Origin of the sequence: Rugosimonospora africana, from assembly GCF_016862975.1 — a bacterium.
Classification (GTDB): Bacteria; Actinomycetota; Actinomycetes; order Mycobacteriales; family Micromonosporaceae; genus Rugosimonospora; species Rugosimonospora africana.
Map to the genome: position 1 here is coordinate 55,310 of NZ_BONZ01000055.1, position 57,671 is coordinate 112,980.

Sequence of the window (57,671 nt, forward strand, 5' to 3'; positions counted from 1 at the left end):
GGCCAGGTCCAGCGACCGGCCCGGCGCCCGGACGCCCGGACCGACCAGGCGCGGAACGGCGACCAGCGCGGCCGCGACCACGGGCAGGTTCACCAGGAACGCCGCGCGCCAGCCGAGCGTGGTGACCAGCAGCCCACCCAGCAACGGGCCGGCGGGCAGGGACAGCGCCGATACCGCGGCCCAGATGCCCAGCGCCCGGGCCCGCTCCGCCGCCCGCGGGTACGCGTCGGCGATCACCGCGATGCTGCCGGGCAGCAGCAGGGCCGCGCCGGCACCCTGCACCGCTCGCGCAGCGATCAGCATGGCCGGGTCGACGGCTATGCCGCACCCGGCCGAGGCCACCCCGAAGATGGCCAGGCCGGCCAGCACGATCCGGCGGTGCCCGAGCAGGTCGCCCAGGCTGCCGCCGGCCAGCAGCAGGCTTGCGATGGTCACGGTGTACGCGTCGACGACCCACTGCAGCCCCGACGCGCCGGTGCCCACGCTCCGCCCGATCGTGGGCAGCGCCACGTTGACGATCGTCACGTCGAGCAGGACCAGGAACATCCCGACACACATCACCGTCAGGACCAGCGAGCGCCGATCGCCGGAACCCGGCCCGGTGCCGGTGTGACGCGTGGTGTTCTCGATGTCGGTCGCGTTCATGGTCCGAGTCTTGCCCGGAAACACTTCCATGGCGGTGGAAGCGTCGTCGCGGCAGACTGGACCGATGAGTACCGCCAGGTCAACCGGCGCACCGCGCGGGGACGCCGACATCGCGCGCGTCGCCGCCCTGTTCGCCGACCGCTCCCGGGCCCGCGTGCTGATAGCGCTCAGTGACGGGCGCCGGCTCCCGGCCAGCGTGCTGGCCGCCGAGGCCGGCGTGTCCGCCGCCGCGATGAGCGCGCACCTGAACAAGCTGCGCGCCGAGAGCCTGATCGCGGTCGAGCAGTCCGGACGGCACCGGTACTACTCGATCGCCGGCCCCAAGGTCGCCGCGACCCTTGAAGCGCTGGCCGCCATCGCGCCCGCCCAGCCGGTGACCTCCCTGCGCCAGGGCACCCGGGCGCAGCGGCTCCGGGAAGCCCGTACCTGCTACGACCATCTGGCCGGCGCGCTGGGCGTCGAGGTGACCCAGGCGCTGATCGATCGCGGTGCGCTCGTCGCCACCGACGGGGTACCCGACACCGCCCGCCGTCCGGGTGACCGGCTGTCCGCCCCGGTACGGGAGCATCCGTACCGGCTGGGCCCGGCCGCCGCCGAGGTGCTGCGGGATCTCGGCGTCGACCTGCCGGCTCTGCTCGCGGGTACGTCCGGCGGCACGCGACCCGTGCTGCGGTTCTGCCTGGACTGGACCGAACAGCGCCACCACCTGGCCGGCGCGCTCGGCGCGGCCCTGAGCGGAGCGCTGTTCGACGCCGGTTGGATCGCCCGGCGCCGGGCACCGCGGGAGGTCGAGCTGACCGCGGCGGGCGCGGTCGCCATCGAGGAGGTACTCGGCATCCACCCGGCCGCGAACGACTGAATCGGTGGCGCCGGCCGGTCGATCCGGTACCGGCGCGGCGACTCGTTCCGTGAGGGCGAACCAAACGGTCATTCGGGTGGGGTACCGGTGGCGCTTTCTGTGGTCGCCGCCGTCGATTAGGGTGTACGGCAATCGGCCGGCGTCATTGTGCATTCCGATCGCGCGTAATCCGGTCCGTCATCGCGTGCGATCCGTCCGCCGGCCCCGACCACGACGCGCACGATCGTGTGCCGGTCAATGAGGTGGACGGTGCTTTGATGGGATCGATGCCGGGAAAGCGCTGGGGACGGATCACGGTAAGGGGCGGCAGATGCCAGACGGTCCGGTGACGACGGACGACATTCCGCTGGAGCACGTGCACAGTTTCGCCGCGTTGCGGGCGATGCTGATTCGCCTCCACGATCTGGTGGGCCGGCCGGGAGCGGGCGAGGTCAAGCGGTTCACGGCGGCGGCACCGGGGCTGGTCACGTTGAGTCGCAACAGGGTCGTCCGGATCCTGCGCGGTCCGATCCGGCCCAGCCGGGACGAGTTGCGTGCGCTGCTGCACGCGTACGGGGTTCCCGAGGATCAGCGACGGCGCTGGGACGAGGCGTGGGCCAGGGCGGCCGGCGAGCGCCGCCTGCGACCGCCGGCCCCGAGAGTCCCGGACACGTCGGAGTCGCTAGTGGCCGATTCGCGGGGGGCGGAGTCGCCAGCGGCGGAGTCGCGGGGGGCCGGGTCGCGGGGGGCCGGGTCGCGCTCGGCCGACGCGGGCGCGGCGGAGGTGGGCTCGGCCGGGTCGACCCCGGCGGAGCCGCATCCGGCGCCGCGTTCGGCGGAATCGCTCACGACGCCGCGCTCGGCCGAGCCGCGTTCGGCGCCACTCGCGGCGGAGTCACTCACGGCGGAGTCACTTGTGGAGGAGGGGGCCGCGGGCGGCGCGGGCGGCGGCCGGCGACCGGCCCCGGAGGAGGATCCGCGGGCGGCCAGCGCGCGCCGGATGCTCGAGGTACGCGAGCGGTGCGCCGAGCGGCTGCGGCGGTTGAAGAACGAGCTGGTCGCGTCCCGTGCCCAGACCGACCTCGACGACCCGGCCGCCAGCACCCAACTGGTCCGCAGCCTCGACTTCGCGCTGCGCCGGCTCCAGGACATCATCGACGAGGCGTGTACCGAAGTGCTCGCGACCGTACCCACCACGGCAACCGCGACGCCGATATCCGGCCGGCCGGCGGCGCGGTCACCGTCCACAAGGGACGCGACCGGGGCGGGTGAGCCCGCGGGAGGATCGCCCGCCGAGCCGGAGGATCAGGCGCTCGCCTGGCTGTCGGCGGTACAGGACGCCGTCCCGCTGCCGATCGTGGCGAACCTGCTGCGGGTGATGCGGGACGTGCCGATGTTCAACCACATCGCGCAGGAGCGACCGTTGCTGATGACGGAGTTGCTCGCCGTGCTGCCGCCCGTCGAGGCGTCCCGCTGGCTGCAGACCTGGGAGCCCGAGTCCGCCGCCGAGACGCTGGCGGTCGCGGAGCCGGCCCGGGCCGCGGCGCACGTGACGCTGATGCCGCCCGAGGCAGCCGCCACGCTGCTGGTCAGGGTGAGCCAGCGCCGGTCGGTCGCGATACTCGCGGAGATGCGCAGCGAGCCGGCCGCCCGCCTGCTGATCGCGATGGGCCCGTCGATCGGCGCGGCACTTCTCGATCGGATGGAACGCGGCGCGGCGACCATCCGGCTCCAGCTGATCGACGAACTAGACCCGGCGTTGTGCGCGAAGTTCCTCAGCCTGATGAGCGAGGAGGCCGCGTCAGAGAGCCTGTCCCGGATGGACCACGAGAAGGCGAAGCGGCGGCAGGCCCGCGACCTGCTGGAAGGCATCGGCGACCAGCGTCCGGAGCACAAGCCGTGATGTCTCAGGAAGGGTCGCTTGACCGCGACGCCTCGTCCCTCGGCGCCGCTGGCGACCGAGCTCTCACAGTGCGGTCGCTTGACCGCGACGCCTCGTCCCTCGGCGCCGCTGGCGACCGTGCGATCAGGCACGATTCCACCGTTCGGAGGAGTGCCCTAGCGTCGGTTGGACGACGCCGCCACCATGAATCGCAACGCAGCGCATGAATTGGGGAACTGTCCATGCGACAGGTACGGATCTCGCGCAGAACCGGAGCGATAGTCGTCTTTCTCGTCAGCGCCGGTCCGGCTGTCCTGGTGATGCCCGCGCACATCCGCCTGGTGGTCGCGCTCGTCGCGATCGCCGGCTGGGTGCTCGGGTACCTGCTGGTGAAGTTCCTCAGCACCGGACTGCTGACCGATCCCAGCTGGCGGCGACCGAGCCGGAAGCTCGCGGCCGGGCGCGGCCGGCGCCGTAGGGAATACGTGATCCCGACCGAGGTGCCTCCGCCACCCGGTGTGCTCATCGGCCGTGACGAGCAGGTGCGCACGATCTGCGAACACCTGATGCGACCGGCCGGCGACGGCCCGTCGGTCGTGGTGCTGACCGGGCCGACGGGGGTGGGCAAGTCGGCGCTCGCGATCGGGATCGCCCAGGTGCTCGCCGACCGGTACCGCGACGGGCAGCTGTTGGCCCGGCTGGACCGGGCGGCTCCGGGGCAGCAGGGAGTCGACGACGTACTGCGCACCTTCGTGACCGCGCTGCAGGAGCAGGGCGACGCGATGCCGGCGACCGGGCCGGAGCTCGTCCGCCGGTACCGGGAGCTGACGGCCAGCCGGCGGGTACTGGTGATCCTCGAATCGGCGCGCGATCCGGAGCAGGTACGCCCGCTGCTGCCGCGCGGCCGGGGCTGCGGCGCGATCCTCACGTCCTGGCACACGCTGGCGCTTGACCCGTCGTGGCTGCCGGTGCCGATCGACCGGCTCAGCGACGAGTCCGCGCTGCGGGTCCTCGACGCACTGGTCGGCAACGGCCGGGTGGAGGCCGAGGCGGCCGACGCGCTGCGCATCGCCGAGGCGACGGCGGGGCACCCGTTCGCGTTGCAGGTGGCCGGCGCCGCGCTGGCGTCGCGGCGCAACTGGACGTTGAAGGTCGCGGTGCAACGGATGTCGGAGGCCCGCCTGGTGCCGGCGGTCGGTCAGACGCTCCCCGCGTACTCGGCCGCGCTGGACCTCAGCTACGCGCTGCTGACCGAGCAGGAACGGCGAGGGTTGCTGATGCTCGGGCTGATCGAGGAGCCGACGTTCGCGCCGTGGATGCTCGGCGCGCTGTTGCGCGGCGCCGAGCGGGCGGTGCGCGACGGCGGTCTGCCGGCGGCCCCCAACGGCGCGGTGTCGCCGGGCGCCGACCCCGACGGCGACTCCGACCCGGGCGTCGACGCGACAGCCGAGCGGATTCTCGACCGGCTGGTGTACGCCCGGCTGGTGGAGCGGCGCCTGGACGACGCCACCGGAGTGGCCACCTTCCGGATCGCCGGACACATCGAGTCGTACCTCAAGACGCGGCTGTTCGCCGAGGTGCCCGTCGAGGCCCGCCAGGGCGCCGTCGACGAACTGTCCCACGCCCGCCGGTTGCACGGCGAGCGCAGCCCGGAGCGGTTGCTGCGCTACCAGGTGTACCAGCAGCTGCACGACGGTGACCTGTCCACGGCGCTGAACACCGCCCGCGCGGTCCTCAAGCTGTGCCGGGAGCGGGTGGAGACGGCCGGCGAGGCGGTGAAGGCCGGCAGCGCCATGAAGGCCAGCGACGTGGTGGACAGCCTCGCGGCCGTCAGCAGCCGCGACGAGTGGGAGCGTGCGAAGGCGGAGGAGGGCCTGGCACTGGCCGCCCTCGCCGAGGTCAACGGCGAGCTGGGCTGGCTGGAGGACTCGCGCCGGTACGCCACGGCGGCGCGGGAGACGGAGACCAAACCGTGCCGGCCCCGGGCGTTGCGCTGCCTGGCCCTGGTGAACGCGCGGACCGGGCGGCTGGACGAGGCGCAGCGCCTGCTGGACGAGGCGGTAGTGGCGGCGGACCAGCTCACCGACCGCTGGGAGGTCGTCCGGACCAAGCGCGACCTGGCTCTGGTCCAGGCTCAGCGGGGGCTGCACGACCGGGCCCGGGAGACCATCCTCGACGCGGTGACCACGTGCTCGTCGTCGGACGATCCGGCGCGGCACCGGCTGCCCGCCGTGCTGTGGGCGCAGGGCACCGTGCTCGCGGCCACCGGCGACTGGGACGAAGCCGACCGGGTACTCGACCGGGCCGAGACGCTGTTCGCCGGGCCCGGTCCGCACCAGCGCCTGTGGCTGCCCTGGATCCGCCACCAGCGCGCGCTGGTCGCCCTGGAGCAACGGCGGTACGGGCGCGCGCGGGAGCACGCGCTTCGGGCCAGCCAGGCGTTCCGGGACATGAACCACCGGTACGGCATCGCCCACTGCCGCATGACGATCGGCCGCGCGTACCTCGACGAAGGCAACGAACCGGCGGCCACCCCGATCCTCGAAGAGGCGGTGCAGACCTTCGGCGGCTGTGGCGACCGGTGGATCGAAGCCGAGTGCCGCACCTGGCTCGGCGAGGCGCATCTGTCGGCGGGCCGGCTCAAGCCGGCGGCCGAGGCGTTCGCCCGGGCCGCGCAGGACTTCCACGACCTGGGCGACACCCGTAGCCGTGGGCGGGCGCGGGCCAGGCTCAGCGTCGCCGACGCGCGGCGGCGGCGGGAGGCGGTCGAGGACAACCCGCTGCTGCGGGTCGCCCGGCCGCTGGTGGTCGGCATGCGCGTGCGGGCCGATTGATGCGGCGGAGGATCGGCCGCAGGTACATCGTCCGGATCCGGCTGTCCGTCCGGGGCCTGCGCCGCACCCTGCACCCGTACCGCCTGGTCATCGCGGGGATCGCCGGTGGCCTCGGCGCCATACTGGGTGCGGTCTACGACCAGATCGAGACCCGCCTGAAGATCGTCACCATCATCGCGATCGGCGTCCTCACCGCGATGGCGGTGGTGCTCACCGAACCGCCCAAGGGCGGGGACGAGCAGCTCCGTTCCGAGGAGCAGAAGCTCCTGGACGCTCCGCGGCCGCGACGACGCCGTCGCAAGCGCGTAGAAGGCAGGAGTGTCGATGGCCGGAGTGTGGACGGCCGGAGTGTGGACGGTGGCCCGGCCCGCCCCCGGTTTGCCTGGTGGCGGTGGTGGCCCCGGCGCATCGCGCCGACACTGCCGCCCAGCGACGGGCTGTTCTGCGGCCGGGTGCGGGAGCTGGCCGAGCTGACCGAGCGGCATGACGCGGCCCGGGCGGCGCGGCAGCGGCCCGCGCGCTCGCCCGCCCCGGCCGAGCAGGATGCCGGGCGCGGCACCACCGGACCGGTGCTCCTGCTCATCCACGGCAAGCCCGGGGTCGGCAAGAGCGCGCTCGCCCTGGAGCTGGGCCGGCGGCTGGCCAGCGAGTACCCGCACGGGCAGGTGTACGCGAACCTCGGTACCCTGCGCGACGCCCGTACCCCACGGGAGATCCTCGGCATCCTGCTGAAGGCGCTCGGCTGGCCGGAGGGGGAGATCCCGTCCCAGACGGTGGAGTGCGCGAAGATCTTCCGTTCGCTGACCACCAAGCGCCGGGTGCTCTTCGTGCTCGACGCGGCCCGCCAGCCGGACCAGGTGCTGGAGGTGCTCCCGGCCGACCCGCGCTCCGCGGTCATCGTGACCAGCCGACGAGACTTCGGTACCGACCTCGGTGTGCCCTCGTACCCGCTGGACGTCCCCGATCCGGACGAGGCCATCGCGATCCTGCGCTCGGCCAGCGACACCGACGACGGCACCCGGCCGGAGTGTGCCGCGCAGATCGTCCAGGCGTGTGGTGCGCTGCCGCTGGCGATCCGGGCGGCGGCCGAGCGGGTCAACCCGGGCGGTGCCGAGCTGTGCCACGTCGCCGGCCTGCTCACGCCGCCCGCGTCCCGGCTGAGCTGGCTGGAACGCCCGGACATCAGCGTGGTGGAGCGCATCGCCAGCGAGTACGACCGCCTGCTGGACCAGGAGAAGCGCGCCCTGCAGCTGCTGACCCTCATCGACTCGCCGACGTTCGTGCCGTGGGTGCTGGCACCCCTGCTGGGCGTTGCGTCCTCAGAGGCGGAAAACCTGGTCGCCCAGTTGGGCGCGGCGCAGATGCTGGACAACGTCCGGCGCGACGAGGCGACCGGCCTGGCCCGCTACTCGTTCCACCCGCTGGTCCGGCTGTTCGCAGAGGCGAAGCTGGACGACGAGGTCAGCTCCGACGAGCGCGCCGAGGCCCGGCGCCGGCTCGACGAGGCGTACCGCGAGGTGGTGATGGGGGTACTCGCGCGGGTCGATCCGACGTTCTGGCTGCCGCCACCGACGCCCAAGTACCTGAAGCCGCACAGCAACGTCCCGCGCCGGCTCGCCGCGGACCCGCATCCCTGGATCCGCGCCGAGTACCGCAACCTGCTCCGCTGCATCGAACTGTCCCATGTGGACGAATCGGCGCTGTGCTGGCGGATCGCCGCGCAGCTGGACGGCTGCGTACCCGACGAGCTGCGGCCCGACGCGAGCCTCCGCGCGTACGACCTGGCCATCAAGGCGGCCCGCAGCGACCACAACGACCTCGGCCTGATCCAGGTGCTGCTGGCCAAGGGCACGTTCCTCAACGGGGTCGAGTGCTACCAGGAGGGGCGGGAAGTGCTGGACGAGGTCGTCGACCGGGCCCGGCAGCTGCGTCGGGGCGACGACCGGCACAAGGCTCAGGAGGGTGCCCGGATGGAGGTGCTCGCGCGGCGCAAGATTGGCGAGGCGTACCTGCAGATGGGTGCGTACGAGAAGGCCGACAGAGCGTTCCGCGTCGCGTACACGGCCGCGGCCGCCAGCGGTGAGGAGACCGAGCGGCGGCTGGTCCGGCTGCTGCTCGCGGAGACCCGGCAGGTGGACAGCCCGGACCCGGACGAGCTGGACGCGGGTGGCAGCGACTCCAGCCGGTTCCGGGCCGTCCTCGGTTCGGCGGAGGCGACCCGGCGCCGCCACGAGTGGGGACAGGCCAGCGAGTACCTGGCCCGGGCGCTGGAACTCAGCGACGACGACGCGCAGCGCGAGGCGACCGTGCGGTACCGGATGGCCCGGCTCAACCTCGACTGGCACCTGCACGAGCACGGCTGGCCGTACGGGCCGTCCGCCGCCCCGGCCGGCGGCACGCCCAGCGAGTTCTCGCTCGCCGACCACGCGGTACGGCACGCCGCCGAGGCCGTGCTGATCTTCCGTCGTACCGGCAACAAGATCGGCGAGGTTCGCGCGCACTGCATGCTGACCCGGGCACTGCTGGCGGCCGGCCACCGGGTCGAGGCCCAGCGGGTAGGGCACGCCGCCGAGCAGGAGCTGGAGACGATCGACCCGCAGGTCGCCGGCCGGGCGCTCGGGCCGTTGACGGCGCGGGTCTGGCGCGCCATGGGGGACATGCTGCTGTGCCACGGCGACGTGGTGAACGGCCGGCGCCGGCTGATGCAGGCGGCCACACTGTTCGGCCAGGAGCACGACTGGGCGGCCCAGACGGAGGCGCTGCGCCGGTTGCGCGACGTGCCGTGGGCCGCGGACTCCTCGGCCGCGCACGAGCACCTGGTGCCGGCCGGGCCGCCGATCCGCGGGTACGCCGAGGAGCCACCGTCCGCGGGTGGGCGCGGTCCGGTCACCGTACCGCCGGCGGGTCGCCAGCCACCCCGGCAGTCGTCGCCGCCCGCGCGCCCGCGCTGAGTCCCGGGCCGGCGCCGGGTCTCGGGCCCGCGCTCAAGCCGCGGACCGGCCGCCGCCCCGCCTCCGGCCGCCGCCCCGCCTTCGGCCGGGCGCTCAGCCTTCGGCCAGCATTGGTCAGGCGAGCGCGGCCTGCACGCAGCCCCGGTTGATCCGGGTGCGCAGGGTGGGCTGGTCGGTGGTCGCCGGACCGCGAACCACGGCACCGTCGGCCAGCCGGAACGTGCTGCCGTGCCACGGACACACCACGCACGCGGACCCGTCGACCTGCACGACCTCGCCCTCGCCGAGCGGGCCGGTCTCGTGGCCGCAGCGCTCGACCATCGCGGTGACCGTGTCACCGGTGCGGCTGACCAGCACCGGAATCTCGCCGATGTGCGCCACCAGCTTCTGGTTGTCGCCGAGCGCCCGGAACTCGCACAGGTCGTGCCACCCCTCCGGGATCTGCTGCTCGATCGGCGCGGCCTGGTTCACCCCGGCGGCGAACCGGTACACGATGTGGGCGCCGAGGTACCCGCCGAGACTGACCGCGCCCAGGCCGCCGTACGCGAGTTGCTTGCCCAGCCGATGGTTGCCGGTGAGCCGGGCGACCAGCGAGGCGCCGTAGAGGCCGACCCCGACAGCGTTGGCGACGGCGTGGACCAGGCCGACCCGGCGCGGCGCGGTCGCCAGGTCCGACCAGTCGTTCCAGCCCGCCGCGATGGCCGGTACCGCGCTGGCCGTACCCACCCCGACCAGCACCGTGGCGCAGGTCTCCATGCGGGGCAGCGCGTCCAGTACGGCGGCGCTGAACCAGGCGCCGATCGGCACCTGAACGATCGCGGGGTGCAGCGGATGGCCCAGCCACACGCCGTGCAGCGCGTCCCGTACCCGGCCCCGCAACCCCTCCTGCAGCTTGCGCTGCAACGGATCGCCCAGCCGATCCAGCTTGTTCGCCTTCTCCAGCCGCTCCAGCAGCCCGCGCCCTATCATGGCCCGGCTCTACCCCGGCCGGGGACGGGCAAACGACGAAACGGCGCATTCATCCCGGCGGGGCCGGATCCCGGCGAGCGGGTCGGGATCCGGCACCGACCGGTCCGGCTCGGCGCGCCTGGGCCGGTGCGCCTGGAGGTCGGGCCCTTCCGGGTCGGGCCCTTCCGGGTCCGGCCCTCTTAGGTCCGGCGCTTGTCGGTGGCGCGACGAGCCGGACAGCCGTAGGCCGCCTCCGTCAGCAGGTGCCGAGCATGCTGGTCAACGCGCTCTTCTCCGCGCTGGTGACGGTCAGCGCCCAGACGTACTTCACCCGCGTCCACATCCTCGCGTAGGTGCAGTAGTAGCTGGTCAGCGGCGGCTTCCATGCGTCCGGAGACTTGTCGCCCTTGGACTCGTTGACGTTGTCGGTCACCGCGATCAGCTGGGGATCGGTGAGGTCGTTCGCGAAGGACTCGCGCTTGGTGGTGGTCCACGCCCAGGCGCCCGAAACCCAGGCGTTCTTGAGCGTGACGACGTGGTCGATGTCCAGGTCGGAGGCCGCCGTCCAGGTGGCCCCGTCGTACGGGCTGTGCCAGGTACCGGACGTCGCGGCACATGCCGAGCTGACCGTGACGCCGGTGCCGTCCCGCTTGAGTACGGTCTCCCGGGTGTCGCAGGTACCGGAGATGGTGTCCCAGGTCGGGAACAGATCACGGTCGTAGGTGGTTGTGTGAGTCCAGGCGGTGACGGTCAGGGCGGCCAGCTCGGATCGGGCCGTGGCCGCGCTGGGGATGCCAGGCGGCGTAGCCTGGGCTCCGGCCGGGCTGACCAGCGTCAGCGCGGCGGTCAGCAGGGCCGCGGCGACGGTGGTCACCAGGGCCGGTGCGAGCGATTTGGGCAGTCGACGGATCACGCGGGCTCCCAGGGTTGTTCGACTGGTCCGGCTCGGCGCGTCTAACGCCGCGCCGCGACCCGGACCGGTCGTCGACCAGCACGGTTCGGCGCGGCTGGCGCCGGGCGGAGACCCGGGCCGGGCGCCGGTCGGTTGATCCAGATCGTGCAATGTAAATGCTTCGCTGACCTGTCGACCGGATGAACACTGGTGCGGCCGGGGGCGACGTCTTGAGTCCGTCATGGATCATGACGGGCGAGGTGCGCGGGTACGCTGTCGGGCACACCACCCGCGCATTCCGTGTGGGGTCCCGCTTCATGTCGGACCCGCCGGATAGGCTCGTTGCCGTGCCTGGCCCGCACCCGGCGCCATCGCACGCGCACCATCCATACAAGATCGGGGAGAACCGCACGGTGACCGCCCAGCCGGAGACCAAGTCCCTGTACGGGGCCGACGACCTTACCCACCTTGAGGGCCTGGACGCGGTCCGCAAGCGGCCGGGCATGTACATCGGCTCGACCGACAGTCGTGGCGTGAATCACCTCGTCAACGAGATCCTGGACAACGCGACCGACGAGGGCGTCGCGGGCTTCGCGACGCACATCGAGGTCACGCTGCACGCGGACGGTTCCGTCCAGGTCGACGACGATGGCCGGGGCATCCCCACCGGCATCAACGCAAAATCGGGCATTTCGGGCGTCGAGCTGGTTCTGACCCGTTTGCACGCCGGTGGCAAGTTCGGCGGCTCCGGCTACAAGACCTCCGGTGGTCTGCACGGCGTCGGCGCCTCGGCGGTCAACGCCCTGTCCCGGCGCTTCGAGGTGACCGTGCGGCAGTCCGGCAAGGTTCACGAGATGTCGTTCCAGCACGGGGTTCCGGGGGTGTTCCAGGGCACCGGCCGCTCCGAGCGGTTCACGCCGCAGCCGGGCCTGCGCGTCGCCCGCCGGATGCGGCGCGGCGAGTCGTCGGGCACCTCGGTGCGCTACTGGTACGACCCCCGCTACTTCGAGTCCGGCGCCGCGCTCGACGTCGAGGCCGTGCGCACCAAGCTGCGCAACACCGCCTTCCTCGTGCCCGGCGTCGGCTACGTTCTGCGCGACGAGACCCAGGACCCGGCGACCGAGGAGAAGTTCCACTTCCCCGACGGCCTCACCGACATGGTGGAGTTCCTGTCGCCGTCCGGTGAGCGTGCCGTCTCCGGCACCCTGATGGTCACCGGCGAGGGCACATACAAGGAAAACGCCGCCGACGAAAACGGCGTGATGCGTGCCAACGTCGAGCGCCGCGCGGAGATCGAGGTCGCGTTCCGCTGGGGCACCGGCTACGAGCGCACCGTCGAGTCGTTCACCAACACGATCCGCAACGTCCACGGCGGCACGCACCGCAAGGGGTTCGAGCGGGCCCTGGTGCGGTCCCTGGTCGACGCCGTTCGCAACGCCCGCGGCCTGCTGCGCGCGAAGGAGGAGCCGCCGGTCCTCGACGACATCCTTGAGGGCATGACCGCGGTCATCCACGTGCGCCTGCCGGAGCCGCAGTTCACCTCGCAGACCAAGGACGAGCTGTCCACCGCCGGCATCACCAAGGTGATGCAGTCGATCGTGGAGCAGCAGGTCAAGGCGTGGATCGACAACCGTAAGACCAAGGCCGAGGCGAACACGGTCCTCCAGAAGATCGTGGACGCCGCCCGGGTACGGTTGACTCAGAAGCAGCAGAAGGACGCCGCCCGGCGCAAGACCGCCCTGGAGGGCGCGTCGATGCCGCCGAAGCTGGTGGACTGCCGCTCGACCGGGGTGCAGCGCAGCGAGTTGTTCATCGTCGAGGGTGACAGCGCGCTGGGCACCGCCCGGCTGGCCCGCTCCTCGGAGTACCAGGCGCTGCTGCCCATCCGCGGCAAGATCCTCAACGTCCAGAAGGCCAGCCTCCAGCAGGTCCTCGACAATGCGGAGTGCTCGGCGATCGTGCAGGTGCTGGGCGCCGGCTCGGGGCGCACCTTCGACTCCGCCTCGTTGCGCTACGGCCGGGTGCTGCTCATGGCCGACGCCGACGTCGACGGATCACACATCCGGACCCTGCTGATCACGCTGTTCGCGAAGTACATGCGCCCGCTCATCGAAGAGGGCCGGCTGTATGCCGCGGTACCGCCGCTTCACAAGATCATCACCAAGGGGCGCAACCCGGAGACCATCTACACCTACAGCCAGGCGGAGATGGAGAGCTTGGTCACCCGGCTGGAGAAGGCGGGCAGGCAGGTGGTGAGCCCGATCCCTCGGTTCAAGGGTCTCGGCGAGATGGACGCGGACGAGTTGTGGGAGACCACGATGAATCCGGCCACCCGCGCCGTCCGGCGGATCACCATGGGCGACGCCGACGCCGCCCAGGCGACGCTCGACCTGCTCATGGGGGAGAAGGTCGAGCCGCGCAAGAACTGGCTCATCGACTCGGCCAGCCGAGTCGACCAGGCGACGATCGATGCCTGATCCGGAACGCAAGCTCGCACGTCAAGGAGAGCACTGAGCAATGGCACGCAACAGGGGTGCGCAGTCGAAGGTCGACCTGTCCGCCTTCGACCGGGCGGGAGCGCGGGTCCTGGACAACCCGCTGGTCACCGAGGTCGAGGACTCCTACCTGGAGTACGCGTTCTCGGTCATCCACTCCCGGGCGCTGCCGGACGCGCGTGACGGTCTCAAGCCGGTGCACCGGCGGATCCTGTACTCGATGAGCGAGCAGGGGCACCGCCCCGACCGCGCGCACGTGAAGTCGGCCCGGGTCGTCGGTGACGTCATGGGTAAGTACCACCCGCACGGCGACGGCGCGATCTACGACGCGATGGTCCGCATGGCGCAGGACTTCTCGCTGAACGCCCCGCTGATCGACGGGCACGGAAACTTCGGCTCCCCGGACGACGGGCCGGCCGCGTCCCGGTACACCGAGGCGCGGATGTCCCGCGAGGCGATGCTGCTGGTCTCGGAGCTGGGCGAGGGCACGGTCGACTTCCGGCCGAACTACGACGGATCGCTGACCGAGCCGAGCGTGCTCCCGGCGGCCTTCCCGAACCTGCTGGTCAACGGCACCTCGGGGATCGCGGTCGGGATGGCCACCAACATGATTCCGCACAACCTCGGCGAGGTGGTCGCGGCCACGCGCTGGCTGATCCGGCACCCGACCGCGACGCTCGACAAGCTGATGGAGTTCGTCCCGGGGCCGGATCTGCCGACCGGCGGCATGCTGCTGGGTCTCGACGAGGTCCGCAAGGCATACGAGACCGGCCGCGGCGTGGTACGGATGCGTGCCCGGGTCGAGATCGGGCCTTTGGAGGGCAGCCGCAACCGGCAGGCCATCACGGTGACCGAGCTGCCGTACGGCGTCGGTGCCGAGAAGATCATCGAGGCGGTCAGCGAGGAGGTCCGCGGCCGGGCGATCGTCTCCGGCCCCCGTAAGGGCCAGCGGCAGGCCGCACGGTTGCAGGGCATCGCTGACATCAAGGACCTGACCGACCGGGAAAATGGCACCCGGGTGGTCATCGAGTGCAAGGTCGGCGTAAACCCGCAGGCGCTGCTCGCAGACCTGTACCGGCTCACTCCGCTGGAGCAGTCGTTCGGTGTGAACAATCTGGTACTGGTGGACGGCCAGCCGCAGACGCTGGGCCTCAAGGCGCTGCTCGAAGTGTTCCTGGCCCACCGGTACGAGGTGGTCACCCGGCGCAGCTCATACCGCCGCCAGAAGCGGCAGGAGCGGCTGCACCTGGTCGACGGCCTGCTCATCGCGCTGCTGAACATCGACAAGGTGGTGCGGCTGATCCGGGAGAGCGAGACCGCGCAGGCCGCCAAAGACGGCCTCATGCGGCGGTTCAAGCTCACCGACGTCCAGGCCACGTACATTCTCGACACCCCGCTGCGGCGGCTGACCAAGTACGACCGGCTGGAGCTGGAGGCCGAGCAAAATCGGCTGCGCGACGAGATCGCCGCGTTGTCCCGGATCCTCGACGACGAGAACGTACTCAAGAAGGTCGTCTCCGACGAACTTGCCGCGGTGGTCAAGGAGTTCGACGCGCCCCGGAGCACCACTCTGATCGACGGCGACCTCAAGGAGGTTCTCGCCGCGTCCGCGCCGGCCGGCCCGCTGGAGGTCGAGGACGATCCGTGCCAGGTGATCCTGTCCGCGACCGGCCTGGTCGCGCGGACCGCTGCCGAGTCCGAGGAGGCCCGCGAGGGTCGGCGGCGCAGCGGCCGGATCAAGCACGATGCGGTACGGGCGCTCGTCCACGCCACCGCCCGCGGTCAGGTACTGCTGGTGACGAACACCGGTCGGGCGTTCAAGACCGACGTGCTGCCGCTGCCGGTGCTGCCCGAGCAGTCCGGCACGGTGTCGGTGCGCGGTGGCATGTCCGCCTCGGAACTCGTACCGCTGCAGCCGGGGGAGAAGGTCATCGGTCTCGCGCCACTCGGCGAGCAGGCCGCCGGTTCCCCGGGGCTCGCGGTGGGCACCCGGCACGGCGTGGTGAAGGTCGTCGCGCCGGAGTGGCCGGTCCGCTCGGACGAGTTCGAGGTCATCGGTCTCAAGGCGGGCGACGAGGTGATCGGCGCGACCTGGTTGGTCGACGGCTCCGAGACCCTGGCATTCGTCGCGTCGGACGCGTCGTTGCTGCGGTTCGCCGCGACGCTGGTCCGGCCCCAGGGGCTCAAGGGTGGCGGCATGGCCGGCATCAACCTCGGCGCGAACACGCAGGCGATGTTCTTCGGCGCGATCCGTACGGACGATCCGCAGCACGGCGAGCCGATGGTGGTCACGTCGACCGGGCAGAGCGTGAAGGTCACCCCGTTCGCCGGGTACCCGGCGAAGGGCCGCGCCACCGGCGGCGTCCGCGCCCACCGCTTCCTCAAGGGCGAGGACGCCCTGACGGTGGCCTGGATCGGACCGCGACCGGCCGGGGCGACCAACACCGGTGACCCGGTCGAGCTGCCCGCCGAGGACGCACGCCGGGACGGTTCCGGCACACCGGTGAACGGGCGCCTCGCGCTCGTCGGCCACGTCATCGAACGCGGCTGACCCCGTCGAACCACGACAGCGACCGGCCCGGGCACCTGTGCCCGGGCCGGTCCGTCCGTGCGACGAGCGATTACTTGTAGGTGATGTCGGACGACGAGAAGTTGCAGTGACCGTCGCCCATGCCGTCGCCGAGGTACGGCGGCTCACTGCCCTTCGCTACGCCGTTGTACTCGGCGCAGATGTGCGTCTTCGAACCGTTGATGAGCGTGATGCGGCTGAGCGTCGCCGTGTCACCCCAGTTGATGTTGATGCCCACGACGTACTTCGGGCTGTCCAGGATGACGTTGTCGACCGTGACGTGGCGCTCGTACGACTTGGTGCAGTTGCCACAGCCCCGGTACAGCTTGCCGATCGACTTCGCGTAGAAGCCCGAGATGTGTACCGTCCCCGAGCCGTTGTGCTGGAACACCTTGTCGTCGGCGTTCATCGCGCCGCCGCCGATGACGTAGGAGTCGCCGTTGGTGGCCAGGAATGTCGCGGCATCCTCGCCGACGTCCTCCCACCACACGTTCTGGATGGTGCAGCGACCCTCGCAGTGCACGCCGTCGCCGGCCGGTGAGCCGATGATGACGTTCTTGAGAGTGGCGCCGTCGGCCAGGTCGAACATCGGGTCCTGGCTCTCGCTCTGGCTGCCGTCACCGATGCAGCAGTAGCGCTTCAGCCCGCCGTCGAGCGTGCCGCTCACGTTGATGGTGCCGGACACCGAGACGTCACCGGTCTTGGTTGGCCAGTTCGAGCTCGGCGGCGTGGTGGTGGGCGGCGGCGACGTCCGGGTGGGCGTCGGGGTCGGCGAGGCCGTCCTCGTCGGGGTGGGCGAGGTCGGCGGCGGCGTGGTGGTCGACGAGTCGACCGTGACGTCGTCGAAGTTGCCGGAGGAGTACGCCGTCTGCAGGCCGATGCGGCCGCTGGCGCTCACCGAGCTGCTGCCGCTGCCGACGCTGGATCCGTTGACCGAGCCGCTGATCGTCGAGCCGTTCGCGGTCAGCGACAGGGTGTACCAGGTGCCGGTCGAGACGGTCTGCGACTTGCTGGCCAGTACGGTCACCGCACCGCTGTTGACCGCCTGCAGCTGGACGACGTTGCCCGGCATCAGGGCCAGGCGGTAGAAGCTGGTGGAACTCTTGGCCCGGGCGAGCAGGCCGACGAAGCCCCCGGAGCCCAGAGACAGCGGCTTGACCCTGGCCTGCACGGTGTAGGTGGTCCAGCCGGTGTCACCCGCGAACAGGCGGGAGTTTTCGCTGGAGCCGTTGGACTGCTGGACGGCCTTGGTGCCGTCGGTGACGACGGTCCACGTGCCGCCGGACTTCGACCAGGCGTTGGTGGTGCCGTCCTCGAAGTTCGCGCTGAACACCGTCGCGGCGAACGCCAGTTGCGTCACGCCGACAAGGCCGATGGCGAGGGCGGCGGTGCCGCCCGCGGCCAGCAACTTCCACGATCTCCGTCGAGATCGGGTCTGCGATCCCATACTCGCAACCTCCGGTAATCACGAAGCAGGCGCGTGTTGCGCGCACGCGTGGGACGAAGAGGGGCCGGTAGGCGAGAATCCGTCGCAGCGCACCGGCTTACCTGTAAACCGGGAAAGCGCATTCCCAGGATCGGGACGGTCATAGGAAAGCGCATTCCTAGACGACAAAGTCGCATGGCGCATCAGCGACAGTCAATAGAATGGACGTGCAGGTTCGTTGCAGCGCCGGCCCGGCGTCGCCCCGCCCGCGCTGCCGGGGCGGTGACCTGGGCATCGACCGTCGTCATGGTCCGCAAGACTCTCAGCGTCTTTTCAGCCGGTACCTCGGAGCATCACAGGTTTGTGCTTCATCCTGACCCCCGCTGGTGCGGTGGCCCAGCCAGCCATGGGGGGCACGAATGAACCGGTTCTCGTTGCGCATCAGACTCGTGGTGGCCGTCGTCGCGCTGGTCGGGTGTGCCCTGGCCATCGTCGGCGTGGCCACCGTCACCGCCGTGCGTCGCTACCTCACCGATCGGGTGGATGCCCAACTCCAGATACTCGGCAACTCGTTCGAGCGGCAGATGGCCGTGGGAAACCATGGCCTCTCGTTCAGTCCGCTGGAGGTCGCCCCGAACAAGATGAACGTACCCACCCCGTACCTGCTGGAGTCGCTACTGCCGGACGGCAGCCTGTACGACAGCTACCCGCAGCCGCTGCCTGCCAGCATGCCGCTGCTGCGGAACGCGGACCTGCGCCGGACCGGACCGTTCACGGTGTCCTCGACCGCCCCCGGCGGCCCACACTGGCGGGTCCTCGTCGTGACCGGGCCGCAGGGGCAACAGGTCGTCGTCGCGAGCAACCTGACCGATCCGGACCGGGTCGCCGGGGAGTTGCTGCTGCTCACCGTCCTGGTCGAGGTCGGCGCGCTGGCCGCGGTCACCGTGCTGGGGATCTGGCTAGTACGGCTGAGCCTCCGGCCGCTACGGGAGATCGAGGCCGCTACCGTCTCCATCTCCACGGGGGACATGTCCCAGCGGGTACCGGACTGGGATCCGCGTACCGAGGTCGGCAGGCTCGGCCGGTCCTTCAACACGATGATCGAGCGCATCCAGCAGGCATTCGCCGCTCAGGCGGCGTCCGAGGCCGCGGCGCACGTGTCCGAGGCCCGCGCCCGGCGCTCTGAGGACAAGATGCGCCAGTTCGTCGCCGACGCCTCGCATGAGCTGCGTACCCCGCTGACCACCATCCGCGGCTTCGCCGAGCTGTACCGCCAGGCCAGCGGCGCGTCGCGGGACCCCGTACCGCCGCAGCGCACAGCGTCGCACCGCACGGCACCGCACCGCACCGCGTCGCAGAGCACCGCGTCGCACAGCACCGTGGAGCCGCAGCGCGCCGCCGAGCTCATGCGCCGCATCGAGGACGAGGCCGCCCGGATGGGCCTGCTGGTCGAGGATCTGCTTCTGCTCGCTCGCCTCGACGAGCAGCGTCCGCTGGCGACCGAACCGGTGGACCTGATCGTGCTGGTCAATGACGCGCTGGAGGCCACCCGTGCGATGGCCCCGGCCCGGTCGATCGCCATGGAACTGTCGACCGGTGGTCCGCTGATGGTGAATGGCGACGAATCGCGACTGCGTCAGGTGCTCACCAACTTGATCGGCAACGCGCTGAAATACACCCCGGACGACGCGAGCCTGACCGTCCGCCTGCTTCGCCGGCCTGAGTACGCGGCGATCGAGGTCGCCGACACCGGACCGGGCCTCGCCCCGGAGCAGGCCCAGCGGGTCTTCGAGCGGTTCTATCGCGTCGACCCGTCCCGTAACCGGCACGATGGGCCACCCGGTACGGGTCTCGGCCTGGCGATCGTCGCCGCGATCGTGGCCGCGCATGCCGGCATGGTCGAGGTGGACAGCACACCGGGCGAGGGTGCGACGTTCCGCGTGCTGCTGCCTCTGCCGGCCGGCAGCGCTCCGCTGGACTGAGGCGGGCCGCGCTGGATTGAGACGGGCCGCTGAACTGAGACGGACGTCAACCCGCGGCGAGGTGACGGCGGGCCGAGCCGTACGCCGCCGCCAACTCGTCGTCGATCCGTGCGCAGTCCGCCGCGCTGAGCGTCACCGTGGCAGCCTGGGGCGGGCGCGACTCGATCATCCGGGCCCGTAGCCCGGTCGGCGGATGGGTGGCCGACATCGACACCTCGTCGCGGATCGACAGTTGTCGCATCCCGGGAAGCCGGGCCGCCGTGCCGCTCCGGGTCTCGTTCGCCGACCCGAGCCAGCCGGTGACCGGCTCGCCGCGCCGGGCCTGCCGGCGTACCAACGGGTACAGCGTCTCCCGGAGGACCAGTGTGTCGGCCAGCCCGGCAGCCGCGTCGCTGCCCGCGGCCCGGGCGGCCAGCTCGTCGGACAGGTACTCGGCGCGCTGCGCGTCGCGCAGACACACCCGGACGAGTACGAAGTGTCCACAGAGGACGATCCGGCGCAGGGTACCGAGTGTGGCCCGGCCGACCGCCGCGGCGACCCGGCCGGCCGCACCGGCGCCCCGTACCGCCGGCAACCGCAGCAGGTCGGCGAGCGCACCCAGCGTGGTCAGCGGGATGTGCGTCAGTGGGCCGCGCCGGGCGTCGCCGTTCACGAAGTGACCGAGTTCGTGCGCCAGCAGGGCGACCCGTTGCTGTGGCGGCAGTATCGCCCACATCGCCACGCCGATCGTCAACGACCGGCGGCGGCGCAATCCGGCGGCACGGGCCGAGGCATTGAACCACGGGTCAACGCACACGACGTGCGGCTCCGGCGCGCCGATCGCGGAGGCGACCCGGTCGATGAGGCCGAACAGAGTGGGTGCCTGGCCGCGCTCGATCCTGCCGTACCGGTCGTCGGGCCGGCCCAGCTTGGGCCAGAGCGCCAGCGCGAGCAGGATGAGCAGCACGCCGGGGACGATCCGCCAGCCGGGAAACCGGTTCGCGATGAGGTACGCGCCGAGACCCAGCAGGCCGACCACCACGGCGAACAGGAGCAGGGCCGCGGCGAGGAGGCAGAGCCGGGCGCCGCTGGCGGCTCGGCGGTCGATCGACCGGCCCGCCAGCGCCGCGTACTGGGCGACGGTCAACCGGTACGCGGCGCGGAACAGCATCCGGTCCAGCCACGGCCAGCCGGCCTCGGCCTTGCGCCGGTGAGGCTCGTACCGGTCCAGGCCCCACTCGCACCCCGGGCACCACGACGCCGCACGACGGACCCGGGTCAGCTCACGGCCGCAGCGGGGGCATCCGCCGTCGCCCTCGGCGCCTGGGCTCACAGCGGAAAATTCTTCCGCACCGACCACCCATCGCCGGCCGGTTCCGGCTATTAGCGCCAGTTCGGCGCTGGCGGCAGAGGAGTGGGCCGCGGGTAGCATGATCCGCCATGCACTTTCTCGTTGTCGCATACGATCACCCCGGCCCGGAGGGGCAGCGGCGGCGCGCGGCGGCCCGCGAACGGCACCTCGCCCAGGCGGCGACGAACAGCGACGTACGCGCCGTGTTCGGCACCGCGATCCTCGACGATGGCGGGGAGATGATCGGGTCGATGCTCGTGATGGAGGCCGCCGATCGCTCGGTGCTGGACGGATGGCTGCGCGTGGAGCCGTACGTCGTGGACGACGTGTGGCGCGAGGTCAGCGTGCATCGGTGCCAGATCGGGCCGTCGTTCCTGAAGGACGCCTCCGCCTGAGGATCCCTCCGCCTGAGGGGATCCCTCTGCGTCAGCTCGCTCTGCCTGAGGTCGCTGTGCCTCGTCGAGGGAGAGCCGACAGGGTCGTTCCGCGACGCTTTGCTCTGCTTACTCATACGCAACATTGATCGCGATTTCCGTTGCGTATAGGTAAGCAGAGCAAAGGAAACGGCAGAGAGAATGCCGGCGCCGCGAGAAGTCGAGGCGCCATCCGGAATCCACGCTTTCGCCGGTACTGAACCGGAACGTGGGTTAGCTTCGCTTTAGTGAGCCGTGACCGGGAAGCGACGTCCTCAACGCTGATCGCGTTGGGGCTGTTCGCCGGCTCCGCCGCGCTGCTGACCTACGGGCTGTTGCACCTGCACTCTCCCGGATACCTGTACGACAGCGACGTGTACCGGCACATGGGCGGCGAGCGGGTCCTGCGGCACATGCCCCTGTACGGCGACGCCGATCCCTCCGGCCTGTCCGGGCTGTTCACCTACCCGCCGTTCGCGGCGCTGCTGTTCACCGCGATCGTCCGGGTGCCGGCCCCGGTCTACGCGCTGGCTTTCCCGGCCGCCTGCGCGGCCGCTCTGCTGGCGAGCGTCTGGCTGTCCCTGCGCCTGGTCGGCCGAACGACCGCGCTCCGCGGCGCCGGCTGGGCTCGGGGCGTCGCCGAAGCCCTGGTACTCGCCGCGATCCTGCTGTGGATCCAGCCGGTGCGGTGGACGATGTTTCTCGGGCAGATCAACCTGTTCCTGCTGGCCATGGTGCTGGCGGATTTCGCCGCGCCGCGTCGCCGGTGGTACCGGGGGATCGCGATCGGGCTGGCCGCCGGCGTCAAGCTCACCCCGGCGCTGTTCATCGTCCATCTGCTGGTGACCCGCCAGTTCCGCGCCGCGGTCACGGCGGTGGTGACATTTCTGGGTACCGTCGGTGTCGCGCTCGCCGTCCTGCCACGCGACTCGGTCGTCTTCTGGCGGCGGGCGGTGTTCGACACCCACCGGGTCGGTCCGCAGAGCTACCACGACAACCAGTCCCTGGCGGGCATGCTGACCCGCAACCTGAATCTCACCGAACTTCCGACGGCCACCGGGCTCGCGGTCTCGGCCGGGGTGGCCGCCGCCGGCCTCGGCGTCGCGTGGTTCGCGGACAAGCGGAGGCACGTTCTCGCCGGGGTGTGTGCCGTCGGGGTGACCGGTCTGCTCGTGTCCCCGATCAGCTGGTCGCATCACTGGGTGTGGTTCGTACCGGTCTTCGTGCTGGCCTGGGCCACGGCCCTGCGGCTGCGCCCCGGCAATCTCCCGGCGGTGCTGTCGCGCCGGCGGTGGGTGTTCTCACGCTGGCGGTCGGCCCTGGTTCTGGCCGGTGTCGGGACCGGCTGGTTCCTGCTCAGCCCGCCGGGCTTCCACCACCTGACCGATCGCGATCCGCACCTGCCCCGGTGGGTGCTCCACCAAGCCTGGTACCAGGCGCTGTCCCGGGACATCGACGTGTGGCTGGGCATCGCCGCGCTCGCCGCGATCGCGGTCGTCGCGGTACACGGATCCGCGCCCGTTCCGCAGCCGACACCCGACGCGGGAAGCACAGGAAGCGCGGAGAGTCTCGGGTCAGGTGAGCGGGTCAGGTGAGCTTCTGCCGCAGTTCGATGAGGTTGCCCGCAGGGTCGCGCAGTCGGGCGATCCGGACGCCGAGCGGCACGATGTCGGTGGGTTCGTCGACCACCTCGGCTCCCCACTCGCGCAGGGCGCTCAGCTTGTCGTGCACGTTCGTGGTGTCGAAGATCAACGTCGTGTGGTCGGCGGGCCGACCCTGCGCGGCGTCCTGCCGGTCCTCGCGGTGTGAGACGAGTTCGACGCCGGTGCCTTCGCTGTCCACGAACAGTGCGAATTCTTCGTCCTCACGGCCCGCGCGGGATGTCAGGCCCATCGCGTCCCGGTAGAACCGGAACGGGCGACCGGGCTCGTTGACCCGTAGTCGTATGCCGTACAGCTTGAGATCAACCACGCTACCGTCCGTCCTGCCCGAAACGTCCCAAGTTTAGCCGCCCGCCGCCGCGGTTGTGGGGCGCAGCCGGATACCACCGTGGTTTCGGACTCTCCAACCGTCGGCTGACGCGGACGGAACCTCCGGACCGTATTTTCAGCACGCCAGCATAGACAGCTCGTCCCGCACCTTCGGCAACACACCTTAGGTCCCGTCCTGCCGATCGTTCGCCACCATCGGCAGGACGCATACTGGCCCGGGCATCCCCCCGCATCCCGGGCCACAGCCTCCGGCCCTCCGGCCACACGACGAAACCGGAGGGCCGGAGTGCGTTCCCAGGTTTGCCCGGCAGGGATCGGGGTAGGAGCGTGGTCCAAACCGATGGGGGGATGATCCCGTGGCCGGGCCGATCAGTCCGCGTCCGGTACACCAATGGCAGCCGGACTACCTGCCCGCGTACCTGTCCAACGGCCTGATCGGGTTGCGCGTCGGCCATATCCCACTGCTCTACGGCATCGCCATGCTCAGCGGTTTCGAGGGACTGGACCCCGCCACGTTGGTCGAGTCGTTCGCGCCCGTCCCCTACCCGCTCGGCGGGGACATCCGGATCGGCCGCGCGGCGCTGTCCGATCCCGGGCGGGCGAAGCTGCGGGAGCAGCGCTACGACTTCTCGTGCGGCGAACTGATCACCATCGTTGACTTCGAGACCGACGAAGCCCGAGCCGAGATCGAAATCCTCACTCTGTGCAGCCGCACACAGCCGACCATCGTGCTGCAGGAGGTGAAGCTGCGCGTCGACCGCGACACCGAGCTGTCGATGTCGACGAGTGTGGACGCACGTAACACTCCCGGCTCGTGGACGCATGACGAACCGGGCAGCCTGGAGAGCCGGTCGGACTGGCCGGAGGGGCCCTTCCGTTGGCGCAGCCTCGGTGAACTCAGTGCATGCGGCATCACTTTCGCGACCGAACTGCTGGGCATGGACCGGTTCGAGCGATCCTTCGATCACCGGTCGGGCGAGTTGCTGACCACGAACTACGCGTTCTACGCCAAGGCCGGCCAGGAGTACCGGCTGCGCCAGGTGGTCAGCCTCGTCCCGCAGTCCCTGCACTCCCAGCCACACATGCAGGCGGCAAGGCTGGTGGACGAGGCCCGCTGGCGCGGGTTCGACAACCTGCGGCAGGACAACCGTGTCGCGTGGGAGCGGCTCTGGCGGGGGCGGATCGTGCTGGAGGGGGCGTCGACCCGGTGGCAGGCGTTCGTCGACGCGGCGTTCTACTACCTGCAGGCGTCGGTACACGCGTCCTCGCCGAGCGCCACGTCGGTGTTCGGCTTGTCGTACTGGCCGAACTACCACTACTACCGCGGTCACCTCATGTGGGACCTGGAAACCTTCGCCGTACCGCCGCTGCTGCTCACTCAGCCGGCGGCCGCACAGGGAATGCTCCGCTACCGCAGTTCCCGGCTGGACGCGGCGAACTCCAACGCGACACTGACCGGCTACCACGGCGCCCAGTTCCCCTGGGAGAGCAGCTTGCGGATGGGACACGAGGCCGCACCGCTGGGGGCGCGGGGTCCGGCCACCGAACACCACGTGAGCATGGATGTCGCCATCGCGTTCGCCCGGTACGTGCACGCGACCGGCGACAAGACGTTCGCACGCAACGAGGCGTGGCCGTTGCTGTCCGGTGTGGCTGACTGGATCGAGAGCCGGGTCGAGCGCACCGACCGGGGGTACGAGATCCGCGGCGTGATCGGCATCGCGGAGACCGGCACGACGGTGGACAACAGCGTGTTCACCAACATGGCCGCGGTCGTGGCGCTGCGAGAGACCACCGCGATCGCGCGAGATCTGCAACTGCCATACCGGCGGTGCTGGGAGAGCATCGCCGACGGGATGGTCATCCCGAAGGACCAGAGACAGGGCATCATCGTCAACCACGACCAGTACCGGCCGGACGAGGAGCAGGGAGCGACCCCGGAGGCGGCGGCCGGCATGTTCCCGGCCGGATACCAGGTGGGCCCCGAACTGGAGCGCCAGACGCTGAAGTACTACGTCTCGATGGCCGACGAGTACGCGGGCCAGCCGATGCTCTCCGCGATGCTCGGCGTGTACGCGGCCCGGCTCGGCGATCGGGCGCGCTCGCTCGACCTGTTTGAGAAGGGGTACGGGGAGTTCATCGTCGACCCGTACACGATCACCCTGGAGTACAGCCCGAGCGCCTACCCCGACCACCCGCGCGCCGGCCCGTTCACCGCCAACCTGGGCGGTTTCCTGACCAGTTGCCTGTACGGCCTGACCGGCATGCAGCTCAGCTCGGGCGACCCGTCGACCTGGTTCCGGCGCAAGGTGATCCTGCCGAAGGGGTGGGACGCGATCCACTCGGACAGCGTCTGGGTCCGGGGCCGCCCGGTCTCCCTGCACGCCGGGCACGGCGACGACCGTGGTCAGTTCGGCGAGGGCAGCGGCGAGACGGACACCGCCGCCGCCTGGTGACCGCGGCGAGCCTGCCGCGGCGACCATGACATGATCCCGGTGACCGCGTCGAGCGCTCCGGGAGGCGGGTTATCGTGACGGTTCGGGTCGCTGTGCTGGATGACTACCAGGACGTGTCGCGCACGTTCGCCGACTGGGGCAGCCTCGGCGACCAGGCTGAGTTGACCGTCTTCACCGATCACGTCGATGACACCGCGGTACTGGTCGAGCGGCTGGCCGGGTTCGACGTGGTGGTCGCGATGCGGGAACGCACCCCGTTTCCGGCCGTTGTGCTCGATCGCCTGCCCCGGCTCCGGCTGCTGATCACGACCGGCATGGCGAACGCCGCCATCGACCTGGCCGCGGCCGAGCGGCGCGGCGTCACGGTCTGCGGCACGTCCAGCCTGCCAACCGGTACCGCCGAGTTGACCTGGGGCCTGATTCTGGCGCTGCTGCGCCACATCCCCGACGAGTCGAGGCGGGTCCAGTCCGGAGGCTGGCAGGCCACCGTCGGGCGCGACCTGAGCGGCAGCACGCTCGGCGTGATCGGCCTGGGCCGGATGGGTGTCCAGGTGGCGAAGGTCGGGCAGGCGTTCGGCATGGACGTGGTCGCCTGGAGCCAGAACCTGCGGCCGGAGCAGGCCGCGGCGATGGGCGCCCGCGCGGTGACCCGGGACGAGCTGCTGTCCGGGTCGGACGTGGTGACGATCCACCTCAAGCTGAGTGAGCGTACCCGTGGGCTGATCGGCGAGGCCGAGCTGCGGTCGATGCGTCCGGACGCGTACCTGATCAACACGTCGCGCGGGCCGATCGTCGACGAGGCCGCTCTGCTCACCGCGCTGCGCGAAGGCTGGATCGCCGGGGCGGGGCTGGACGTCTTCGACGCCGAGCCGCTACCCGCCGACCACCCGCTGCGTACCGCGCCGAACACGGTGCTGACACCGCACCTCGGGTACGTCACCCGGGGGACCTACCAGAGGTTCTTCGGCGAGGCGGTCGAGGACATCGCCGCGTTCCTCAAGGGGCAGCCGGTCCGCGTGCTGTGAGCGTGCCGGAAGCGGTCCGCGGGTAAACCGATCGGCCGCGACAGACGTGGTACGGGCACGGCCGGATCGGCCGCCGGAGGTCGCCTGGACGACTTCCGCCCGTACCACGAAGGAAACCCTCATGCGTACCATCCTCCGCCGCACCACCGTACTGGCCGCCCTGGCGCTCGCCGGCGGGATCGCCACGATCACCGTGCCGTCGTGCACCTCCACAGCGTCTCCCGGGCCGGCGGCGTCCGGCCCGCCGGCAACGTCCGCTCCGTCGGCAACGTCCACAGTGGCCGCCGCGTCCACAGTGGTCCCTTCCACAGTGATCCCGTCTACGGCGATCCCGTCCACAGTGGTCCCGTCCACAGTGGCCAGTGATCTCCCGGCACCGGCCGGGACCGCTCCGGTCACCGGTACCGCGACCGCCGACCCCTGGGGCCCGACGCCTCCCGTGCTGACCGGTGTGCGTACCGGCCGGCACGCCAACTTCGACCGCACCGTCTTCGACTTCACCGGCGGTACGCCGGGCTTCCGGGTCGAGTACGGCGACCTGCGCCAGGAGGGCACCGGCGCACTCGTGCCGCTGGCCGGCGCGGCGCACCTGCACGTGGAGTTCACCGGTGCCTACACCCGCGATCCGCGTACCGGCGCCGGCCGTTTCGACCTGCATACCGTGGCCAACCCCGCCCTGCCGACGCTGCGCCAGGTCAGGTTCGGCGGCGAGTTCGAGGCGCACATCGCGGCCGGACTCGGGTTGACGCACCGGGCGGGGTTCCGGGCGTTCGCGCTCAGCAACCCGCCGCGCGTCGTGGTCGACGTGGCCCACTGAAACGGTGCGGCGGGCCGCCCGGACGCGGTGCGCCCGGACGGCCCGCCGAATCAGGCGGGCTCAGGCTGTGCTGCGTGGGCCTGTGCTCGCCTCCGCCAAAGACCGGCTCCGGCGGCGCTCAGGCGTAAGGCGCCTTCGCGATCCCCGCCACATACATCAGTGCGCCGAGGTTCTTGCTGTACTGGCCGGCGGTGCACGAGTACGCCGGCGTGAAGCTGCCGCAGCTGTCCACCTCGATGGTGAAGCTGGCGATGCCCAACTCGCCGTACGCCCAGTCGTCGCTGGTACCCGACGCGTTGTAGAGGATCTCGCCGGGCTGCCCGTACGGGTAGTGGTTGTAGGTGCTCATCTTCGCCGCGATGGCGCGCAGCTTGGCGTCGTTGCCGGTGTGGGTGTTGCTCCAGCCCCACGGGAACAGGTTCATCCCGGCGTCCGAGTGCATCGTGATCATCGCACCCCGGGTGGTGGCCGGCGCCGCCGTGCTGTCGCCGGTACCGCGCTGGTCGGCAAACAGTTCACGGAACAGGGCCTCGATCGCCGTGGTCTCCGGCTCGCTGTTGGCACTGGCGCCCGGGTACTGCTGACCGCACGTGCTGGTGTCGATGCCGGTGGTGTGCCAGTGCGTCGAGGTGTTGCGGTTGAGGTCGACGCCGAGCTGGTTGCTGGCCGTCGGCGGGTTCGAGCAGCCGCTGCCGTGCTCGTTCTTGCGCTGCAGGTACGGGCGGTTGCCGCCCAGTTGAACCTCGGCGACGCCGTCCGGGTTCACCACCGGGATCACCCAGACCTCGGTGCTGTTCAGCAGCGTCGAGACCGAGGAGTCGGTGGCGTAGTCGTTCGCCAGGTGATCGATGAAGCGCCAGGAGATGTCACCGGTCACGATCTCGCGAGCGTGGATCTGCGTCATCAGCAGGAAGCGCGGCTTGGGGGCGTTCGGCGTGAGCGCGCAGTCGCCGGCCTGCTTGTGGGTCAGGCAGATGGCCTTGAGGTCGTAGCCGGCCGACGAGTTGCGGGTCTTGAGGTACGAGTTGCCGTAGTCGACCACCGTCGCCAGGTCCGGGTGGTTGGCCGCGATCAGGTCGAGGTGGGCGTACTGGGCGTTGAGTGTGTGGTACCCGCCGTCGTAGGTCTCGTCGACCGCCGCCGCGGGCGCCACCGCGAACGGTGAGCTCTGGCTCTTCGGTGTGGCCCAGTTCGCCGGTGCCAGCGCCTGGGTCGAGGACGGCGCGAAGCCGGCCGCCCGGAGCGTGGCGGCACTGCCGGCGTCGCCGAGCACGAACAGGTCCGCTCCGCTGCGCCGTTCCAGCACGTCGAATCCGCTGGAGATCAGGCGCTGCGCGGCGGCCTCGGTCGGCGCCGGTACGCGGTAGATGTACAGCTGCTGCGAGGTTGCGCTCGCCCGCGGTGATGGATCCGCCGTGGCGGCCGGCGCGCTCAGTGCGAGCGCGGCGGCGACCGCGACCAGGACACAGCCCACCTTGCGGGTCCGGGGTAGACGCATCGGGGACCTCCCGTCGACTCGTAGCCGGCCGTGCGGCCTGTTGGCCGCGACAGCCACGAAGACATCGGGATTCCCGAATGTCCTCGGATCGGCTCACTGTACGGGACGCCACCGAATACATCTAGAGACGTCGATGTGGCTAACCCGTCTTCAGGCGGCTTCGGCGCGCTCCCGGGCGTCGGCCAGAGACTCGTCGGCGAAGTGGCAGGCCGCCACCCGGTTCGCGTCGCCGCCGATCGCGAGCAGCTGTGGCTGCTCCCGGCCGCAGAGGTCCTTCGACAGCCGGCAGCGGGTGTGGAAGCGGCAGCCGGCCGGCGGATCCGTCGGGCTGGGCGGGTCGCCGGCCAGCGGGATGCGGTTGGCCATCCGGCCCCGGTTCGCCCGGTCCACCACCGGCGACGCGGACAGCAGCGCCTGGGTGTACGGGTGGGCCGGCTGGTCGTACACCGTGTCGGTCTCACCGACCTCGGCGAGCCGGCCCAGGTACATCACCGCCGTACGGTCCGCGACGTGCCGTACCACCGACAGGTCGTGGGCGATGAACACCATCGCGATGTTCATCCGCTTCTGCAGGTCGCGCAGCAGGTTCACGACCTGGGCCTGAACCGACACGTCCAGCGCGGACACCGGCTCGTCGCAGACCAGCACCTCCGGCTCCAGGGCGAGCGCGCGGGCGATGCCGATGCGCTGGCGCTGGCCGCCGGAGAACTGGTGCGGGTACCGGTTCATCAGTTCCGGAGCGAGGCCGACCAGAGCGAGCAGCTCGGCGACCCGATCCCGGCGGGCTGCCGCGTTCGGCATGAGCCGGTGCACGACCAGCGGTTCGCCGATGAGTTCGAGCACGGTCATCCGCGGGTCGAGCGAGGTGTACGGGTCCTGGAAGACCATCTGCACGCGCCTGCGCAGCTCCCTGAGGTCGCCGCCCCGGGCGTGCGCGATGTCCCGGCCGTGCACCATGATCGTTCCCGTGTCCGGCCGGTCCAGACCGACGAGCATGCGGGCCAGCGTGGTCTTGCCGCAGCCGGACTCGCCGACGATGCCCAGGGACTCGCCGGCGGCAAGGGTCAGGTTGATCCCGTCGACAGCGCTGACCCGGGTCCGGCCGGCCTGGCCGCGCCCGCCGCGGAAGGTCTTGTGCAGGTTCTGGGCGTCGAGAACCACGTCACCCGGTGACGGCTGCATCGAGCACCTCCTCGGTTCGGTGGCAGGCCGCGGCACGGCCGCCGGCCAGCAGGGTCAGCAGGGGACGGGTGGTCTTGCATTCGTCGACGGCCCACGTGCACCGGGGGTGGAACGGGCAGCCGGAGGGCTGGTTGGCCGGACTGGGTGGGCTGCCGGGGATGGCGTACAGCTCCTGGCCCCGGGTGTCGGCCTGGGGTACGGAGCGCAGGAGCGCCTGCGTGTACGGGTGCCCGGGCCGGCTCAGCAGGTCGTCGGCGGTACCCGACTCGACGATCCGGCCGGCGTACATGACCAGGATCCGGTCCGCCACCTCGGACACCACGCCGAGGTCGTGCGTGATGAGCAGGACGGCCATGTTGAGTTCGCGACGCAGCGAGTCGAGCAGTTCCAGGATCTGCGCCTGCACGGTGACGTCCAGGGCGGTGGTCGGCTCGTCCGCGATGATGAGTTCCGGGCGCAGCGCGATGGCCATGGCGATGAGGATGCGCTGGCGCATGCCGCCGGAGAACTGGTGCGGGTAGTCGTTCACACGCCGGGTGGGCGCCGGGATGCCGACCTGGCCGAGCAGATTGACCGCTTCGGCGCGGGCCTGCCGGCGCGACATGCCGCGGTGCGTCCGGAACAGCTCGCCGATCTGGTCGCCGATGGACAGCACCGGGTTGAGCGCGGAGAGGGCGTCCTGGAACACCAGGCTCATCCGGGCGCCGCGCAGCTTGCGGTGTTCGCTTTCCGGCAGGGCGAGCAGATCGGTGTCGCCGAGCCGGATCTGCTCGGCGGTCACCGACGCGTTGCCGGTGGACAGGCCCATCACCGCGCGGGCGGTGACCGACTTGCCGGAACCGGATTCGCCGAGCAGCGCGACCAGTTCTCCGGGTGCCACGTCGAGGTCGACGTCGACCACGGCCGGTACCGGACCCTGGCGGGTGCCGAAGGTTACCGAGAGGCCGCGCACGTTGAGCGCCGGTGACGGCGAGTGATCCACGACATTTCCTCCATGTTACGCAAAAGGACTTCTACGCCTAGAGTTCGCGCTTTCGTCGTCCGTCGCGCCTGTTCCTCGTTCAGATATTGACTTCCACGCCGGATTATTGCAACCCTTGCATTCGTCGCGCCGACGTGACGCGACGATGGCGCCCCGGCACTCCCGGTGACCGGAGGCGCCCAGCGTGACTGCTGGCCCCCGGACGATGCCGTCCGGAGCGCCATGGGCCGCGGTGTCGCGGCACGAAGAAAGGGGATATTCCAATGCTCGAACCGGCAAAGCGGTACACGGGCTACACGGCCTACGACTACCTGGAGTCAGGAAAAGACTTCAAGGAGTTCAAGTACGCGAAGCAGCTCGGCCGGGTACCCGAGTATCAGGGGCTGGAACTCTCCGACAGCCAGCGCAGCCGGGTCGTCAAGCTCCTGACCGACGAGATCGTGATCTCTCTGCACGACCACGTCCAGGTGTTCCCCGAGGACATGGGCCGGCTCCGCGAGCACATCCGCCAGGGGCGCGAACCCACCGGGTACCAGGGCCTGTCCCGCTCCGGCATGACCGCGGTCTTCGACAACGGCATGGACGGCACCTGCTGCATCTCCAGCGACGCCGGCTGGAAGTACCAGGATGTGCTCTTCGACCTCGGCGTCCGGATGGCCGACCTGGCGCACCAGGACTTCGTCATCAAGGCCGAGACCGTCGCCGACATCCGGCACGCCCACGAGACCGGCCGGCTGGCGCACGTCTTCGCGCTGGAGGCGGCGACCCCCATCGAGAACGAGGTCGATCGGCTCGACGTGCTGTACGGCTTCGGCGTACGCCAGATCGGCATCGCCTACTCCGAGGCCAACTACCTCGGCAGCGGCCTCAAGGAGCGCGGCGACGGCGGGCTCACCTACTTCGGCGAGAAGGCCGTCGAGCGGATGAACAAGCTCGGCTTCGCCATCGACATCTCGCACTCCGGCGACCGCACCGCGCTGGACGTCATCAACTACTCCAAGAAGCCGGTCTTCATCACGCACTGCGGCTCGCGGGAGGTCTGGCCGACCAACCGGATGAAGCCCGACGCCCTCATCAAGGCGTGCGCGGACCGGGGTGGCGTGCTCGGCCTGGAGGCCGCGCCGCACACCACGCTCTCCAACGAGCACCCGAACCACAGCATCGAGTCGGTCATGGACCACTTCACGCACCTGGTCGACATCATCGGCATCGACCACATCGCGTTCGGTCCGGACACCCTGTTCGGGGACCACGTCGGCCTGCACGACGCGTTCGCCGGCAACCTGTCCATCTCTCAGGCACACGGTCACGTGGAGCACCCGAGGGTGGAGTACGTCGACGGCCTGGAGAACCCGGCCGAGTGTTTCTACAACATCATCGGATGGCTGGTCAGCCACGGCTACTCGGACGACGAGATCCGCAAGGTCGTCGGCGGCAACATCATCCGTGTCCTCGAGGAGGTTTGGGTCTAGTGCGTGCGCGCTTTCCCATCGCTGTGGTCGCCGCCGTCGCGGCGGCGGCCACGGTCGCCGCCTGTAGCCCCGCCCCGCCGAAGAGCGGAGCGGGCGGCTCCACCGGTGACGCCACTCTGACCATCGCGACCACGACCGACGTGGTCAACTTCAACCCGCTGATCGGTAACAGCCGTACCGACGACTGGATCACCGACCTGATGTACCCGCGTCTGCTGACCATCGACGCGGACGGCAACAAGAAGCCGTACCTGGCGAAGGACTTCGGGTACAGCAACCCGACCACCGGGTACTTCGACATCCGTGACGACATGAAGTGGAGCGACGGCCAGCCGGTCACCGCCAGCGACGTGGCGTACACCATCAACGCGATCCTCAAGGACAAGCCGGCCGGCAACACCACGTACGGGCAGATGTCCAATGTGGTCAACGCCACCGCGCCCAGTACGACCAAGGTCGAGATCCACCTGAGCCGCGCGGACTCGACCGTCGTGTCGGAGGTCGGGTTCTGGATGAACGTCGTGCCGCAGCACGTGTTCGAGCCGAACGGCAGCGTGGCCAAGTTCCCGAACAACAGCAACTGGGTCAGCGCCGGCCCGTACAAGCTGGTCAGCGCGGTCAAGGGGCAGAGCTACACGCTGGAGCGGGTCAGCCCATACCCGTTCGCTCCGAACAACACCCCGACGCTGCAGAAGGTCGTGTACCGGGTCTACCCGGACATCAACAGCGAGATCCTGGCGCTGAAGAACGGCGACGTGGACCTCATCGGCAACTCGCTTCCGCCGGCCCAGGTGAAGTCGCTGCAGAGCACCGCGGGCATCAAGGTGCAGGAGGCGCCGGGCCTCGGGTACGAGCACATGGCCTACAACATGAACCACCAGCCGCTGAACAAGCTCCAGGTCCGTCAGGCGCTGGCGCACGGGGTGGACTACAACGCCATCCGGTCCGTCGTGCTGCAGGGCCAGGCGGTGACCACCGGCTCCTCGCCGATCCCGCCGGTGCTCAAGGACTGGGTCGATCCTTCGCTGAAGGAGTACAACTACGACCCGAACCAGTCCAAGCAGCTGCTGGCACAGGCCGGGGTCTCCAACCTGAAGCTCAACCTCATCTACTCGCTGGCGGACCCGGTGTCCTCGCAGGCGGCGACCATCATCAAGGACGATGAGGCCAAGGCAGGGATCACCATCAACCTGCAGGGTCAGGAGCGCAACACCTACCTGGCCAACACGGCGTCGGGCAACTACGACATCTACCTCGGCAACTTCGCCATCATGGATGACCCGACGACGAACATGTCGCTGACCTACCTGCCCGGTGGCGCGATCAACTACGGCCTGGTCAACGACCCCGCGCTGAGCGGGCTCATCAAGCAGGCACAGGCGACCACCGACAAGGCCGCCCAGAAGCAGCTGATCACGCAGGCCGCGACGAGCGTCCACGACAACGTCTACGACAACGTGATGTACATGCAGAACCTGTACTTCGCTTACAGCAACAAGTGGACCGGGTTCACGGTCAAGCCCAGCGAGCTGCTCTCGCTGCTCGACCCGCAGTCGCTGGCCAACGTGAAGAAGACCGGCTGAGCGAATGCCTCCGGTCGTCAGATTCGCGGTACGCAGGCTGGGTAGGGCGGTACTGACCCTCTGGTTCGCCAGTACGGTCACGTTCCTCCTACTCCGCCTGCTACCGGGCAACCCCGCATTGGCGGTGGAAAGTCCGAACATGACGGTGCAGGCGCGCAACATCCTGCTGCACCAGTACGGACTGGACCAGCCGCTGCTGACCCAGTACGGCAAGTACTTGTGGCAGCTGCTGCACGGCAACCTGGGGGTCTCCTTCACGCAGCAGGTCCCGGTCAGCTCCGTGCTGCTGGCGCGGCTGCCCTGGACGCTGCTGTTGACCGGATCCTCGCTGCTGTTGACGATCGCCGTCGGCATCCCCCTGGGGGTGCTGGCGGCGACTCGCCCGCACAGGGTGCTCGACCGGCTGGTTCAGGTCTTCGGCGTCGGCGTGCAGTCGTTGTTCGTTCCGACCGTGGGCATCTTCCTGTTGTTCGTGTTCGGGCTGCAGCTGCACTGGCTGCCCATCGGTGGCGCATACACCCCCGGGGTGTACGGCGGCGCGTGGTACGTCTCGGTGCTGTCCCACCTGGTACTGCCCTGCGTGAGCCTGATGCTCGTGCAGTTGGGGTCGTACGCGCTGACTCTGCGCGCCACGCTCATCGAGTCACTCGGTGAGGACTACACCGTCCTGGCCAACGCCAAGGGCCTGCCCCGCAGCAAGGTGGTGTGGAAGCACGCGCTGCGCAACGCGCTGCTGCCGACCACCACGCTGGTGGGTCTGAACCTGGGCTACCTGGTCGGCGGCGCGGTGCTCACCGAGACCGTGTTCGCCTATCCGGGAGTCGGGCGTGGCATCTACGAGGCCGTCACTCAGCTCGACTACCCGGTGCTGCAGGGCGCTTTCGTGCTCCTGGCCGCGACCGTGGTGCTGGTGAACATGCTCACCGACCTGGCGTACGGCGTGCTGGACCCGCGGGTGCGCACGGCATGAGGAAGGAGGGAGAAGCATGAGCGTTGGCGCGCTCGACTCGGTCACCACCGAGGCGCCGACCGCGGCGCGGGCCACCTGGTCGGCGTTCCGGCGCAACCCGCTGGGCATGATCTCGCTGGTCGTGCTGGCGCTGATCGTCCTGGTCGCCATCTTCGCGCCGCTGGTCGTGTCCGAGCCTCAGGGCTACGGCGGCGCGGTGCTCAGGGCGCCCAGCGGTTCGCACATCTTCGGCACCGACAACCTGGGCCGGGATATCTTCGCCGAAGTCGTGTGGGGCACGCGGATCAGCGTGCTGGTGGCCGCCGCCTCCTCGGCGCTGGCGATCGTCATCGGTGTGCTGGTGGCCGTGCTGGGGGCGTACTTCCCCAAGGCGGACACCGTGATCGGCACGATCGTGGACCTGTGCCTGTCGCTGCCGGTACTGCCGCTGATGATCCTGGTGACCGCGCTGGCCGGCACGAGCCTGCTCACCGAGATCCTGATCATCGCGTTCTTCTCCTGGCCCGAGGTGGCCCGGGTGGTGCGGTCGCAGGCCCTTTCGGCGGTACGGCTGCCCTACATGGACGCGGCCCGGCTCACCGGCGGATCGTCCACCTGGATCATCCGCAAGCACCTGCTGCCGGCGGTGGCGCCGGTGGTCATCGTGTCGGTCGCGCTCACCTCGTCCCGGGCCGTGCTCACCGCCGCCAGCCTGGCGTTCCTGGGCCTGGGCGGAGTGACCAACTGGTCGTGGGGCCGGATCCTGTTCGAGTCCGAGCAGTCCGGCGCGATGTCCAGCGCCTGGTGGACCACCCTGTTCCCGTCGCTGGCCATGCTCGTGCTGGTGGTCTCGGCGACGCTGATCTCCATTACCTACAACGACGCCCGCAATCCCCGATCCCGGGAGGACTAGCCCATGGCGCAGGCTCAGACGACGCAGGCTCAGAAGGCGCAGGCTCAGACTGCGCAGGCTCAGCGGAGCCAGCGGTTGCCGGTCGACTTCTACCGGTCCATTCAGGACGGTGTGCGTGCCGCGCTCGCCGATGCCGGACTGGACGCGATACTGGCCGACGACGCCTCGGACGTCGCGTACCTGACCGGTTTCTTCCACCACCCCGGCGAGCGGCCGGTGGCACTGCTGCTCGGTGTCGACGGCACCGCGACCCTGCTGCTGCCGGAGTTGGAGCGCGAGCACGCCGAGTGGCAGAACACCGCGGCGGAACTGGTCTCGTACCCGGAGTTCCCCGGCGTGCGGCCGCCGTTCGAGTTCCTCGGTGAGGTGGCCGGGCGGGTCGGGTACGCGGGCAGCATGAGCGTGGCCCGGCTCGCCGAGGTCACCGCCGCGTTCGGCAAGGCCACCCTGGTGCGTACCGACGTGGTGACCCGGGCCCGGCTGGTCAAGCGGCCGGAGGAGATCGCGCTGCACGCCGAGGCGGCCCGGATCACCGACCTCATGCTGTCCGCCGGCCGTACCCTCATCGCCGACGCCATCGAGAGCGGCGGCCAGCTGCCCAGCGAGGCGGAGTTGGCCGGGTACGTGGGCTCGGTCGGCACCCGGACCATGTACGCCGAGCACACCGACGTGGTGGTGGTCTCGCCGCTGGCCGGTGGCCTGGTGTACGCCGGTGCCAACAGCGCTCACCCGCACGGGCTGCCGTCCGGGTACCGGCTGCGCCCCGGCGAGGTGTTCATGCTCTCGCTCGGCTGCGCCGTCGGTGGGCGATTCGTGGAGGGGGAGCGGACCTTCATCCTCGGCGAGCCGACCGCGGACCAGCGCCGGTACTACGAGGCGGTGCGGGAGGCGCAACAGACCGGTACCGAGGCGCTGCGGCCCGGGGTGCGGTGCGCCGACGTGAACCGGGCCTGCCTGGACGTCATCCGGGGGCAGGGGCTCGGCGGGTTCCTGCGCCACCGGCAGGGGCACGGCATCGGGCTCGGCATGCACGAGCCGCCGTGGCTGGAGGACGGCGACGACACCGTACTGGAGACGGGAATGATCGTCTCCAACGAGCCCGGCATCTACGTGCCGGAGCACGGCGGGTACCGCATCTCCGACTCGATGCTGCTGACCGAGGACGGCGCCCGGCCGTTCACCGCGTACCCCCGCGGTCTCGACGACGTCATCATCCCGGTCTGACCACCCGCTCCGTTTCAGGCCCGCTCCGTTTCAGGAAAGCAGGAAAGGAAGTCCCGTGCGGCTGAACATCAACGGCAACGAACTCGAGGTCGAGGTCTTCGGCGACGACAACGCCCCGGTCATGATCACGCATCACGGCGCGCCCGGCCTCGGGTCCAGCGCCGAGACCAAGGCGACCTTCTCCCCGTTCGCGGACACCTTCCGGGTCATCACCTTCGACGCGCGGGGGTCCGGCGTCAGCGAGGGAAAGGCGCCGTTCACCCACGAGCAGTGGGTGGCCGACGTCGACGCGCTGCGCGAGTGGGCCGGCGTCGAGCGGTTCGTCATGGCCGGCGGCTCGTACGGCGGCTTCATCTCGATGGAGTACGCGATCCGGCACCCGGAGCGGGTGAGCGCGCTGGTGCTGCGGGACACCTCCGCCGACCACGAGAACGACAAGGCGGCCCGGCACAACGCGGAGACCTCCACCCGGGTGAAGATCGACCTGGAGAAGTTGGACCGGATCAACACCGGTACCGTGCGCGACGACGCGGACCTGCGCGACTGCTGGGCGGAGATCCTGCCGCTGTACGACCACGTGTACGACCCGGCGAAGGTGGCCCAGCGGGTCGAGTCGACGCCGTACCGGTACCAGACGCACAACTACGCGTTCTCGGTGAACATGCCCGCGTACGACATCAAGCCGCAGCTACACAAGATCACCATTCCGACGCTGGTGACTGTCGGCCGCGGCGACTGGATTACGCCGGTGGCCTCCAGCGAGGTGATTGTCTCGCTCATCCCGGACGCTAGACTCGTCGTATTCGAGAAGTCCGGGCACTCGCCGCAGATCGAAGAAGCCGAATTGTGGCGGAAGGTGGTGCGCGACTTCCTGCGTGAAGTGGGAGCCGATGGAGGGCGCTGAACATCTCGACGAACTGGATCGCCGGATCGTCATCGCCTTGCAGGGAAACGGCCGGGCCAGCTGGACCGAGATCGCCGAGCAGTGCGGCACATCGGTGGCGACCGTCGCCCGCCGCGGTCAGCAGTTGCTGCGCGACGGCGTCGTGCGGGTCGCGGTGATGCCCGACATCCAGCACGGCGGCGAGTCGGATCTGTTCATCCTCCGGATCACCTGCGCGCCGGGCACCCAGATGCGGGTGCTCGGCGCGTTGTCCCGCCGCACCGACATGCGGTTCCTGGGCCTGGTCACCGGGGCGTACGACATCCTCGCCGAGCTGAACGTGCGCAAGGAAGAGTCGCTGCACACCCGCATCGTCAACGAAATCCAGGCGATCGACGGCGTGGAGCGCTGCAACACCGACCTGACGTTGAATACGTACAAGGTCGCTCACGACTGGAGCCAGCAGTTCGGGGTCGGCGTCGATCAGAAACGTGCGGTCGAGGTGCACCGCTGCGCGCCGAGCCACTTCGACCCCGCCGACCACAAGATTATCGATCTCATGGCGGGAGACGGCCGGGCCAGCTTCCGTAGCGTGGCCGCTGCCCTGGGAGTCAACGAGAGCACCGTACGGCGGCGCTTCGAGACGCTTCAGGGGCGCGGCTGCATCCACCTGGTGACGCTGGTTCCCGCCCCGGCGCTGGGGTTTGAGTCGGAGATCATCCTCGACATCTCGGTGGCCCCGGCCCAGCTCGATTCCGTTGCCCGCAAGCTCGCCACCTACCAGGGCGTGCGATATGTCGCCGCGACCCTGAGCCACAACGCCCTGATGTGCGAGCTGATCCTGCCGACCACTCAGGATGTCTTCGAGTTCACCAACGGCACGCTGGGCCAGCTCGACGGCGTACTCGGCTGGACCGCCAGCGTGGTGTTGCTGGTCGTCCGCCGTGGGTTCGTCGAGACACCCTGGTGGCACAAGGGTCTCTCGGTGCCGTCCCGGCCCGATGTCCCGCCGGCCGGGCCGTCCCTCGACGACCTCGTGCCGTCTCTCGACGGCGCCTCCCTGATCGTCTCTCCGGTGACCGGTGCGCTGTCCGCGGTTTCGCCGGGTGCACCGGTGCCGGAAAGCGGCGGCCGGGCCCGCGTCCGGGGATGCTGACTCCGACCGCCGCTTTCCGTTCATCCGGCTGGCGCTCTATTCAGAAGGCTGGCGCCCTGCTCATCCGGCTGCCGGCTCGCCCTGCCGGCTACGGCTGCCCCGGAACGTCAGCGCCACCACGACCGTACCGACGGCGATCACCGCCGCGGCGGTGAACGCGCTCGTCATGCCGGCCACCAGGGTGTGGTGAGCCCCGGCCACTCCGGCCGGCGCGCCGATCGCGGCGTGCCGGGCCGCCGACCCGAACACCGTGACGAGCACCGCCAGCCCCAGCGAGGAACCGGTCTGCTGCATGGTCTGCAGCACCCCACCGGCGGCCCCGGCATCCTTCGGCGCAACGCTCGCCATGATGACCGGAGTGAGCGGTACGAAGCTGAGTCCGCCACCCACACCCATGAGCACCATCGGACCGAGGATCGCGCCGGCGTACCCGCTGGACGTCGAGAGCTGGGTGAGCCAGATCAGCCCACTGATCATCACGAGCGTGCCGGTGATCACCAGCGGCTTCGGCCCCAGCCGGTGCAACAGGTGGGGGACCAGCCGGGTCATGATGAACATGCCCGCGGCCATCGGCATGAACGCGAAGCCGGTCGCCAGCGCGCCGAAGCCGCGCACCTCCTGGAGGAACTGGGTCAGGAAGAAGAACATCGACATCATCGCGGCCGGCCCGAGCAGGAAGTTCAGGTAGGCGGCGGCACGGTTCCGGTCGGCGAACAACCGCAGCGGCATGATCGGTTCCCGGGTCCGGATCTCGATGGCCAGGAACGCGATCAGCAGCACGACGCCAGCGGCGAGCGTGAGCTGGGTTTCCCGGCTCGACCAGCCGCCGGACGCGGCGTGGATGAACGTGTAAACCAGGGTGGCGACCGCACCGGTGCCGGCGACGGCACCGGGCAAGTCCAGCCGGGCCGGGTGCCGTTCCGGCTCGCGGACGTACCGTGGCGCCAGGAGCACCGCGGCGAGTCCGAACGGTACGTTGATGAACAGCACCCACCGCCAGGACGCCAGTTCGGTGAGTATGCCGCCGAGGACCAGCCCGATGGCGAACCCGCCGCTGGCCACCCCGGACAGCAGGGCGAGAGCGCGGATCCGCTCCCGGGGCTCGGTGAACGTCGTGGCGATCAACGCGATGGTGCTCGGACCGGCGGCAGCGGCGCCGACGCCCTGCGCGACCCGGGCGGCCAGAAGCCACCCGGCCGAGGTGGCGAACCCGCCGGCCAGCGACGCGACGGTGAACAGTGCGATACCGGCGACGAACATGCGGCGCCGGCCGAGGATGTCGCCGGCCCGGCCGCCGAGCAGGAGCAGCCCCCCGTACGCCAGGGTGTAGGCGCTCATCACCCAGGCCAGGCTGGTGGCCGAGAAGTGCAGGCCGGTCTGGATCCGGGGTAGTGCGACGTTCATCACAGTCGCGTCCAGGATCAGCATGAGCTGGCAGGTGACGATGATCGCGAGAGCGAGCCCTCGTCGATGGGGTGGTGCCTCGGTACGTTGGATTACTGGTGTGGACAGCGTCTGCTGAGACAAGGCTGCTCCAGAAAGGTGCGCGGGAATAACCGGAGAAGCTCTCCACTTCTCTCTTGAGATACTGTACGGAGATAGTCTCCGCTTCGCAACGGGATTCGGAGAGATTCTCCGTTTAGTTGCTCAACCGCGAAGGAGGGCGCTGTGCTCCCCGCCGAGCTCCCCGGCGACGGGACCCCTTCCCCGGGCGCCTCGCCTTCCCCCGGCGGCACGCCCTCGTCCGGCGGGGCGCCCTCTTCTGGGGGCACGCCCTCGTCCGGCGGTACACCCTCTTCTGGCGGTACACCCTCGTCCGGCGGAACTCCGGATGCCGGCATGCTTCCCGGCGGGCGGCCGATGCGTGCCGACGCCCGCCGCAACCGCGGCCGGCTGATCGTGGCGGCGCGGCAGGCGTTCACCGAGCACGGGCCCGAGGCGTCGCTGGACGAGATCGCAAAGCGTGCCGGGGTCGGCCCGGGCACCCTCTACCGGCACTTCCCGACCCGGGAGTCGCTGCTGGCCGCGGTCTACCTGGACGACATCGAGGCGCTGTCCGCCCAGGCGGACCGGCTGCTCGACAGCGACCTCTCACCGAGCGAGGCGCTGTCCGCCTTCCTGCTCATCCAGCTGGACTACGTGAAGGTCAAGCGCGGTCTGGGCGCCGCGGTCAAGGCGATGCTCGGCATGGACGCGCCGACGATGACGTACTGCCGGGACACCCTGCGCGGAGCGCTGGGTCGGCTGATGGATCCGGCCAGACAGGCCGGGCTGATCCGCGCCGACGTGGAGCCGGCGGACGTGTTGCGGTTGACGCACGGGGTCGCGATGGCCTGCGAGTCGGCGCCGGACGACGGCGAGCGGCTGCTCGGCTACGTCATCGACGGCCTGCGCCCGCCGCCCGCATCGCTGACATAGACCATTCCGGCCCTGTCGACGGAGGCCGGGTCGGTGGCGGGATCGTCCCCGCCACCGACCCGGCCCGGCCGGTCATTCGCCCGGGTTCAGCCCGTCACCGTGAACGAGAGTCACGAGGCGGGAACGAACAGCGCCGGGTCGAACGTCGCGGCCGCCATGTTCTGCACGTACGGGGTCTCGGTGCCGTCCCGGTCGCCCGTGGGGTTGATGTCGTACACGGCGATCCGGGACAGGTCACGGGTGGCGAACACCGCGCTGGTGTAGCCGGGTACCTCCCCGCTCTTGCCCCACACCGTCACCCCGTCCGGGAACGTGGTGGCCTCCAGGCCCATGCTGAAGCACGCCCGCCCCGAGTCCGGGCCGATCCGGCAGTTGCTGCCGTCGACGTACGGCACGTCCGGCAGCGTGAACATCTCGGCGAGCTGCGCCGCGGGCAGAAGCCTGCCCTGGTAGAGCGCGGTGATGAACCGGGTGAGGTCGGCGGTACTGGAGATCATGCCGCCCTCGGCCCAGCCCCACGAGCTCTGCTCGGTGACGTCGGCGAGGGTGCCGTCCACATTGACGTAGCCGTGCGCGTGTGGACCGGTCAGCCGGACGTCGTGCGGGGCCGGCGAGACGGTGTCGTGCAGGCCGAGCGGGCGCACGATCCGCCTGGTGAGTTCGTCGGCGTACGAGTGTCCGGTGACCTTCTCGATGACCATCCCGGCCAGGAAGTAGTTGACTCCGTTGTACTGCTGCTCGGTCCCCGGGGCGAACGCCATCGGGGACTCGAAGGCGGAGTCGACCACCTGCTGCGGCGTCCAGTACTGGAAGCGGTGCTCCACGAACCACCGCGGATCGGTATCCCGGGCGTCCACAGTGGAGATAGGCAGCCCGCTGGTGTGGTTGAGCAGTTCGCCGACCGTGACGGGCGGGTACGAGTCCGGCAGCGTACCCGGCAGGTAGTGCTGCACGGTCTGATTCACGTCGAGCCGGTGCTCCGCCGCCAACTGCAACACGATGAGGCTGGTGAACACCTTTGTCACGCTGCCGATCCGGTACCGCGCGCCGGCGGGCACCGGGGCGCCGGTACGGACGTCCGCGACGCCTGACCGACCGGACCACGCGCCGGCCGACCCGCCGACGGACAGCAGTGCCCCGGTCACCGTGGAGTTCGGCAGCCCGGCGATGGCCTGCCGCAGCAGCTCCGGATCCAGCGGGGGTAGCGGCTGGGCCGAGTCGGCGTTTCGACCGATCCGGCTCGGCGCGTCTGACGCCACGGCACCGGCGAAGGCTGGAGCGGCGATGGTGGCCAGGCCCAGTGCTCCCGTCAGTGCTCCGGCCACCGCCGCCGTCGCCATTCGCCGCCGGACGGGTGCGCGAACGGATACCCGCATAGAGTTCTCCCTACGTCTGTTCAGGATTTGTGATCTCGCTCCGACTCTCGCCGATCCGGCCGGTCCGGGCCATCGGGGACATCCATGATCGACCCCTGAAACCAGAGTAGGGGCCTTCCCGGGGCTCACGCACGGGCGCCGCCGGGAGGTCGGGACCTCCCGGCGGCGCCGTGGTGGGACGGAATCGTTGCGGTCTAAGGGTTACGGGTTCACTGGCTACGAATTCACCGTGATGTGGAATGTCGACGTGGTGTTCTGGACGTCGACGAAGTTGTTGCTCTCGACCAGATGGTTGAACGTCACCGAGCCGACCGCCGGTCCCTGTCCTGGCTCGGGCAGCGGGTTGGCCCAGATGCCGTAGCCGGACTTCGAGTTGTACTGGTCGCCGCTCTGCTGGGCGCCGGTGATGGTGGTGTTGGTGAAGATGGTGTCCGTCACCGAGTACTGCGCGGAGCCGCCGACGTAGTCCGTCTGGAACATGATGCCGGAGTACGTGGGGTCGGTGATGTTCGCGTTGTTCACCCGGATGCCCTGGAACGGTTGGGTCGCGGAGAACACCCAGATCGCACCGAACACCTGGTCGCCCCAGAAGTGTCCACCGTCGCGCGCGAGAGTGAAGTTCTGGATGGTGGTGGGCGGGCTGGCTCCGAAGCCCTCGAACGGGTACCCGAAGTTCAGCGAACTGATGGTCAGAGCCGAGTAGCACAACGTGTCCGCGACGTAGAAGTTCTGCACGGTGTTGGCGTAGCCGCCGTACACCGCGACACCGGCCGCCCGCCAGGGAGTCAGCGCGGTCACGTTCTGGATCGTGTTGTTCTTCAGGTCTCCGCTGTTCTGGTCGAGGGCGGCGAACAACGCGAAGCTGTCGTCACCGGTCGACCGGGCCTCGTCGTTGCTGATGACGTTGCCCTGGCTGCCGTTGGTGAGGTTGATGCCGTCGGCGTACAGGTCGCGGATGCGCAGGTTGGTGAACGTCGAGTTCATCACCGCGGCCGCACCCCAGACACCGACCACCTGGTGTTCGATCCACACGTTGTCGATCGTGATGTTCGACATGTTGCGCAGGTCCCAGGTGTGCCCGGGGCCGTCGATGCGTGAGTCGTAGTTGCCGAACCACGCGAACCCGGTGAACGAGGAGCCGCTGGCACCGGACTGGAGGTCCCAGTCGGCGTCGGTGTTCTCCTGGTTGGCCGGTGCGTTGAACTGCGTGTACCAGACCCCGGCGCCGACCACCTTCACCGGCTTGCCGTAGACGAGCAGCTTGCCGGACACCGAGTACTGGCCGGCGGGCAGGTAGACGCCGGTCAGCGTACCGGTGCTGTCCATCCGTACCTTGTCCAGCGCGTTCTGGACGTCCTGCTGGGTGAAGCCGGCCGGTACGGTCAGGTGCGCCGAGTCCGGGTTCGCCACCGGTGCGGTCTGCTCCAGGCTGATGAAGTCGATGGCGTAGTACTGGGCCGTGTTCGACGCGTCCTTCTGGAGCTTGATGGTGCTGCCCGCCTGGTACGAGGACGGGAGCAGGAAGTGCGCCTCGTCGTAGATGTGCCGCGGGCTGCCGGAGCCCGGCGAGTTGCCCGGGCCGGTCTCCGCGCCGTACAGCCAGGCGAAGTGCGAGGAGAGGCTGAGCGGCTGGACGAGGGTTCCGTTGACGTACAGGTCGAGCGACGAGGTGATGCCGCCACCGCCGGACGCGTCCGGGATGGAGAACCGCACCACGAGCGTGTTCGTGGATGCCCGGGACGTCCACTGCACGTACGAGCCGGTCGAGTTCAGCGTGACCGCCTTGCGGCCGGACGCCTCACCCGCGACGTCGCCGATGGTCCGGTTCGGACCGACCACCGTGGCACCGCCGCCGACCGTGCCGGACTCCGCCTCGTACGTGTCGTACGGCATGTTCGCGCCCTGGCCCACGAACATCGCGGTGTCGCTGGTGTTGTTGCCCTGCTTGACGGACAGCTCATTGGTGTCGACGGCGAGCACCACGTGCACGTTGTACCGGCCGTTGACCGCGGTCCACGAGCCCATCGAGACGTTCGTGCTCGCGCCGGATGCCAACGCACCGCTGAACGAGCCGGTGAGCGTCTTGACCGTGCTGTTGTTGGAGGTGTCCACGACCGTGAGGGTGACCGCGTGGGATCCGCTCGCGGTGGCGACGGTGCCCTGGTTCTTCACGGTGACCGTGAACGCCACGCTGTTGCCGGCCGCCGGGTTGCCCGGCGTCCAGGCGACCGACCCGACCAGGTCGGAACTCTGCACCGGTGTCACCACCAGGTTGGTCGGGTTGGTGTAGCTGTTGTTGCCGTCGTTCTGCTCGATGACGCTGTTCGACTCGTCGACCTTCGCGGTCAGCTGGTACGTGCCGGCCGTCTGGGTGCCGATGCTCGCGGACACCGTGCTGCTGGCCCCGGCGGCCAGGCCGCCGACCGACGCGGTGCCGACCTTCGTGGTACCGAGGTAGAAGTTCACGTTCGTCGCGCCGGACGACGCGTTGCCGGCGTTCTTCACGGTGGCCGACGCGGTGATCGAGTCGGTCTCGACCGGTGACGCCGGAGTCCACGACGAGCCGGTGACGGTCAGGTCCGGGTTCGGCGCCGGGGTGCCGATGACCTGGAACTCGGCGACCTGCCCGCCCGGTGCCCCGCTGTTGCTGGTGATGGACAACTCGACGTCGGCGACCCGGGCGCTGACCGGGATGCTCACCGAGTTTCCGGTGGCCGGGTTGAACGTGTACGTCTGCGACGCCGACAGGGTGGTGAAGGTCGTCGCGCTCTGCTCGCGGCCGAGCACCTGGATGGTCTGGGTACGGGTGCCCCAGGCCGAGTCCGGGTTGAGCTTCACCACGACCGTGTTCACGTCGGCGTTCGCGCCGAGCTTGACGGTCAGCTGGCTCGGGTACGTCGAGCCCTCGAAGTAGGTGGTGAGGTCGTTGTCGTTGGCGTTGGCCGGCACGAAGACGTACGTGTTGGCGGTACCGGTGATGGGCTTGCCCACGGCCAGGTTCGAGCCGCCGCCACCACCGCTGCCGGTACGGGTGACGGTGTTGCTCGCCACGGACTGGTTGTTCGCCGCGTCGTGCGCCTTGACGTAGTACGAGACCGTGGCCGTGTCCGGCTGGCTGTCGGTGTACGTCAGGGTCGTGCCGCCCACCGTCGTGATGAGCGAACCGTCGCGGTACACGTCGTACCCGGTCACGCCCACGTTGTCGGTCGAGGCACCCCAGGCCAGCCTGATCTGCCCGGACGCCGGCTGGGTGTACGCGAGGTTGCTCGGCGCCGTCGGCGCCTGCGTGTCCCCGCCTGACTGGCCGGTACGCGTGACGCTGTTGCTGTTGCCGGACTGGTTGCCGGCGGCGTCGTGCGCCCGGACGAAGTAGGTGACCGTCGCGGTCAGCGGCTGGGTGTCGGTGTACGTCAGCACGGTGCCGGACACCGTGGTGACGAGGTTGTTGTTGGCGTACACGTCGTACCCGGTGACACCCACGTTGTCGGTGGAGGCATTCCAGGCCAGCTTGATCTGGCCGGTAGTGGGCTGGGTGTAGGCCAGGTTGGATGGTGCCGTGGGCGCCTGGGTGTCACCGGTGGACGGCCCGTACACCTCGAACTCCGAGAGCTGCCCGGCCGGCCAGCCGGTGTTGGCGGTGATGGACAGGCGCAGGTACCGGGTGGTCGTCGCGGTGAAGTTGATCGTCACGGTGTTGCCGGTCGACGGGTTGAACACGTACCCGGCCGACCCGACGATGTCGGAGAAGTTCGACCCGGTCGTGCTGCCCTGTACGGACAGCGTCTCGGTACGGGTGCCCCAGTCCGTCGACGGCGGGAGCTTGAGCACCACCCGGTTCACGCTGACCGAGCTGCCCAGGTCGACCTGCAACCACTGCGGGAACGCGTTGTTCGTACTCTCCCAGTAGCTCGAGGCGTTGCCATCGTTGGCGTTGGCCGCCACGTAGTTCTGGGAGACCCCGCTCGCGCTCATCGTCTTGCCCGAGGCCAGGTTGCCCGACGACGAGGTGCTCGAACCGTAGACCTCGAACTCCGAGAGCTGGCCGGCCGACCAGCCGGTGTTGGCGGTGATGTTCGCCCGCACGTACCGGGCGTTGGTCGCCCCGAAGCTGATCGTCACGACGTTGCCGGATCCGTCGAAGTTGTACCCGGCGGACGCCACGATCGTGGTGAAGTTGCCGCCGTCCGTGCTGCCCTGGATGGACAGCGTCTCGGTCCGGGCACCCCAGCCGGTGGGCAGCTTCAGGACGACCTGGTTGATGTTCGTACTGGCGCCCAGGTCGATCTGCGCCCACTGGGGGAACGTGTTGTTCGTGCTCTCCCAGTAGCTTGCCTGGTTGCCGTCGTTGAGGTTGCTCGGCGTGTACGGACTCGTGGAACTGCTGGACGAGGCGGCCTTGCCCGCCGCGAGGTTGGGGCCGGCGGCAGAGGCGGGGGACACCGCCAGCACCGGCAGCGCGGACACCAGGAGCCCGGCCAGTGCCGCGGCGGCCATCCGCAGGTACGTCTTTCTCATCGCGTTCCTCTATCTCCTCATCGGGAACGGCAGGGACGAAGGTGGCGCCCGTCGGGCGCGGGTGTTGCCCCGGGGGATCGGTCAGCGGCGGGACGCGAGCGGCGACCGCTCTCGCCGGGACGGCGCTGCGCGGTGCTGGACCGGGGGCGATCGGCCGTGCGCAAGAAGGGTCGACATCACGTGGGCCTCTCCGGGGATGGCGGAGCGGGTGCACGGACACCGAGCGGGTGCGTCCTTGCCGGAACTTGCGGTTTCTGAGAAAGAATCCGAGTAACTGAGTGCAAAAATCTTGCACCAGGTTGGCTAAAGATTACAGAGGCGCTACGGCGCCGTCAACGCAGCGGCCGGGATCGATGCGGCGGATTGATGGCTCGCCCAACCCCCGCTGCCGGTCGGCACGGGCCGCCAGAAAATCTTGAAAATGGTCCGCCCGCCGTGTCGATTCCGGGTCACCCTTGTTCGACGCGTCTACGAGACCGGCGCTGACGGCCGGTCACCGGCCCGGGACAACCCGGAACTCGAAGGAGAACTGCGATGCGATTCATCGTGATGGTCAAGGCGAACGAGGACACCGAGGCGGGCGTCATGCCGACCGAGGCGGAGCTGACCGCCATGGGCAAGTTCAACGAGGAGCTGGTCAAGTCCGGCATACTGCTGGCCGGCGAGGGACTGCACCCGAGTTCGAAGGGTGCCCGGATCAGGTTCTCGGGTGGCCAGCGCACCGTGATCGACGGGCCGTTCACCGAGGCCAAGGAGCTGATCGCCGGCTTCTGGCTGCTCCAGGTGGGCTCCAAGGAGGAGATCATCGAGTGGATGAAGCGCGCCCCGATGGGGGACGACGCCGAGCTGGAGATCCGCCAGGTGTTCGAGGCCGACGACTTCGGCGCTGAGCTCACCCCCGAGCTTCGGGAGGCGGAGGAGCGGCTGCGCGCGCAGGCGGCCGAGCAGCACAAGGGGTGAGTACCCGCCGGGGCACGTTCGCCAGTCAGCGTGCCCCGGTGGGCGCTGGCCGTCCTCGGATGCTTTAGTCATTGGTGTGACGGCTGCCCAGGCACAGCGCACGGTGGAGGCGATCTGGCGGATCGAGTCCGCCAGGCTCATCGCCGGACTCGTGCGGATGGTACGAGATGTCGGTCTTGCCGAAGATCTCGCCCAGGACGCGCTCGTCGCCGCGCTCGAACAGTGGCCCACCTCCGGTGTCCCGGACAACCCCGGCGCCTGGCTCATGACCATCGCCAAGCGCCGCGCCATCGACACCTTCCGGCGCGAGAGGCGGCTGGAGCGCAAGCAGGAGGAGCTTGGTCGTGAGCTGGAGATCGCTCAGAGTACCGAGCCACCCGAGTTGGAAGCCGCGATCGACGGCGACGATGTCGGCGACGACCTCCTGCGGCTGATCTTCATCGCCTGCCACCCGGTGCTGTCCACAGAGGCACGGGTCGCGCTGACCCTTCGCCTGCTCGGTGGTCTGACCACTCCGGAGATCGCCCGCGCGTTCCTCGTTCCGGAGCCGACCGTGGCGCAGCGCATCGTGCGCGCCAAGCGCACCCTCGCCGACAAGCAGGTGCCGTTCGAGGTACCCAGCGGGCCGGAGCGTGCCGGGCGGCTGTCCTCGGTACTCGAGGTGCTGTACCTCATCTTCAACGAGGGATACTCGGCGACGGCCGGGGACGACTGGGTACGGCCCGCGCTGTGTGAGGAGGCGCTGCGACTCGGGCGCGTCCTCGCCGAGTTGACGCCGCGCGAGGCCGAGGTGCACGGGCTGGTCGCGCTGATGGAGATCCAGGCGTCGCGCTTGCGGTCGCGGATCGGCCCGTCGGGTGAGCCCGTGCTGTTGCTCGACCAGGACCGCGCGACCTGGGACCAGTTGCTCATCCGTCGCGGGCTGGCCGCCCTCGACCGGGCCGAGGCGATCGGGGACGCACCCGGGCCGTACCTCGTGCAGGCCGCGATCGCCGCCTGCCACGCCCGCGCCCGTACCGCGGAGCAGACCGACTGGGCACGCATCGCCGCGCTGTACCAGGTGCTGATCGAGCTGATCCCGTCCCCGGTGGTGGAGCTGAACCGGGCCGTGGCGCTCGCGATGGCGTACGGTCCGGCGGCCGGTCTTGAGGTGGTCGACGCGCTGACCGAGGAGCCGTCGTTGCGTGAGTACCATCTGCTGCCCAGCGTGCGCGGCGATCTGCTGGCCCGGCTCGGCCGCTACGACGAGGCCCGTACCGAGTTGGAGCGCGCCGCGTCGCTCACCCGCAACAACCGCGAGCGCGACCTGTTGCTCCAGCGCGCCGACGAGTGCGCCCGCGACGCCGTGTCGGCCCGCTAGCCGCGCAGCCGAACGTTTCGGGGAGCGCTCTCCCGACTGGTACCCGGACCGGTGTGGCGCCGGCCCAGGTAACCGGCAGACCACGTTTGGATAACGATAGGCGTGCGGTTCAATGGGCCGCGCCAGCGCAGGTATAGACAGCCGTGCAACGGTTGTGCAGAGAATCGGTGGCCGGAACAGTCACCGAACCGGGGCATCGCAGTGACCAGCCAGAGAACGCTCTCCCGTCTTGACGCCACTCAACGCCGGATGTTTAATCCAGGACATAGTTCAATCCCAAAGTTTAGATCGGTGGCTGCTCCCTGGCCATCGGTCTTCGCCCGCACGCAATAGTTCCGACCCGGAAGCAGTGCGGCTTCCTCTGCGCGACAACAGACCAGTTACCCCGCGTTTCCGTCCGTACAAAGGAAGGCCATACGTGAGCCCTCGCAGATTCGGCCTGCTGGCCGCTGCCGCGCTCCTGGTCGCGCCCGCGCTCATCGGGTGCAGCGACAACGGCAGCTCAGATGGTGGATCCACCACTCTCACCTATTGGGCGAGTAACCAAGGCTCCAGCCTGGACAACGACAAGCAGGTCCTTCAGCCGGAGCTGGACAAGTTCAAGCAGCAGACCGGCATCACCGTGAAGCTTGAGGTCATCGGCTGGCCCGACCTGCTCAACCGCATCCTGGCGGCGACCACTTCCGGCGAAGGCCCGGACGTTCTCAACATCGGCAACACCTGGTCGGCGACGCTCCAGGCCACCGGCGCGCTGCTGCCGTTCGACGACGCGACGATGTCGGCGATCGGCGGCAAGGACCGCTTCCTGGCCGGTAGCCTCTCGGCCACCGGTGCGCCCGGCAAGCCGCCGACAGCGGTGCCGATCTACTCGCTGGCCTACGGCCTGTACTACAACAAGAAGATGTTCGCCGCGGCCGGCATCGCCAACCCGCCGGCCACCTGGTCCGAGCTGGTGACCGACGCCAAGAAGCTCACCCACGGCAACCAGTGGGGCCTGGCTCTGGAGGCCGGCAACCCGACCGAGAACTCGCACCACGCGTTCGCGTTCAGCGAGCAGTACGGCGGTTCCTGGTTCGACTCGGCCGGCAAGCCGACCTTCGACACCGACGCGAACGTCGCCGCCCTCAAGCGCTACATCGACTTCATGGCGACCGACAAGATCGTGAACCCGAGCGACGTGCAGTACACCAACAACACGTCGATCACCGACTTCGCCACCGGCAAGGCCGCGATGATCCTGTGGCAGGCCGCGGACAGCGGCATCAAGACGCACGGGATGAACCCCGACGACTACGGCGTCGCGCCGGTGCCGTTCGAGGACCCGGCCCCGGCCGGCGGCAAGCACGTCAACAGCATGGTGGCCGGCATCAACATGGCGGTGTTCAGCAACACCAAGCACAAGGACGCCGCGCTGAAGTTCGTGAAGTTCATGACGAGCGACGCCGAGCAGATGACGCTGAACAAGACGTACGCCTCGCTGCCGACGGTGCAGGGTGCCTACTCGGATCCGGCGTTCCAGACCGCGACGGTCAAGATGTACCAGCAGGTTCTGTCCAGCACGGCCGCGCCGCTGCCGGCGGTGCCCGAGGAGAGCCAGTTCGAGACCCTCGTCGGCGGTGCGATGAAGGACCTGTTCGCCGAGGCGGCGAGTGGGAAGGCGGTCACCGACGCCGACATCAAGAGCAAGCTCACGGCAGCCCAGCAGCAGGTGAAGGCCGGCGGCTGAGTCTCCGGCTGACAACTCGACGGCTCGGGGCCGCGGAGTCATCTCCGCGGCCCCGGTGGCCGCCCGGTAAGTCCGACCGAGTAAGTCCCGCCCAGCAAGCTCCGCCCCGCAGCAACCGGTGCGATCGCACGTTCCGGGCACCGTAAGGAGTCTCATGACAACCGTCACCACCCCGGCGGCCGGGCCCGGTACGGCGGCCGGCGGTAAGTCCGCGTCCACGAAGAAGCGGCGGCGCCGCCGGGTCAAGGGAAACCGCGCCACCCCATACCTCATGCTGCTTCTGGCCATCATCCTGGAACTGCTGGTGCACATCATTCCGATGATCACCGGCGTCTGGATGAGCCTGCGCGGACTGACCCAGTTCTACATCCGCAACTGGTCCGCCGCGCCGTTCGTCGGCCTCGGCAACTTCCGGGTGACGCTCGACTTCAACAGTCCGATCGGCGGAAACCTGGCGCACTCGCTCGGGGTGACCGCCGGCTACAGCGCACTCACCGTGGGCTTCTGCTGGCTGTTCGGCATCACCGCCGGCGTGCTGCTGCAGCGGCCGTTTCGTGGCCGCGGCCTGCTCCGTACCGTCTTCCTCGCCCCGTACGCCCTGCCGGCCTACGCCGCCGTAATCACCTGGAGCTTCATGCTCCAGCGCGACACCGGTGCGGTGAACCACGTACTGGTCGACGAACTGCACCTGTTCCACAGCCGGCCGTTCTGGCTCATCGGTGGCAACAGCTTCGTCTCCCTCGTCGTCGTGTCGGTGTGGCGCACCTGGCCGTTCGCGCTGCTGGTGCTGACCGCCGGTCTGCAGACGATCCCCGGCGAACTGTACGAGGCCGCCGCGATGGACGGCGCCGGATTCATGCGACAGCTGCGCAGCATCACGCTGCCGATGCTGCGCCCGGTCAACCAGGTGCTGCTACTGGTGCTGTTCCTGTGGAGTTTCAACGACTTCAACACGCCGTACGTGCTGTTCGGTTCGGCGGCACCGCACGCGGCCGACCTCATCTCCATCCACATCTACCAGAGCTCGTTCGTCACCTGGAACTTCGGTCTCGGCTCCGCGATGAGCGTGCTGCTGCTGCTGTTCCTCCTTGTGGTGACGGCGGTCTACCTGTATGCCACGTCGCGCCGGAGGAACGATGCGTGAGCCAAGCTGGGTCAAGGTGACCCGCGCCGTCGTGCTGACCGCGCTCGCCCTGTTCACCCTGATCCCGATCTACGTGATGCTCACGTCCGGGCTCAAACCGCTCCGCGACGTCCAGGGGCCGTTCCGCTGGATCCCGTCCCACCTGACGGTGGAGCCGTTCGTCGACATGTGGCACACGGTGCCGCTCGGCCGGTACTTCGTGAACAGCGTCATCGTCAGTTCGAGCGCGATGGCCTGCTCCGTGGTGGTGGCCATCTTCGCCGCGTACGCGGTCAGCCGGTACCGGTTCCTCGGCCGGCGGGTCTTCTCCATCACGGTGCTGTCGACCCAAATGTTCCCGGGGATCCTGTTCCTGCTGCCGCTGTTCCTCATCTACGTCAACATCAACAAGTACACCGGCCTCCAGCTCTACGCGACCCGTACCGGTCTCGTCGTCACATACCTCACCTTCTCGCTGCCGTTCTCGATTTGGATGCTGGTCGGCTATTTCGACTCCATCCCGCGCGGGCTGGACGAGTCGGCCCAGGTCGACGGCGCTGGACCGCTGCGTACGCTGATACAGGTCATCCTGCCCACGGCCCTGCCCGGTGTGGTGGCGGTGGCGGTGTACGCGTTCATGACAGCGTGGGGAGAGGTGCTCTTTGCCTCGGTGATGACCAACGACAGCACTCGAACGTTGGCGGTCGGCCTACAGAGCTACTCCACCTACGAAGATGTGTACTGGAACCAAGTCATGGCGGCGTCCCTGGTCGTCAGCGTCCCGGTGGTTGCCGGATTCCTCGCGCTGCAGCGTCACTTCGTCGCCGGGCTGACCGCTGGTGCGGTCAAGTAATACCAACGTTTCACAGCCAAGGAGAGTCATGAAGTATCTGCGGGGCCTGGCGCCGGACTTTATATGGGGTACGGCAACGTCCGCGTACCAGATCGAGGGTGCGGTGGCCGAGGACGGCCGCTCACCGTCGATCTGGGACACGTTCTGTCGGGTTCCGGGCGCGATCGACAACGGTGACACCGGTGACGTGGCGTGCGACCACTACCACCGGTGGCCGGAGGACATCGAGCTGATGCGGCGGTTGGGCGTAGACGCGTACCGGTTCTCCATCGCGTGGCCGCGCATCCTTCCGGAGGGTACGGGCCGGGTGAACCAGGCCGGACTCGACTTCTACGAGCGGCTGGTCGACTCGCTGCTGGAGTCCGGCATCCGGCCGTTCGCCACGCTGTACCACTGGGACCTGCCGCAGGTGCTGCAGGATCGCGGCGGCTGGCCGGCCCGGGACACGGCGATGGCCTTCGCCGACTACGCGCGGGTGGTGGGCGAGCGGCTGGGCGACCGGATCGGCGACTGGTTCACCGTGAACGAACCGCTGTGCTCGGCGTGGATCGGTTACCTGGAGGGCGTCATGGCGCCGGGGGAGAAGGACCTGTCCCGGGCCGTACCCGCGTCACACCACCTGCTGCTCGGGCACGGGCTGGCGGCGGCCGCGCTGCGGTCCGTGTCGCGCGGACCGGTGCGGGTCGGCGCGGTGCTGAACCTCAGCCCGTGCGAGCCGGCCAGCGATGACGAGAAGGACGTGGCGGCGGCGCGCCGCGCCGACGGGCACACGAACCGGTGGTGGCTGGACCCGTTGAACGGCCGCGGGTACCCGGAGGACATGGTCGAGGTGTACGGGATCACGCCGCCGGTCCGGGACGGCGACCTGGATGTCATCGCCTCGCCGATGGACCACGTCGGCCTGAACTACTACTTCCGTCAGGTGGTCACCGACGACCCCACCGGGCCGGTGCCGCGTGCGCGGATGATCAGCGTGCCGGACTGGACCCTGACCGGGATGGGCTGGGAGGTGCACGCCGATGGGTTGGAGCAGTTGCTGGTCCGGCTCACCGACGAGTACCAGGCCCAGCGCATCTACGTGACGGAGAACGGCTCGGCGTGGCCGGACGAGATCGAGCCGGACGGGCACGTGGAGGACAAGGAGCGCACCGACTTCCTGGAGCAGCACCTGGCGGCGTGCGCCGCGGCGGCTCGCCGGGGTGCTCCGCTCGCCGGCTACTTCGCCTGGTCGCTGCTCGACAACTTCGAGTGGGCGTACGGGTACGCGAAGCGGTTCGGCCTGGTCCACGTCGACTACCCGACCCAGCGGCGCACCATGAAGGCCAGCGGGCACCGGTACGCCGACATCATCCGCAGCTACCGCGAGCGCCCCGACCAGTCGGTGCCGAACGAGCCGCAGCCGATCGGCAGCTGAACTCGTCCGTCTCGAGTTCGCCGTTTCCGTCCCGCTGGCCGCGGCCCGTCCGGATGGACCTGTGACGGACCTGTGCGTGAGTTGCCAGGGCGCGTGGCCGATCGCCACGCGCACTGGCATACTCCGCCCATGGTTTTGGATCACGGTACTGGCACGGTCGGTGCGGGTGCGGGTGAGTCGACCGGCGAGGAGACCGGGGAGCGGGCCGAGGGATCGACGGCGTTCCGCGTCCGGGCGGCCGGTACCGAGGACGAGGCGACGCTGTCCGTCCGGGTGACCGACCCGGACGGCTCGCTGATCGGAGGGCTGTCCGGCTGGACCTGGGGCGGCTGCGGCGGTATCGGGCTGCTGTGGGTACGCGATGGCTGCCGCCGCGAAGGCTGGGGGACCCGGCTGTTGCGTACCGCCGAAGACGAGGCACGCCGGCGTGGCTGCAGCCGCATGGTGGTGTCCTCGATGTCGTTCCAGGCGCCCGGCTTCTACCGCCGTCACGGCTACGTCGAGACCGGCCGCACCGAGCGGCTCCCCGGTGGCCACTGCGACGTCCACTTCTTCAAGCGCCTCGACGGCCCGTCCGCCGCCCCGCGCCTGCGCGTCGCCGTGGTCGTGGACATTCCCGAGGAGCACCGGGACGCGGGCCAGCGGTACGAGGACCTGGTGCTGCCCCTGATGGCCAGCCACGGTGGACGCCTGGAGCAGCGGCTGCGGACCGAGGACTCGTGCACCGAGGTCCACCTGTTGTCGTTCGCCTCCCGCGAAGGGTACGAGGCGTTTGTGGCCGACCCGCGCCGGGCCGAATATCGCGAGCAGTTGGGGGACGTGCGCCTGACCAGCCGGGTGCTGGAGGTTCACGAGGTCATCGGGTGAACCTCCAGCACCCATTGGGTCACCCCGTCGCTCAGGGAACCATCCAGTCCAGCACCGGCGTGGACTGGAGATATACCAGCAGGCACATGCCGGCGAGGAAGGCCAGGCTCCAACCGAACACCCGGCGGAAGATGTCGCCCTCCTTGCCGACCAGGCCGACCGCGCCGGCCGCGATCGCCAGGTTCTGCGGCGAAATCATCTTGCCGAGTACGCCGCCGGAGGAGTTGGCCGCGGCCATCAGCGTGGTGTTCAGACCCGCCTTCGTTCCCGCGGCGACCTGCAACGCGCCGAACAGCGAGTTGGAGGACGTGTCCGAGCCGGTGACCGCGACGCCGAGCCAGCCGAGGATCGGCGACAGGATCGCGAACGCGCCACCGGCGCCGGCCATCCAGTTGCCCAGCGTCGCAGTCTGGCCGCTCGCGTTCATCACGTAGGCGAGCGCCAGCACCGCCATCACCGTGATGATGGCCCAGACCAGCTGGCGTAGCGTCCGGCCGTACGCGCGCAGCGCCCGGATCGGGGACACGCCGAGCACCGGCGCGGTGACCAGGCCGGAGATGAACATCAGCGAGCCCGCCGCGGTGAGCCAGTTGAACTTGAACACGCTGACCGTCGAGGGCTTGCCGGCGGCGTTCTCGATGTGCAGGCCCGGCCAGTTGAACGACCGGGTGACCGTGTCCAGCGCGTGCAGGATCGGGTGGATCTGCGCGACGATGAAGATGACGATGATAATCAGGTACGGTGCGTAGGAGCGCAACTCCTCCTTGCGGCTGTCCGGGTGCGCCACCCGCTTCTGGAACGCCGGATCCGGGTTGTCGACCGAACCGCCGGCCACCGGCCGTACCGCAGGCACCACCAGCCCGGACGTGACCGGATGCCAGACCCGCAGCAGCACCACGACGGCGCCCGCGGAGAACAGCGACGCGATGATGTCAGTCAGCGGTACCGAGATGTAGTTCGACGTGACGTACTGAGCCACCGCGAACGCCAGGCCACAGACCACAGCCGGCAGCCAGGTCTGGCGCACGCCGCGCCAGCCGTCGACGATGCCGACCAGGACCACGGGCACGATCACCGCCAGGATCGGCGTCTGCCGGCCGACCATCGAGCCGAGGTCGTGCACCGGCAACCCGGTCACCGTGGACAGTGTGGTGATGGGTACCGCGAGGGCGCCGAAGGCCACCGGCGCGGTGTTCGCGACGAGTGCCAGTGCCGCCGCGCGCAGCGGGGTGAAGCCGAGCGCGAGGAGCATGACCGAGCTGATCGCGACCGGTGTACCGAACCCGCCGAGCGCCTCCATGAGGGCGCCGAAACAGAACGCGATGATGATGGCCTGGATCCGTTGATCGTCGCTCACCCGGCTGAACGAGCGGCGAAGCACATCGAAGTGCCCGGTGTCGACGGTCATGTTGTAGATCCAGATGGCATTGATGACGATCCACAGGATCGGGAAGAAGCCGAACGCCGCACCGAGCGTCGCGGACAGGACGGCTTGGCCCACCGGCATCGGGTAGACCACGGTGGCGATGACGACGGACGCGACGAGTGCGATGAGAGCGGAGACCCATGCGGTGATGCGCAGGACCCCGAGGAGCAGGAAGAGGATTACGAGAGGGAGCGCGGCGAAGATCGCGCTCAGGCCGAGTGAGTCGGATACCGGATCGAGCACCTGTCGATACATGGGAACACCTCGCTGAACAGGTCTGCTGAACGGCTGGACCGA

40 protein-coding genes (1 of these 40 cut by a window edge) are annotated in these 57,671 nt (G+C 69.7%); 27 read left to right on the top strand and 13 right to left on the bottom strand.

Annotation, left to right across the window (positions count from 1 at the left end; all coding sequences use genetic code 11):
• Positions 1–645, bottom strand: partial view of an MFS transporter gene (locus Raf01_RS28020; RefSeq protein ID WP_203921024.1) — the start only. Its footprint begins 777 nt before the window's first position; the window shows 645 of its 1,422 coding nt (coding positions 1–645); its start codon is at positions 643–645; its stop codon lies beyond the left edge, outside the window.
• 64 nt (positions 646–709) lie between these two features.
• On the opposite strand from Raf01_RS28020, the gene Raf01_RS28025 reads away from it, so the two are divergent.
• The 4 genes from Raf01_RS28025 to Raf01_RS28040 all read left to right on the top strand — a co-directional run bounded on the left by Raf01_RS28025 (position 710) and on the right by Raf01_RS28040 (position 9,150).
• A complete protein-coding gene (locus Raf01_RS28025; RefSeq protein WP_203921025.1) occupies positions 710–1,504 on the top strand; it encodes an ArsR/SmtB family transcription factor in 795 nt (264 codons plus the stop codon).
• Between the two features lie 310 nt (positions 1,505–1,814).
• Positions 1,815–3,386: a magnesium transporter MgtE N-terminal domain-containing protein gene (locus Raf01_RS28030; protein WP_203921026.1), complete on the top strand. Its 1,572-nt coding sequence runs from the start codon at positions 1,815–1,817 to the stop codon at positions 3,384–3,386.
• Between the two features lie 221 nt (positions 3,387–3,607).
• A complete protein-coding gene (locus tag Raf01_RS28035) occupies positions 3,608–6,199 on the top strand; it encodes an NB-ARC domain-containing protein (protein WP_203921027.1) in 2,592 nt (863 codons plus the stop codon).
• The gene (locus Raf01_RS28040) at positions 6,199–9,150 is read left to right on the top strand and encodes an NB-ARC domain-containing protein (protein ID WP_203921028.1); all 2,952 of its coding nucleotides are present in this window, start codon (positions 6,199–6,201) and stop codon (positions 9,148–9,150) included. The genes Raf01_RS28035 and Raf01_RS28040 overlap by 1 nt, the downstream gene beginning before the upstream one ends.
• 114 nt (positions 9,151–9,264) lie before the next feature.
• Here Raf01_RS28040 and Raf01_RS28045 read toward each other — a convergent pair whose 3' ends face one another.
• The gene (locus Raf01_RS28045; protein ID WP_203921029.1) at positions 9,265–10,119 is read right to left on the bottom strand and encodes a Rieske (2Fe-2S) protein; all 855 of its coding nucleotides are present in this window, start codon (positions 10,117–10,119) and stop codon (positions 9,265–9,267) included.
• Between the two features lie 235 nt (positions 10,120–10,354).
• A complete protein-coding gene (locus Raf01_RS28050) occupies positions 10,355–11,011 on the bottom strand; it encodes an HNH endonuclease family protein (RefSeq protein WP_239133974.1) in 657 nt (218 codons plus the stop codon).
• 392 nt (positions 11,012–11,403) lie between these two features.
• Between Raf01_RS28050 and Raf01_RS28055 the strand changes: the two genes are divergently transcribed.
• On the top strand, positions 11,404–13,467 hold the full coding sequence (locus tag Raf01_RS28055) for a DNA gyrase/topoisomerase IV subunit B (RefSeq protein ID WP_239133992.1): 2,064 nt from the start codon (positions 11,404–11,406) through the stop codon (positions 13,465–13,467).
• Positions 13,468–13,507: 40 nt separating this feature from the next.
• Positions 13,508–16,036: a DNA gyrase/topoisomerase IV subunit A gene (locus Raf01_RS28060; protein WP_203921031.1), complete on the top strand. Its 2,529-nt coding sequence runs from the start codon at positions 13,508–13,510 to the stop codon at positions 16,034–16,036.
• A 70-nt stretch (positions 16,037–16,106) separates the two neighbouring features.
• Here Raf01_RS28060 and Raf01_RS28065 read toward each other — a convergent pair whose 3' ends face one another.
• Positions 16,107–17,501, bottom strand: coding sequence for a pectate lyase (locus Raf01_RS28065; RefSeq protein ID WP_239133975.1), 1,395 nt, complete (start codon positions 17,499–17,501; stop codon positions 16,107–16,109).
• A 413-nt stretch (positions 17,502–17,914) separates the two neighbouring features.
• Between Raf01_RS28065 and Raf01_RS28070 the strand changes: the two genes are divergently transcribed.
• Positions 17,915–19,462, top strand: a complete 1,548-nt coding sequence (locus Raf01_RS28070; protein WP_239133976.1) for a sensor histidine kinase — start codon at positions 17,915–17,917, stop codon at positions 19,460–19,462.
• Positions 19,463–19,508: 46 nt separating this feature from the next.
• Here Raf01_RS28070 and Raf01_RS28075 read toward each other — a convergent pair whose 3' ends face one another.
• On the bottom strand, positions 19,509–20,774 hold the full coding sequence (locus tag Raf01_RS28075; RefSeq protein WP_203921033.1) for a M48 family metallopeptidase: 1,266 nt from the start codon (positions 20,772–20,774) through the stop codon (positions 19,509–19,511).
• A gap of 107 nt (positions 20,775–20,881) precedes the next feature.
• Between Raf01_RS28075 and Raf01_RS28080 the strand changes: the two genes are divergently transcribed.
• Positions 20,882–21,187 (top strand): YciI family protein, encoded by a 306-nt coding sequence (locus Raf01_RS28080; RefSeq protein ID WP_203921034.1) that lies wholly within the window; start codon positions 20,882–20,884, stop codon positions 21,185–21,187.
• A 266-nt stretch (positions 21,188–21,453) separates the two neighbouring features.
• Entirely contained in the window at positions 21,454–22,800 is a 1,347-nt protein-coding gene (locus Raf01_RS28085; protein ID WP_203921035.1) for a glycosyltransferase 87 family protein, read from the top strand.
• On the opposite strand, the gene Raf01_RS28090 is transcribed toward Raf01_RS28085, so the two are convergent.
• Complete coding sequence (locus Raf01_RS28090; RefSeq protein WP_203921036.1) at positions 22,793–23,176, bottom strand: VOC family protein; 384 nt, start codon at positions 23,174–23,176, stop codon at positions 22,793–22,795. The two genes, Raf01_RS28085 and Raf01_RS28090, sit on opposite strands and share 8 nt — an antisense overlap.
• A gap of 376 nt (positions 23,177–23,552) precedes the next feature.
• Here Raf01_RS28090 and Raf01_RS28095 point away from each other — a divergent pair, with 376 nt between their 5' ends.
• The 3 genes from Raf01_RS28095 to Raf01_RS28105 all read left to right on the top strand — a co-directional run bounded on the left by Raf01_RS28095 (position 23,553) and on the right by Raf01_RS28105 (position 27,494).
• Entirely contained in the window at positions 23,553–25,652 is a 2,100-nt protein-coding gene (locus Raf01_RS28095; RefSeq protein WP_203921037.1) for a glycoside hydrolase family 65 protein, read from the top strand.
• Between the two features lie 74 nt (positions 25,653–25,726).
• The gene (locus tag Raf01_RS28100) at positions 25,727–26,677 is read left to right on the top strand and encodes a D-2-hydroxyacid dehydrogenase family protein (RefSeq protein ID WP_203921038.1); all 951 of its coding nucleotides are present in this window, start codon (positions 25,727–25,729) and stop codon (positions 26,675–26,677) included.
• A gap of 121 nt (positions 26,678–26,798) precedes the next feature.
• On the top strand, positions 26,799–27,494 hold the full coding sequence (locus tag Raf01_RS28105; RefSeq protein WP_203921039.1) for an AMIN-like domain-containing (lipo)protein: 696 nt from the start codon (positions 26,799–26,801) through the stop codon (positions 27,492–27,494).
• 118 nt (positions 27,495–27,612) lie between these two features.
• Here the strand turns inward: Raf01_RS28105 and Raf01_RS28110 are convergent, their stop codons facing one another.
• From Raf01_RS28110 to Raf01_RS28120, 3 genes are all read right to left on the bottom strand, one after another.
• Positions 27,613–28,992 (bottom strand): M14 family zinc carboxypeptidase, encoded by a 1,380-nt coding sequence (locus tag Raf01_RS28110; RefSeq protein ID WP_203921040.1) that lies wholly within the window; start codon positions 28,990–28,992, stop codon positions 27,613–27,615.
• Positions 28,993–29,142: 150 nt separating this feature from the next.
• Complete coding sequence (locus Raf01_RS28115; protein WP_203921041.1) at positions 29,143–30,174, bottom strand: ABC transporter ATP-binding protein; 1,032 nt, start codon at positions 30,172–30,174, stop codon at positions 29,143–29,145.
• On the bottom strand, positions 30,155–31,156 hold the full coding sequence (locus Raf01_RS28120) for an ABC transporter ATP-binding protein (protein WP_203921042.1): 1,002 nt from the start codon (positions 31,154–31,156) through the stop codon (positions 30,155–30,157). Before Raf01_RS28120 ends, Raf01_RS28115 begins: the two co-directional genes overlap by 20 nt.
• A 263-nt stretch (positions 31,157–31,419) precedes the next feature.
• Here Raf01_RS28120 and Raf01_RS28125 point away from each other — a divergent pair, with 263 nt between their 5' ends.
• From Raf01_RS28125 to Raf01_RS28155, 7 genes are read left to right on the top strand one after another with little or no spacing between them, the layout of a single operon-like run.
• Positions 31,420–32,628, top strand: a complete 1,209-nt coding sequence (locus Raf01_RS28125; protein WP_203921043.1) for a dipeptidase — start codon at positions 31,420–31,422, stop codon at positions 32,626–32,628.
• Positions 32,628–34,211, top strand: a complete 1,584-nt coding sequence (locus Raf01_RS28130) for an ABC transporter substrate-binding protein (protein ID WP_203921044.1) — start codon at positions 32,628–32,630, stop codon at positions 34,209–34,211. The genes Raf01_RS28125 and Raf01_RS28130 overlap by 1 nt, the downstream gene beginning before the upstream one ends.
• Before the next feature lie 4 nt (positions 34,212–34,215).
• Positions 34,216–35,181 carry an ABC transporter permease gene (locus Raf01_RS28135; RefSeq protein WP_203921045.1) on the top strand — a complete coding sequence of 322 codons (966 nt, stop codon included), beginning with the start codon at positions 34,216–34,218 and terminating at the stop codon, positions 35,179–35,181.
• 16 nt (positions 35,182–35,197) lie between these two features.
• Entirely contained in the window at positions 35,198–36,073 is an 876-nt protein-coding gene (locus tag Raf01_RS28140) for an ABC transporter permease (RefSeq protein ID WP_203921046.1), read from the top strand.
• A gap of 3 nt (positions 36,074–36,076) precedes the next feature.
• On the top strand, positions 36,077–37,297 hold the full coding sequence (locus tag Raf01_RS28145) for a M24 family metallopeptidase (protein WP_203921047.1): 1,221 nt from the start codon (positions 36,077–36,079) through the stop codon (positions 37,295–37,297).
• A 55-nt stretch (positions 37,298–37,352) separates the two neighbouring features.
• Complete coding sequence (locus Raf01_RS28150; RefSeq protein ID WP_239133977.1) at positions 37,353–38,201, top strand: alpha/beta fold hydrolase; 849 nt, start codon at positions 37,353–37,355, stop codon at positions 38,199–38,201.
• Positions 38,188–39,336 carry an Lrp/AsnC family transcriptional regulator gene (locus tag Raf01_RS28155; protein WP_203921048.1) on the top strand — a complete coding sequence of 383 codons (1,149 nt, stop codon included), beginning with the start codon at positions 38,188–38,190 and terminating at the stop codon, positions 39,334–39,336. Before Raf01_RS28150 ends, Raf01_RS28155 begins: the two co-directional genes overlap by 14 nt.
• A 60-nt stretch (positions 39,337–39,396) precedes the next feature.
• On the opposite strand, the gene Raf01_RS28160 is transcribed toward Raf01_RS28155, so the two are convergent.
• Complete coding sequence (locus Raf01_RS28160) at positions 39,397–40,863, bottom strand: MFS transporter (RefSeq protein ID WP_239133978.1); 1,467 nt, start codon at positions 40,861–40,863, stop codon at positions 39,397–39,399.
• 333 nt (positions 40,864–41,196) lie between these two features.
• Between Raf01_RS28160 and Raf01_RS28165 the strand changes: the two genes are divergently transcribed.
• On the top strand, positions 41,197–41,754 hold the full coding sequence (locus Raf01_RS28165) for a TetR/AcrR family transcriptional regulator (RefSeq protein ID WP_203921103.1): 558 nt from the start codon (positions 41,197–41,199) through the stop codon (positions 41,752–41,754).
• 110 nt (positions 41,755–41,864) lie between these two features.
• Here the strand turns inward: Raf01_RS28165 and Raf01_RS28170 are convergent, their stop codons facing one another.
• Entirely contained in the window at positions 41,865–43,130 is a 1,266-nt protein-coding gene (locus tag Raf01_RS28170; RefSeq protein WP_203921049.1) for a serine hydrolase domain-containing protein, read from the bottom strand.
• Between the two features lie 216 nt (positions 43,131–43,346).
• Entirely contained in the window at positions 43,347–47,645 is a 4,299-nt protein-coding gene (locus Raf01_RS28175; RefSeq protein WP_203921050.1) for a discoidin domain-containing protein, read from the bottom strand.
• Between the two features lie 534 nt (positions 47,646–48,179).
• Here Raf01_RS28175 and Raf01_RS28180 point away from each other — a divergent pair.
• The 7 genes from Raf01_RS28180 (at position 48,180) to Raf01_RS49830 (ending at position 55,948) form a co-directional block, all read left to right on the top strand.
• Positions 48,180–48,605, top strand: a complete 426-nt coding sequence (locus Raf01_RS28180) for a YciI family protein (RefSeq protein WP_203921051.1) — start codon at positions 48,180–48,182, stop codon at positions 48,603–48,605.
• Between the two features lie 76 nt (positions 48,606–48,681).
• The gene (locus Raf01_RS28185) at positions 48,682–49,965 is read left to right on the top strand and encodes an RNA polymerase sigma factor (RefSeq protein WP_275413067.1); all 1,284 of its coding nucleotides are present in this window, start codon (positions 48,682–48,684) and stop codon (positions 49,963–49,965) included.
• A gap of 418 nt (positions 49,966–50,383) precedes the next feature.
• Positions 50,384–51,691, top strand: coding sequence for an ABC transporter substrate-binding protein (locus Raf01_RS28190; RefSeq protein ID WP_203921052.1), 1,308 nt, complete (start codon positions 50,384–50,386; stop codon positions 51,689–51,691).
• Between the two features lie 154 nt (positions 51,692–51,845).
• Positions 51,846–52,835: a carbohydrate ABC transporter permease gene (locus Raf01_RS28195; protein ID WP_203921053.1), complete on the top strand. Its 990-nt coding sequence runs from the start codon at positions 51,846–51,848 to the stop codon at positions 52,833–52,835.
• Positions 52,828–53,667: a carbohydrate ABC transporter permease gene (locus Raf01_RS28200; protein WP_203921054.1), complete on the top strand. Its 840-nt coding sequence runs from the start codon at positions 52,828–52,830 to the stop codon at positions 53,665–53,667. Before Raf01_RS28195 ends, Raf01_RS28200 begins: the two co-directional genes overlap by 8 nt.
• Before the next feature lie 28 nt (positions 53,668–53,695).
• Positions 53,696–55,081: a GH1 family beta-glucosidase gene (locus Raf01_RS28205; RefSeq protein WP_203921055.1), complete on the top strand. Its 1,386-nt coding sequence runs from the start codon at positions 53,696–53,698 to the stop codon at positions 55,079–55,081.
• A gap of 129 nt (positions 55,082–55,210) precedes the next feature.
• Positions 55,211–55,948, top strand: coding sequence for a GNAT family N-acetyltransferase (locus Raf01_RS49830; RefSeq protein ID WP_239133980.1), 738 nt, complete (start codon positions 55,211–55,213; stop codon positions 55,946–55,948).
• 31 nt (positions 55,949–55,979) lie between these two features.
• On the opposite strand, the gene Raf01_RS28220 is transcribed toward Raf01_RS49830, so the two are convergent.
• Complete coding sequence (locus Raf01_RS28220; protein ID WP_203921056.1) at positions 55,980–57,629, bottom strand: L-lactate permease; 1,650 nt, start codon at positions 57,627–57,629, stop codon at positions 55,980–55,982.
• Positions 57,630–57,671: the final 42 nt, after the last annotated feature.

Bases quoted from the DNA above. Each gene is read 5' to 3' on its own strand.
- Raf01_RS28025 (WP_203921025.1), top strand. From the start codon at position 710: ATGAGTACCGCCAGGTCAACCGGCGCACCGCGCGGGGACGCCGACATC.
- Raf01_RS28030 (WP_203921026.1), top strand. From the start codon at position 1,815: ATGCCAGACGGTCCGGTGACGACGGACGACATTCCGCTGGAGCACGTG.
- Raf01_RS28035 (WP_203921027.1), top strand. From the start codon at position 3,608: ATGCGACAGGTACGGATCTCGCGCAGAACCGGAGCGATAGTCGTCTTT.
- Raf01_RS28040 (WP_203921028.1), top strand. From the start codon at position 6,199: ATGCGGCGGAGGATCGGCCGCAGGTACATCGTCCGGATCCGGCTGTCC.
- Raf01_RS28045 (WP_203921029.1), bottom strand. From the start codon at position 10,119: ATGATAGGGCGCGGGCTGCTGGAGCGGCTGGAGAAGGCGAACAAGCTG.
- Raf01_RS28060 (WP_203921031.1), top strand. From the start codon at position 13,508: ATGGCACGCAACAGGGGTGCGCAGTCGAAGGTCGACCTGTCCGCCTTC.
- Raf01_RS28065 (WP_239133975.1), bottom strand. From the start codon at position 17,501: ATGGGATCGCAGACCCGATCTCGACGGAGATCGTGGAAGTTGCTGGCC.
- Raf01_RS28080 (WP_203921034.1), top strand. From the start codon at position 20,882: ATGCACTTTCTCGTTGTCGCATACGATCACCCCGGCCCGGAGGGGCAG.
- Raf01_RS28105 (WP_203921039.1), top strand. From the start codon at position 26,799: ATGCGTACCATCCTCCGCCGCACCACCGTACTGGCCGCCCTGGCGCTC.
- Raf01_RS28110 (WP_203921040.1), bottom strand. From the start codon at position 28,992: ATGCGTCTACCCCGGACCCGCAAGGTGGGCTGTGTCCTGGTCGCGGTC.
- Raf01_RS28115 (WP_203921041.1), bottom strand. From the start codon at position 30,174: ATGCAGCCGTCACCGGGTGACGTGGTTCTCGACGCCCAGAACCTGCAC.
- Raf01_RS28125 (WP_203921043.1), top strand. From the start codon at position 31,420: ATGCTCGAACCGGCAAAGCGGTACACGGGCTACACGGCCTACGACTAC.
- Raf01_RS28135 (WP_203921045.1), top strand. From the start codon at position 34,216: ATGCCTCCGGTCGTCAGATTCGCGGTACGCAGGCTGGGTAGGGCGGTA.
- Raf01_RS28140 (WP_203921046.1), top strand. From the start codon at position 35,198: ATGAGCGTTGGCGCGCTCGACTCGGTCACCACCGAGGCGCCGACCGCG.
- Raf01_RS28145 (WP_203921047.1), top strand. From the start codon at position 36,077: ATGGCGCAGGCTCAGACGACGCAGGCTCAGAAGGCGCAGGCTCAGACT.
- Raf01_RS28155 (WP_203921048.1), top strand. From the start codon at position 38,188: ATGGAGGGCGCTGAACATCTCGACGAACTGGATCGCCGGATCGTCATC.
- Raf01_RS28165 (WP_203921103.1), top strand. From the start codon at position 41,197: ATGCGTGCCGACGCCCGCCGCAACCGCGGCCGGCTGATCGTGGCGGCG.
- Raf01_RS28170 (WP_203921049.1), bottom strand. From the start codon at position 43,130: ATGCGGGTATCCGTTCGCGCACCCGTCCGGCGGCGAATGGCGACGGCG.
- Raf01_RS28175 (WP_203921050.1), bottom strand. From the start codon at position 47,645: ATGAGAAAGACGTACCTGCGGATGGCCGCCGCGGCACTGGCCGGGCTC.
- Raf01_RS28180 (WP_203921051.1), top strand. From the start codon at position 48,180: ATGCGATTCATCGTGATGGTCAAGGCGAACGAGGACACCGAGGCGGGC.
- Raf01_RS28195 (WP_203921053.1), top strand. From the start codon at position 51,846: ATGACAACCGTCACCACCCCGGCGGCCGGGCCCGGTACGGCGGCCGGC.
- Raf01_RS28200 (WP_203921054.1), top strand. From the start codon at position 52,828: ATGCGTGAGCCAAGCTGGGTCAAGGTGACCCGCGCCGTCGTGCTGACC.
- Raf01_RS28205 (WP_203921055.1), top strand. From the start codon at position 53,696: ATGAAGTATCTGCGGGGCCTGGCGCCGGACTTTATATGGGGTACGGCA.
- Raf01_RS49830 (WP_239133980.1), top strand. From the start codon at position 55,211: ATGGTTTTGGATCACGGTACTGGCACGGTCGGTGCGGGTGCGGGTGAG.
- Raf01_RS28220 (WP_203921056.1), bottom strand. From the start codon at position 57,629: ATGTATCGACAGGTGCTCGATCCGGTATCCGACTCACTCGGCCTGAGC.